The organism is Mameliella sp. MMSF_3455 (assembly GCF_030733205.1).
Classification (GTDB): domain Bacteria; phylum Pseudomonadota; class Alphaproteobacteria; order Rhodobacterales; family Rhodobacteraceae; genus Antarctobacter.
Genome location: NZ_JASHJL010000038.1, coordinates 1 through 48,269, shown reverse-complemented (window position 1 = coordinate 48,269; position 48,269 = coordinate 1). Strand labels below are relative to the sequence as shown.

General features: G+C 64.1%; 54 protein-coding genes and 1 tRNA gene. 22 read left to right on the top strand and 33 right to left on the bottom strand.

From position 1 onward, the window contains the following. Positions 1-52 precede the first annotated feature (52 nt). The 4 genes from RBB42_RS21675 to miaB all read right to left on the bottom strand — a co-directional run bounded on the left by RBB42_RS21675 (position 53) and on the right by miaB (position 3,665). A complete protein-coding gene (locus tag RBB42_RS21675; protein WP_305970762.1) occupies positions 53-1,021 on the bottom strand; it encodes a PhoH family protein in 969 nt (322 codons plus the stop codon). A 189-nt stretch (positions 1,022-1,210) separates the two neighbouring features. Then, entirely contained in the window at positions 1,211-1,519 is a 309-nt protein-coding gene (locus RBB42_RS21670) for a hypothetical protein (RefSeq protein ID WP_305970763.1), read from the bottom strand. Positions 1,520-1,538: 19 nt separating this feature from the next. Next, positions 1,539-2,135: an OmpA family protein gene (locus RBB42_RS21665; RefSeq protein ID WP_305970764.1), complete on the bottom strand. Its 597-nt coding sequence runs from the start codon at positions 2,133-2,135 to the stop codon at positions 1,539-1,541. Positions 2,136-2,354: 219 nt separating this feature from the next. Next, positions 2,355-3,665 (bottom strand): tRNA (N6-isopentenyl adenosine(37)-C2)-methylthiotransferase MiaB, encoded by a 1,311-nt coding sequence (miaB, locus tag RBB42_RS21660; protein WP_305970765.1) that lies wholly within the window; start codon positions 3,663-3,665, stop codon positions 2,355-2,357. A gap of 114 nt (positions 3,666-3,779) precedes the next feature. Between miaB and RBB42_RS21655 the strand changes: the two genes are divergently transcribed. Continuing rightward, positions 3,780-4,649: a hypothetical protein gene (locus RBB42_RS21655; RefSeq protein WP_305970766.1), complete on the top strand. Its 870-nt coding sequence runs from the start codon at positions 3,780-3,782 to the stop codon at positions 4,647-4,649. 57 nt (positions 4,650-4,706) lie between these two features. Here the strand turns inward: RBB42_RS21655 and RBB42_RS21650 are convergent, their stop codons facing one another. The 8 genes from RBB42_RS21650 to arsB all read right to left on the bottom strand — a co-directional run bounded on the left by RBB42_RS21650 (position 4,707) and on the right by arsB (position 11,542). Next, entirely contained in the window at positions 4,707-5,381 is a 675-nt protein-coding gene (locus RBB42_RS21650) for an FAD-binding oxidoreductase (RefSeq protein WP_305970767.1), read from the bottom strand. A 56-nt stretch (positions 5,382-5,437) separates the two neighbouring features. Beyond that, entirely contained in the window at positions 5,438-5,761 is a 324-nt protein-coding gene (locus tag RBB42_RS21645; RefSeq protein WP_305970768.1) for a hypothetical protein, read from the bottom strand. Between the two features lie 11 nt (positions 5,762-5,772). Further along, positions 5,773-6,561, bottom strand: coding sequence for an enoyl-ACP reductase FabI (locus tag RBB42_RS21640; RefSeq protein WP_305970769.1), 789 nt, complete (start codon positions 6,559-6,561; stop codon positions 5,773-5,775). A gap of 19 nt (positions 6,562-6,580) precedes the next feature. Then, entirely contained in the window at positions 6,581-7,810 is a 1,230-nt protein-coding gene (gene fabB, locus RBB42_RS21635) for a beta-ketoacyl-ACP synthase I (protein ID WP_305970770.1), read from the bottom strand. 272 nt (positions 7,811-8,082) lie between these two features. Then, positions 8,083-9,360 (bottom strand): MFS transporter, encoded by a 1,278-nt coding sequence (locus tag RBB42_RS21630; RefSeq protein ID WP_305970771.1) that lies wholly within the window; start codon positions 9,358-9,360, stop codon positions 8,083-8,085. Continuing rightward, positions 9,360-10,073, bottom strand: coding sequence for an arsenical resistance protein ArsH (arsH, locus tag RBB42_RS21625; protein WP_305970772.1), 714 nt, complete (start codon positions 10,071-10,073; stop codon positions 9,360-9,362). The genes RBB42_RS21630 and arsH overlap by 1 nt, the downstream gene beginning before the upstream one ends. After that, positions 10,070-10,486 (bottom strand): arsenate reductase family protein, encoded by a 417-nt coding sequence (locus tag RBB42_RS21620; RefSeq protein ID WP_305970773.1) that lies wholly within the window; start codon positions 10,484-10,486, stop codon positions 10,070-10,072. The genes arsH and RBB42_RS21620 overlap by 4 nt, the downstream gene beginning before the upstream one ends. 3 nt (positions 10,487-10,489) lie before the next feature. After that, the gene (arsB, locus tag RBB42_RS21615; protein ID WP_305970774.1) at positions 10,490-11,542 is read right to left on the bottom strand and encodes an ACR3 family arsenite efflux transporter; all 1,053 of its coding nucleotides are present in this window, start codon (positions 11,540-11,542) and stop codon (positions 10,490-10,492) included. A 112-nt stretch (positions 11,543-11,654) separates the two neighbouring features. On the opposite strand from arsB, the gene RBB42_RS21610 reads away from it, so the two are divergent. Next, a complete protein-coding gene (locus RBB42_RS21610) occupies positions 11,655-11,975 on the top strand; it encodes an ArsR/SmtB family transcription factor (protein WP_305970775.1) in 321 nt (106 codons plus the stop codon). Positions 11,976-12,018: 43 nt separating this feature from the next. On the opposite strand, the gene phnE (RBB42_RS21605) is transcribed toward RBB42_RS21610, so the two are convergent. The 4 genes from phnE (RBB42_RS21605) to phnD all read right to left on the bottom strand — a co-directional run bounded on the left by phnE (RBB42_RS21605) (position 12,019) and on the right by phnD (position 15,481). After that, positions 12,019-12,831 carry a phosphonate ABC transporter, permease protein PhnE gene (phnE, locus tag RBB42_RS21605; RefSeq protein ID WP_305970776.1) on the bottom strand — a complete coding sequence of 271 codons (813 nt, stop codon included), beginning with the start codon at positions 12,829-12,831 and terminating at the stop codon, positions 12,019-12,021. Continuing rightward, positions 12,828-13,631 (bottom strand): phosphonate ABC transporter, permease protein PhnE, encoded by an 804-nt coding sequence (phnE, locus tag RBB42_RS21600; RefSeq protein WP_305970777.1) that lies wholly within the window; start codon positions 13,629-13,631, stop codon positions 12,828-12,830. The genes phnE (RBB42_RS21605) and phnE (RBB42_RS21600) overlap by 4 nt, the downstream gene beginning before the upstream one ends. After that, positions 13,628-14,449: a phosphonate ABC transporter ATP-binding protein gene (gene phnC / locus RBB42_RS21595; RefSeq protein WP_305970778.1), complete on the bottom strand. Its 822-nt coding sequence runs from the start codon at positions 14,447-14,449 to the stop codon at positions 13,628-13,630. Before phnC ends, phnE (RBB42_RS21600) begins: the two co-directional genes overlap by 4 nt. 75 nt (positions 14,450-14,524) lie before the next feature. After that, positions 14,525-15,481: a phosphate/phosphite/phosphonate ABC transporter substrate-binding protein gene (gene phnD, locus RBB42_RS21590; protein ID WP_305970779.1), complete on the bottom strand. Its 957-nt coding sequence runs from the start codon at positions 15,479-15,481 to the stop codon at positions 14,525-14,527. 374 nt (positions 15,482-15,855) lie between these two features. Between phnD and RBB42_RS21585 the strand changes: the two genes are divergently transcribed. The 8 genes from RBB42_RS21585 (at position 15,856) to RBB42_RS21550 (ending at position 21,657) form a co-directional block, all read left to right on the top strand. Further along, entirely contained in the window at positions 15,856-15,981 is a 126-nt protein-coding gene (locus tag RBB42_RS21585; RefSeq protein WP_305970780.1) for a hypothetical protein, read from the top strand. Between the two features lie 3 nt (positions 15,982-15,984). Beyond that, positions 15,985-16,827: a PstS family phosphate ABC transporter substrate-binding protein gene (locus tag RBB42_RS21580; protein ID WP_305970811.1), complete on the top strand. Its 843-nt coding sequence runs from the start codon at positions 15,985-15,987 to the stop codon at positions 16,825-16,827. Positions 16,828-16,975: 148 nt separating this feature from the next. Next, on the top strand, positions 16,976-17,827 hold the full coding sequence (gene pstC, locus RBB42_RS21575) for a phosphate ABC transporter permease subunit PstC (protein WP_305970781.1): 852 nt from the start codon (positions 16,976-16,978) through the stop codon (positions 17,825-17,827). 1 nt (position 17,828) lies between these two features. After that, on the top strand, positions 17,829-18,782 hold the full coding sequence (pstA, locus tag RBB42_RS21570) for a phosphate ABC transporter permease PstA (protein ID WP_305970782.1): 954 nt from the start codon (positions 17,829-17,831) through the stop codon (positions 18,780-18,782). Between the two features lie 75 nt (positions 18,783-18,857). After that, positions 18,858-19,655, top strand: a complete 798-nt coding sequence (pstB, locus tag RBB42_RS21565) for a phosphate ABC transporter ATP-binding protein PstB (RefSeq protein ID WP_305970812.1) — start codon at positions 18,858-18,860, stop codon at positions 19,653-19,655. 6 nt (positions 19,656-19,661) lie between these two features. Beyond that, a complete protein-coding gene (phoU, locus tag RBB42_RS21560) occupies positions 19,662-20,354 on the top strand; it encodes a phosphate signaling complex protein PhoU (protein WP_305970783.1) in 693 nt (230 codons plus the stop codon). Next, positions 20,351-20,683: a winged helix-turn-helix domain-containing protein gene (locus RBB42_RS21555; protein WP_305970784.1), complete on the top strand. Its 333-nt coding sequence runs from the start codon at positions 20,351-20,353 to the stop codon at positions 20,681-20,683. The genes phoU and RBB42_RS21555 overlap by 4 nt, the downstream gene beginning before the upstream one ends. A 122-nt stretch (positions 20,684-20,805) precedes the next feature. Next, positions 20,806-21,657 carry an arsenate reductase/protein-tyrosine-phosphatase family protein gene (locus RBB42_RS21550; protein WP_305970785.1) on the top strand — a complete coding sequence of 284 codons (852 nt, stop codon included), beginning with the start codon at positions 20,806-20,808 and terminating at the stop codon, positions 21,655-21,657. A 677-nt stretch (positions 21,658-22,334) separates the two neighbouring features. On the opposite strand, the gene fabA is transcribed toward RBB42_RS21550, so the two are convergent. Beyond that, positions 22,335-22,844 (bottom strand): bifunctional 3-hydroxydecanoyl-ACP dehydratase/trans-2-decenoyl-ACP isomerase, encoded by a 510-nt coding sequence (gene fabA, locus RBB42_RS21545; RefSeq protein ID WP_069210334.1) that lies wholly within the window; start codon positions 22,842-22,844, stop codon positions 22,335-22,337. 175 nt (positions 22,845-23,019) lie between these two features. Here fabA and irrA point away from each other — a divergent pair, with 175 nt between their 5' ends. Then, a complete protein-coding gene (irrA, locus tag RBB42_RS21540; RefSeq protein ID WP_305970813.1) occupies positions 23,020-23,445 on the top strand; it encodes an iron response transcriptional regulator IrrA in 426 nt (141 codons plus the stop codon). Positions 23,446-23,452: 7 nt separating this feature from the next. On the opposite strand, the gene RBB42_RS21535 is transcribed toward irrA, so the two are convergent. The 5 genes from RBB42_RS21535 to RBB42_RS21515 form a co-directional block, all read right to left on the bottom strand. Further along, positions 23,453-25,330, bottom strand: coding sequence for a bifunctional sugar phosphate isomerase/epimerase/4-hydroxyphenylpyruvate dioxygenase family protein (locus RBB42_RS21535; RefSeq protein ID WP_305970786.1), 1,878 nt, complete (start codon positions 25,328-25,330; stop codon positions 23,453-23,455). Then, a complete protein-coding gene (locus RBB42_RS21530; RefSeq protein ID WP_305970787.1) occupies positions 25,327-26,175 on the bottom strand; it encodes a shikimate dehydrogenase family protein in 849 nt (282 codons plus the stop codon). The genes RBB42_RS21535 and RBB42_RS21530 overlap by 4 nt, the downstream gene beginning before the upstream one ends. Before the next feature lie 98 nt (positions 26,176-26,273). After that, positions 26,274-26,358: transfer RNA gene (locus RBB42_RS21525), tRNA-Leu, on the bottom strand. Positions 26,359-26,479: 121 nt separating this feature from the next. After that, positions 26,480-27,019: a tetratricopeptide repeat protein gene (locus tag RBB42_RS21520; protein ID WP_305970788.1), complete on the bottom strand. Its 540-nt coding sequence runs from the start codon at positions 27,017-27,019 to the stop codon at positions 26,480-26,482. A gap of 31 nt (positions 27,020-27,050) precedes the next feature. Continuing rightward, positions 27,051-27,527, bottom strand: coding sequence for an Lrp/AsnC family transcriptional regulator (locus tag RBB42_RS21515; RefSeq protein ID WP_305970789.1), 477 nt, complete (start codon positions 27,525-27,527; stop codon positions 27,051-27,053). A gap of 160 nt (positions 27,528-27,687) precedes the next feature. Here RBB42_RS21515 and putA point away from each other — a divergent pair, with 160 nt between their 5' ends. From putA to RBB42_RS21500, 3 genes are all read left to right on the top strand, one after another. Next, positions 27,688-31,119: a bifunctional proline dehydrogenase/L-glutamate gamma-semialdehyde dehydrogenase PutA gene (putA, locus tag RBB42_RS21510; RefSeq protein ID WP_305970790.1), complete on the top strand. Its 3,432-nt coding sequence runs from the start codon at positions 27,688-27,690 to the stop codon at positions 31,117-31,119. Positions 31,120-31,317: 198 nt separating this feature from the next. Next, positions 31,318-32,097 carry a rhomboid family intramembrane serine protease gene (locus RBB42_RS21505; RefSeq protein WP_305970791.1) on the top strand — a complete coding sequence of 260 codons (780 nt, stop codon included), beginning with the start codon at positions 31,318-31,320 and terminating at the stop codon, positions 32,095-32,097. Next, positions 32,094-32,462 (top strand): GFA family protein, encoded by a 369-nt coding sequence (locus tag RBB42_RS21500; RefSeq protein WP_305970792.1) that lies wholly within the window; start codon positions 32,094-32,096, stop codon positions 32,460-32,462. Before RBB42_RS21505 ends, RBB42_RS21500 begins: the two co-directional genes overlap by 4 nt. A gap of 6 nt (positions 32,463-32,468) precedes the next feature. On the opposite strand, the gene RBB42_RS21495 is transcribed toward RBB42_RS21500, so the two are convergent. From RBB42_RS21495 to RBB42_RS21485, 3 genes are all read right to left on the bottom strand, one after another. Next, entirely contained in the window at positions 32,469-33,260 is a 792-nt protein-coding gene (locus RBB42_RS21495) for an inositol monophosphatase family protein (RefSeq protein ID WP_305970793.1), read from the bottom strand. Positions 33,261-33,345: 85 nt separating this feature from the next. Then, positions 33,346-33,636, bottom strand: a complete 291-nt coding sequence (locus tag RBB42_RS21490; RefSeq protein ID WP_305970794.1) for a hypothetical protein — start codon at positions 33,634-33,636, stop codon at positions 33,346-33,348. Positions 33,637-33,731: 95 nt separating this feature from the next. Then, complete coding sequence (locus tag RBB42_RS21485) at positions 33,732-33,926, bottom strand: hypothetical protein (RefSeq protein WP_305970795.1); 195 nt, start codon at positions 33,924-33,926, stop codon at positions 33,732-33,734. Positions 33,927-34,169: 243 nt separating this feature from the next. Here RBB42_RS21485 and RBB42_RS21480 point away from each other — a divergent pair, with 243 nt between their 5' ends. After that, positions 34,170-34,628 carry a YHS domain-containing (seleno)protein gene (locus tag RBB42_RS21480; RefSeq protein ID WP_305970796.1) on the top strand — a complete coding sequence of 153 codons (459 nt, stop codon included), beginning with the start codon at positions 34,170-34,172 and terminating at the stop codon, positions 34,626-34,628. Between the two features lie 262 nt (positions 34,629-34,890). Here RBB42_RS21480 and RBB42_RS21475 read toward each other — a convergent pair whose 3' ends face one another. Both RBB42_RS21475 and RBB42_RS21470 read right to left on the bottom strand, forming a co-directional pair. Further along, positions 34,891-35,292, bottom strand: coding sequence for a hypothetical protein (locus RBB42_RS21475; RefSeq protein ID WP_305970797.1), 402 nt, complete (start codon positions 35,290-35,292; stop codon positions 34,891-34,893). Continuing rightward, complete coding sequence (locus RBB42_RS21470) at positions 35,289-36,491, bottom strand: pyridoxal phosphate-dependent aminotransferase (protein WP_305970798.1); 1,203 nt, start codon at positions 36,489-36,491, stop codon at positions 35,289-35,291. The genes RBB42_RS21475 and RBB42_RS21470 overlap by 4 nt, the downstream gene beginning before the upstream one ends. Positions 36,492-36,579: 88 nt before the next feature. On the opposite strand from RBB42_RS21470, the gene RBB42_RS21465 reads away from it, so the two are divergent. From RBB42_RS21465 to RBB42_RS21455, 3 genes are all read left to right on the top strand, one after another. Then, positions 36,580-36,972: a helix-turn-helix domain-containing protein gene (locus RBB42_RS21465; RefSeq protein ID WP_305970799.1), complete on the top strand. Its 393-nt coding sequence runs from the start codon at positions 36,580-36,582 to the stop codon at positions 36,970-36,972. 1 nt (position 36,973) lies between these two features. Continuing rightward, entirely contained in the window at positions 36,974-37,246 is a 273-nt protein-coding gene (locus tag RBB42_RS21460) for an FAD assembly factor SdhE (RefSeq protein ID WP_305970800.1), read from the top strand. A gap of 183 nt (positions 37,247-37,429) precedes the next feature. Further along, the gene (locus RBB42_RS21455) at positions 37,430-37,927 is read left to right on the top strand and encodes a MarR family winged helix-turn-helix transcriptional regulator (RefSeq protein ID WP_305970801.1); all 498 of its coding nucleotides are present in this window, start codon (positions 37,430-37,432) and stop codon (positions 37,925-37,927) included. 98 nt (positions 37,928-38,025) lie between these two features. Here RBB42_RS21455 and RBB42_RS21450 read toward each other — a convergent pair whose 3' ends face one another. Genes RBB42_RS21450 through RBB42_RS21430 form a run of 5 tightly spaced genes read right to left on the bottom strand, consistent with a single transcriptional unit; the run spans position 38,026 to position 42,273 of the window. Continuing rightward, positions 38,026-38,703 (bottom strand): DUF1194 domain-containing protein, encoded by a 678-nt coding sequence (locus RBB42_RS21450; protein WP_305970802.1) that lies wholly within the window; start codon positions 38,701-38,703, stop codon positions 38,026-38,028. Beyond that, complete coding sequence (locus RBB42_RS21445) at positions 38,700-39,386, bottom strand: DUF1194 domain-containing protein (RefSeq protein WP_305970814.1); 687 nt, start codon at positions 39,384-39,386, stop codon at positions 38,700-38,702. Before RBB42_RS21445 ends, RBB42_RS21450 begins: the two co-directional genes overlap by 4 nt. Before the next feature lie 14 nt (positions 39,387-39,400). Continuing rightward, complete coding sequence (locus RBB42_RS21440; protein WP_305970803.1) at positions 39,401-39,835, bottom strand: VOC family protein; 435 nt, start codon at positions 39,833-39,835, stop codon at positions 39,401-39,403. 35 nt (positions 39,836-39,870) lie between these two features. Then, positions 39,871-41,193: a surface lipoprotein assembly modifier gene (locus tag RBB42_RS21435; protein ID WP_305970804.1), complete on the bottom strand. Its 1,323-nt coding sequence runs from the start codon at positions 41,191-41,193 to the stop codon at positions 39,871-39,873. Positions 41,194-41,253: 60 nt separating this feature from the next. Next, positions 41,254-42,273: a hypothetical protein gene (locus tag RBB42_RS21430; protein WP_305970805.1), complete on the bottom strand. Its 1,020-nt coding sequence runs from the start codon at positions 42,271-42,273 to the stop codon at positions 41,254-41,256. 314 nt (positions 42,274-42,587) lie between these two features. Between RBB42_RS21430 and RBB42_RS21425 the strand changes: the two genes are divergently transcribed. Next, a complete protein-coding gene (locus tag RBB42_RS21425) occupies positions 42,588-43,019 on the top strand; it encodes a DNA-binding transcriptional response regulator (RefSeq protein ID WP_306043416.1) in 432 nt (143 codons plus the stop codon). Here the strand turns inward: RBB42_RS21425 and RBB42_RS21420 are convergent, their stop codons facing one another. Beyond that, complete coding sequence (locus RBB42_RS21420; RefSeq protein ID WP_305970807.1) at positions 43,020-45,896, bottom strand: CheR family methyltransferase; 2,877 nt, start codon at positions 45,894-45,896, stop codon at positions 43,020-43,022. A 136-nt stretch (positions 45,897-46,032) separates the two neighbouring features. Here RBB42_RS21420 and RBB42_RS21415 point away from each other — a divergent pair, with 136 nt between their 5' ends. The 3 genes from RBB42_RS21415 to RBB42_RS21405 are packed head-to-tail and all read left to right on the top strand — an operon-like array spanning position 46,033 to position 47,999. Then, positions 46,033-46,824 (top strand): thymidylate synthase, encoded by a 792-nt coding sequence (locus RBB42_RS21415; RefSeq protein ID WP_305970808.1) that lies wholly within the window; start codon positions 46,033-46,035, stop codon positions 46,822-46,824. Between the two features lie 7 nt (positions 46,825-46,831). Next, positions 46,832-47,311, top strand: a complete 480-nt coding sequence (locus tag RBB42_RS21410; RefSeq protein WP_305970809.1) for a dihydrofolate reductase — start codon at positions 46,832-46,834, stop codon at positions 47,309-47,311. 31 nt (positions 47,312-47,342) lie between these two features. Further along, positions 47,343-47,999, top strand: a complete 657-nt coding sequence (locus RBB42_RS21405; protein ID WP_305970810.1) for a helix-turn-helix domain-containing protein — start codon at positions 47,343-47,345, stop codon at positions 47,997-47,999. Positions 48,000-48,269: the final 270 nt, after the last annotated feature.

Below are 48,269 nucleotides of genomic sequence, written 5' to 3'. Positions count from 1 at the left end.
TGCCCCGGACCCCCGAGGTAATTTTCAAACCAAAGCAGCAGAAGGCCGGGTCTCAGCCCTCCGCGTCCGCCTCATAGGCTTCGATGATGGCCGCGACAAGCGGGTGGCGCACCACGTCCTTGCCGGTGAAATAGTTGAACGAGATGCCGGGCACATGGTTCAGCAGGCGTTCCGCGTCGGCCAGCCCCGATGGCACGCCACGCGGCAGGTCGATCTGTGTCCGGTCGCCGGTGATCACCATGCGCGAGCCTTCGCCAAGCCGGGTCAGGAACATCTTCATCTGCATGGTGGTCGCGTTCTGCGCCTCGTCCAGCACGACAAAGGCATTCGACAGCGTGCGCCCGCGCATGAAGGCCAGCGGCGCGATCTCGACCGACTTTTCCTCGCGCATCTTGGCAAGCTGCTTGCCCGGCAGGAAATCGTTGAGCGCATCCATCAAGGGCTGCATGTAGGGATCGACCTTTTCCTCCTGCGTGCCGGGCAGAAAGCCCAGCCGCTCGCCCGCCTCGACGGCAGGGCGGCAGAGGATGATCTTGTCGACCTCGCCGGTGATCAGCATGTTCACGCCGACCGCAACCGCCAGGTAGGTCTTGCCGGTGCCCGCCGGACCGATGCCAAAGGCCATTTCGTTGGCGTAGAGCGATTGGACATAGGCCTTCTGCGCGTCGGTGCGCGGCTCGATCAGCTTCTTGCGGGTCTTGATCTCGACCTTGCCGCCGCTGAACATCTCAAGCTGCTCGTCGGGTTCCTCGTCCTCCATGCGAAAGGCACGGTCGATGTCGCCGCGATCCACCTCGCGGCCCTGTTCCAGCCGCTCGTACAGCGTGCGCAGCACCTCCGCCGCCTCGGGCACCGCGTCCTCGGGGCCGTGAATGGCCAGCTGGTTGCCGCGGCGCAGGATCTGCACCCCGGTACGGGCCTCGATGTCTGTCAGATTGCGATCGAACTCTCCACAAAGATCGATCAGCAGTCGATTGTCTGGAAATTCAACGATGGCTTCGGTCAATGTGCCCGCTGTCAAACCCGTCTCCTGCACAGGGCCGTCCGAATCCGGACGCGTGTTTCTGCTAGATATGGTGCACCCGGCAGTCCGATGGCGCAAGTGTCGGTCGCGGCTTGGCGCGGAATGTCATTCAAGTGCCACAAAAACAGACCGCGCGGCAGATGCCGCGCGGCCCATCTAGACCCTGCGTGCCTCTCAGGGTCGGGATTACAGCGGGTCGCCGATGATCGAGGTCGAGCCCCCCTTGAAGTCGCCCGTGGCGACGGTCGGGGGCGCGATGCCCGAGCAGACCGGCTTGCCGTATTTGTCCAGGCGCTGCGAGAGATAGCCTTCGACACCGTCGTCGATGATCCAGTGATCGCAGCCGTTCGGATCGACCCAGATGCCGGCCTTCATGCTGGTCAGGTCGTTGCTGTCGATGGACTGGCGGTCGCGACTCTTGTCCGGGCCGACCGGGTCGCAGGCGGCAAGGCCGGCGGCAGCGACAACCAGAAGGATCGGTTTCACGAAGTTCATTGTCCTTGTCCCTTCTGGATTACCGGAAGCAGAGAATTTCGACACGGCGGTTCTTGGCCATGCCCTGTGCCGTCCGGTTGGAGGCAATCGGCATCCGCTCGCCATAGCCGCGCACGTCGGTGATGTTGGCCCCGACGGAACGGGCGATCCGGGCCACGGCCATCGCGCGGTTGTAGCTCAACTTGATGTTGTACTCGTCCGAGGCGCGGCTGTCGGTGTGACCGGCAATCACGTATCCCACGGCAGAGGCGCTGCGAAAGAACTCCGCGATGCGCGCCTGGCCGTGCCTGGAGATCTTGTAGCTGTCGGTGGCAAAGAACTGGTCGGCATTCATCACGCCGCAGGTGTTGGCACGGCGGCAGACCGGGATGCCCTTGCGGTCGACATGGGGGCTCATGTAGCCTTCGACGCCGTCGTCCATCACCCAGTGTTCGCAGCCGTCCGGATCGATCCAGATGCCCGGGATGTACTGTTCACCCTTGATGGTGCGGGTGTTCTGCGTGGAAATGAACGGCTCTTTCCCAGCGTCCTCGGCGATTGCCGGCGCGACGGCCGACAGACCAACGAGAGCCGCAAGCGCCATCGCGCCGATGGCCTTGGTAATGCGATACGCCACAGCCTGGTCCCTTGGTTATAGTTTCCCCTGATGCCTGCGCGCGGTTTGGCAGCGCGCGCAAACATTTTTACTATAAACAACACATTAGCAAAGTTGCCTGCCCTGTGAAGGGAAAAGCGCTGCACACTGTCCCAAAATCGGAAACAGTTCTCGCAACCACCTTGATTCACTGTGGATAATCGGAACCCTTTTTTTGAAACAATGGGTTCCGGGCCAGCGCTAGAGCGGGTTCATCACCCCTTTGAGCGAGTTCGGGCCACTGGATTCGATTCGGATTCGGGCCAGGTCCCCGGGCGCGATCCCCTCGGCCTGCACATGCACGGCATGCAGGTATTCCGATTTGCCCACCATCTGCCCCGGCAGCCGTCCGGGCTTTTCGAACAGGACATGCACGTCGCGGCCGACCATCGCGTCCTGCAGGCTGCGCTGCTGTTTCGTCAGCAGCGCTTGCAGCCGTTGCAGCCGGTCGTCCTTTTCGTCCTCGGGCACCTGCGGGCGCTCGGCGGCAGGGGTGCCGGGCCGTTCGGAATACTTGAACGAAAAGGCGCTGCCGTATTCCACTGCCTCGATCAGGTCCATCGTGGCCTGGAAATCCGCCTCGGTCTCTTCGGGAAAACCGACGATGAAATCGCCCGACAGGTGCAGGTCGGGACGCGCCGCGCGCAGCCGTTCGATCAACCGCAGGTATTGCTCTGCCGTGTGCTGGCGGTTCATCCGCTTCAGGATCTTGTCGCTGCCCGCCTGCACCGGCAGGTGCAGGTAGGGCATCAGCTTGTCGCAGGTGCCATGCGCCTCGATCAGCGCCTCGTCCATGTCGTTGGGATGCGACGTGGTAAAGCGGATCCGCTCCAGCCCGTCGACCTCGGCGAGGGCATGGATCAGGCCGGCCAACCCGCCCGCGTGGCCGTGGTAGGCATTCACGTTCTGCCCCAGCAAGGTGATCTCGCGCACCCCGCGCTCCACCAGGTCGCGCGCCTCGCGCAGCACGCGCTCTGCCGGGCGCGACACCTCGGCGCCCCGCGTATAGGGCACCACGCAGAAGGCGCAGAACTTGTCACAGCCCTCCTGCACGGTCAGGAAGGCGGTCGGCCCGCGTTTCGCCTTGGGCCGCCCCTTGAGGTGGTCGAACTTGTCCTCCTCGGGGAAATCCGTGTCCAGCGCCTTGCCGCCGCCGCGCACCTTGGCCTCCATCTCCGGCAGGCGGTGATAGCTTTGCGGGCCAACCACCAGGTCCACCATCGGCTGGCGGCGCATGATCTCCTCGCCCTCGGCCTGGGCGACGCAGCCCGCCACGCCGATCTTCAGGTCCGGGCGCGCGGACTTCAGCCCCTTGTAGCGGCCCAGTTCGGAATAGACCTTCTCCGCCGCCTTCTCGCGGATGTGGCAGGTGTTCAGCAGGATCATGTCCGCGTCTTCGGGGCGTTCGGTGGTCTCGTAACCCTCGCCGCCCATCGCCTCGGCCATGCGCTCGCTGTCATAGACATTCATCTGGCAGCCGTAGGTCTTGATATAAAGCTTCTTCGGGGCCATGTCGCGCGCTCCTGCTCTCGGGTACGAGGGCTGCGGATACCGCAGAATCCCCCCATCTTGCAATGCACCAGATTTTCACTGATTCTGCCGCAAAAGCCCCGCCAGAGGCCGAGCATGTATTACAAGGACATAGATCACTTCCTGTCCCGCGGCGCCGGGGCGCTGCAACGCGGGCCCGTCGCGCTGATCTTTGCCGAAGACGGCGTCGAACTGGACACCACCCTGCGCCATCATCGCCATTGCGGCTTTCGCAGCGTGATCCTCTTCGGCGCGGAGGAGCTTGCCCCGCCCGAGGACCTGCGCGGCAAGGTCCATCATGTCGCCCATGACATGCACAGGGACGGCGCGCTGCAGGCGGCGGTCAACCGCCTGATACCGGCGGCCGAGGGCCAGTGGCTCTACTACTGCTACAACGCCGAATACCTGTTCTTTCCCTTCTCGGAAAACCGCACCGTGGCAGAGATGCTGGCCTTCCACACCGAGGAACGCCGCGACGCCATGCTGACCTATGTCGTCGATCTCTACGCCGGGGACCTGCAGCGCCACCCGGACGCCGTCTCACTGGATGACGCATGGCTGGACAAGTCGGGATACCATGCGCTCGCCCGGCCTGACCCGAAACACCACAACCACCCCAAGGAACGGCAACTCGATTTCTTCGGGGGGCTGCGCTGGCGGTTCGAGGAACACATCCCCCCTGACCGGCGCAAGATCGACCGGATCGGGATCTTTCGCGCCCACCCCGGCCTGACCCTGCGCGAGGATCACACCTTTACCGACGAGGAATACAACACCTACGCCTGCCCCTGGCACAACAACCTGACTGCCGCCATCGTCAGCTTTCGCACCGCCAAGGCCCTGAAACGCAACCCCGGCTCCACCTTCGACATCCGCACCTTCCGCTGGCACAATTCCGCCCCGTTCGAATGGCACTCGCGGCAATTGCTGGATCTCGGCCTGATGGAGCCGGGTCAATGGTTCTGACAACCGGCCCGGGGGCGTCAGGCGGGCGTCACCCCACCGCCGGACCGTGCGGCCGGTTCAGCCGAAATCCTCGGTCACGATCTGCCGCTCTGGCACACCCAGCTTCTTAAGCTCGCCGGGCATCGCCTCGACCATCGGATCGGGGCCACAGACATAGCAGACGTCCCGGTCCGGATCGACGAAGTCCTCCAGCATCTCCTTGTCGATCAGGCCCCGTGCCAGCGGACTGCCCTTTTCCTCGGTCACGGTCCAGTGACAGCGCAGGCCCGGCATGGCCTCGAACGTGTTGCGCATGATGATGTCCTGCTCGCATTGGTTGGAAAACACCAGAGTGTTGCCCTCCAGCGTGCCTTTCTCGGCCAGCTTCTTGCGCAGGATGGAAATGAACGGCGTCACACCCGCGCCCCCGGCGATGAAGACCCCGTCACCCTTGTCCTCGATCGCGCCCCAGGGGTCGCCGATCAGAACGGTGTCGCCCGGCTCCAGATCGGCGATCTGCTCGGTCACGCCGTCATGCTCGGGGTAGGACTTGATCACGAACTCCAGCCGATCCTCGTCGGGCAGGCTGGTAAAGGTGAAGGGCCGCTGTTCCTCGCGCCAGCCGTCGCGGTCGAGCGCAAAGTCCGTGGCCTGACCCGGGGCATAGTCATAGCCCGCGGGCTTTTCAAAGGTCAGACGGCGCACGTCATGTGTCAGCCGGTCGACGCTCTGCAATTCGATCTGATGTGTCATGGAATCCTCCAATCTCTTGGAGGGTCAACGCCCGATGCCGCGTCGGGTTCCGGGAATTACAGCGCGTCGCCGTAGGTGCAGATGGTGCCATGCCCGTCCGTCGCGCGCACCAGTCGGTCATTCCGATAGACCGCGTGGACGTAGCGCGCGCCGCCATCGTAGGCATAGCTGATGCAGGCTTCGTCCCAGTTCGCCGGGTTGCGCTCGTATCCCGCATCGAGGCCAAAGATACCCTCGGCCTGCGCCGGGGACATGCCGCTGGACAGCTTGCGCGCCTCCGGGCCCTGCCCGCCGCCGGTGCTGCCGCTGACGGCCGTTGCGCCTTCCATGCAGCCGCTCAGCGCCGCCGCCATCCCAAGGATCAGTGCCACCCGACGCATCGCCGCCTCCGTCAAAGGTTCTCCAGCTGCGGCATCCCGATCGTGTGATAGCCGCCGTCCACCATGATGACCTCACCCGTGGTATAGGCGCCCGCGTCCGAGATCAGCCAGACCGCCGTGCCGCCCACCGCCTCCAGCGTCGCATTCGACCGCAGCGGGGCGTTCATACCTGTGTGCTTGTAGGTGCGCCGCGCACCGCCGATGGCCGCGCCCGCCAGCGTCTTCATCGGACCGGGCGAGATCGCGTTCACGCGGATTCCCTCCGGACCAAGGTCATTCGCCAGGTAGCGCGTCGTCGATTCCAGCGCCGCCTTGGCCACGCCCATGACGTTGTAATTCGGCACGACCCGGCTCGACCCGAGGTAGGTCAGCGTGAGCATCGTGCCGCCATCCGTCATCAGCGGATGCACCCGCCGCGCCACCTCGATGAAGGAATAGACCGAGATGTCCATCGAGTTCTTGAAATTCGCCCGGCTGGTGTTCAGGAACCGTCCCGTCAGTTCGGTCTTGTCCGAATAGGCAATCGCGTGCACCAGGAAATCCACCCGGCCCCACCGCTGCCCCAGCGCGTCAAAGGCCGCGTCCAGCGAGGCATCGTCGGTCACGTCCACGTCGACCATGAAATCCGACCCGACGCTCTGCGCCAGCGGCTCCAGCCGCTTGCCGAACGCCTCCCCCTGGTAGGTAAAGGCCAGCTCCGCACCCGCCTCGGCACAGGCCTTGGCAATTCCCCAGGCGATCGAACGCTCGTTCGCAACGCCCATGACAAGCCCGCGCTTGCCTTCGAGACTAATGGTCATCCCACTCTATCCGCGCATATCAGTCATTGTATCGCGACAGCACCATCGACCCGTTGGTGCCGCCAAAACCAAAGGAATTCGTCATCACCGAGTCGAGCCCCGCGTTCTCGACCACCTCGGTCGCGATCTCCGCGGGCTTCAGCGCCGGGTCCAGCGTTTCCACGTTGATCGACGGAATGATGAAATCATGTTCCAGCGCCAGCAGGCAATAGATCGCCTCCTGCGCGCCGGTCGCGCCCTGGCTGTGGCCGGTCATCGACTTGGTCGACGACACCGGCGGGGTCGTGCCCTCGCCAAAGACGCGCCGCACCGCTTCGATCTCACCCACGTCGCCGACGGGGGTCGAGGTGCCATGCGCGTTGATGTAGCTGACCTTGCGGCCCTCCGGCAGCGTGCCCAGGGCGATCCGCATCGCCCGCTCGCCGCCCTCGCCCGAGGGCGCCACCATGTCCGCCCCGTCCGAGGTCGCGCCATAGCCGGTCACCTCGGCATAGATCTTGGCACCACGTGCCTTGGCGTGTTCCAGTTCCTCCAGCACGAGCATCCCGCCCCCGCCAGAGATCACGAACCCGTCGCGGTCCTTGTCGAAGGCCCGGCTCGCCTTCTCCGGCGTGTCGTTGAACTTCGACGACATGGCGCCCATCGCGTCGAAGAGACAGCTCAGCGTCCAGTCCAGTTCCTCGCCGCCGCCGGCGAACATCACGTCCTGCTTGCCCAGCATGATCTGCTCCGCCGCGTTGCCGATGCAGTGCAGCGAGGTCGAGCAGGCCGAGGTGATCGAATAGTTGATCCCCTTGATCCTGTAGGCGGTCGAGAGGTTCGCGCTCACCGTCGAGCACATGCATTTCGGCACGGCAAAAGGCCCGACGCGCTTGGTCGCGCCGGTTTTCAGCACCGTCTCATGCGCCGTCAGCATGGCGCTGGTCGAGGGCCCACCGCTGCCCGCCACGAGGCCGGTGCGCGGGTTCACGATATCCGCCTCCTCCAGCCCCGCATCCGTGATCGCCTGGCCCATGGCGATATGGGCATAGGCCGCCCCCGGCCCCATGAAGCGCAGCGTCCGCTTGTCGATATGCTGGGATACGTCCAGATCGATGGCCCCGGCGATCTGGCTGCGGAACCCGTGTTCCTTCATCTGCTCGTTGGCAGTGATGCCCGAACGGCCCGCCTTGAGCGAGGCAAGGACCTCTTCGGCAGTGTTGCCGATGCTCGAGACGATCCCGAGCCCGGTGACGACGACGCGGCGCATGGAGCCTCCTCCTGATGTGTCAGGGTCTTAGTAGGTCAGATGCGGGGGGAGGCGCAAGGAGGGAGGGCTTTGCAAACGCGGCGCAACGTCACCAGGCCGCAGGCTGGACCGGCCCACACCCGCCGTTCAGGCCCTGGCCGATCGCCGCGGCGCAGCTTCCCCGAACCGGCCATTCGTGCGTCGTGCAGCATTCTTAGAGGATGAGGGTCCGCAATGCGGACATCGCCGATCTTCGGACCAATCCCGCCGAAACACCTTGAGGCTCATCTGGATTAATTGACTTGCTGCCGGCCACGCAGGATCAAAATCGCAAGTGCAGCAAGAGCAACGGCCGACAACCCCAGCGCCACGACAAGAGCCAGATTGTAGCCGGAGACGCGCCACAACAGCGCGGATGTTTGCGGGGCGACGGCTCCAGCGATCAGGAACGGCACGGCCATGAACCCCGCGATCATGCCAAATCCGCGGCGGCCCAGAACCTCGGCCATGACAACCGGCTTCAGGATGCTGATGACGCCAAAGCTTGCCCCGAACAGCAGCGCAAAGGCGAAACCGGCACGCGGCATGGCGGGGACGATGAATAGCAGCACGGCGATGGCAAGGCTCAGCCCGACAAAGGACATCGCGGCCACCGTCACCCCTGTCACCCGGTGCCCGGCTGCCATCAACGCCAGGCGCCCCGCGACCTGCATCGGGCCGAACAGCGACGCGGCAAGGACAGCTTGCCCAAGGGTAAGCCCACGGTCGGTCAGGATCGGCATGACATGGGTGATGATCATCGCATAGGCGAGGCCGATGAACGAAAATGCCAGCAGGATCAGCCAGAATTCAGGCCGGGCACGTGCGGCCACAAAGGCGGCAAGGTCGCCCGCCTTGCGCTCGGTCGTTTGATCGTCCTCGGGGCAGCATTCCAGCATCGTGGCCCCGGCGAACATGGCCGGCAGCCCGACCAAGGCCACCGCCCCGGCAAAGCACAGCACCGCTCCGCGCCAGCCCAAGGCCTCTGCCAGGAAGGCCCCCGCCGGATAGGCAAGGGTCGAGGCAAAGCCCGCCACAAGGGTGATCCGCGTGATACCACTGCGCGCGCGATCATGGGCGGTGCGGGTCACGAAAGCAAAGCAGGGTTCATAAAGGCACAGCCCCTCGGCCACGCCAAGGCCCAACCATGCGAGGAAAAAGACCGGGTAGCTTTGTGACCCGGCCAGCAGCAGCAGCGACAGGGTGCCGATCACCAGCCCTCCGGTCAGCAGCCAGCGGCCCCGGCCCGCGTCGATCATGCGCCCGGCAAAGGGCGACACCACAGCCGCCGTCAGCGTGGCGCACATGAAGGCGAAGGCCAGCCAGCCCTTCCCGTAGGGCAAAGCCTGCTCCCAGGCCAGAAGCAGCGCCGCAAAGATATAGAAGAACGCGCTGTATCCGACGGTCTGAGCCACGCCCAGCAGCCAGAAAGCCAGCCTTTCCGCCCGTTCAGGTTGGGCCTGGGAAAAACGATGTGGGTCCAGTCCAATCACTGCCAATGCCCGGTCGATCCCCGTCGCCAATCCGGTCATCACACGGCCTTGGCCTGATTGACCCGGGCAGACAGCGCCGCGTGGTCCTCGTCCCGTTCGGAGTAGCGGTCCACCAGGTGGTCACGGATGTCACGGGTCAGCAGGGTGAATTTCACCAGCTCCTCCATCACATCGACGATGCGGTTGTAATAGGGGGTAGGTTTCATGCGACCGTCGTCATCGAATTCGTCCCATGCCTTGGCGACCGAGGATTGGTTGGGGATGGTCAGGAGTCGCATCCAGCGGCCAAGGATGCGCAACTGGTTGACCGTGTTGAATGACTGCGAGCCGCCGCAGACCTGCATGACCGCCAGCGTCTTGCCCTGCGTCGGGCGCACACCGCCAAGCGACAGAGGGATCCAGTCGATCTGGCTTTTCATGATGCCCGTCATCGCGCCATGCCGTTCGGGCGACGACCAGACCATGCCTTCGCACCACGTCACCAGATCGCGCAGTTCCGCCACCTTGGGGTGATCGACGGGGGCACTATCGGGCATGGGCAGGTCGCGGGGATCGAACATCTTCACTTCGGCCCCGAAACGGGTGAGAATACGCGCCGCTTCCTCTGCCGCAAGGCGCGAATAGCTGCGTTCGCGGAGCGAGCCGTAAAGGATCAGGATCCGGGGCGCGTGGGGGCTGTGGCTTTTGGGAAAGAGGGTATTCGGGTCGATCGGCGCAAAGGCGGCTTCGTTGATCTGGGGGGTGTCGTTCATGGGCGGGCTCCGGTCTTGTCGATCACCATCTGGCCGTCCTCCTTGTAGAGCGGGCCAGGTGGCAGCCGGTCGAGCAGGTCGAAAACGGCCTCAGAAGGGCGGCACAGGCGCACGCCTTTGTGCGTGCAGACGATGGGCCGGTTCACGAGGATCGGATATTCCAGCATCGCATTCAGGATCCTATCGTCAGAAACGCCATCTGCCAGCAGCCCCATCTCTTGCGCCGGGGATTTCGTTTCGCGCAACGCCGCGCGCGGCGTCAGATCGGCGGCGGCAAACAGCGCCAGAAGTTGCGGGCGGGTCCAGCCTTCGGCCAGGTAGTTGATGACGACCGGTTCACCCCCGCCGGCGCGAATGAAGGCCAGCACATTGCGCGAGGTGCCGCAGTCGGGATTGTGGTGGATGACGATCATGGTTCAGGCTCCATCTGCGGCTTCGGGAAACCGCGCCCGGGTGCGGTTGGCGAAGGCGACCAGCGAAAGCATCACCGGCACTTCGACAAGCACTCCCACGACCGTGGCCAGCGCCGCGCCGGAGTTCAGACCGAAGAGGCTGATCGCCACGGCCACCGCCAGTTCAAAGAAGTTCGACGTGCCGATCATGGCGCAGGGCGCGGCGATCCGGTGCGGGATCTTCAGCAGGTAGGCCGCGCCATAGGACAGCGCGAAGATCCCGTAGCTCTGGATCAGGATCGGCACCGCGATCAGCGCGATGATGCCGGGGCGCGACAGGATGGTGTCGCCTTGCAGGCCGAAGAGGATCGCGACCGTGGCGATCAGCCCGATCATCGAAAGGGGCTTGATCCGCGCGGTGAAGGCGGCGATGGCAGCCTCGGACCCCAAGGCGCGACGGGTAATCAGGCCCGCAACAAGCGGCAAAACCACGTAGAGCACCGTTGCCAGGATCAACGTGCTCCACGGCACCACGATCTCGGTCACGCCAAGCAGCAGCGCGACGATGGGCGCAAAGGCCACCACCATGATCAGGTCGTTTACCGACACCTGAACCAGCGTGTAGGTAGCATCACCCCGGGTCAGCTGGCTCCAGACGAAGACCATCGCGGTGCAGGGCGCGGCCCCAAGCAGGATCAGCCCGGCGATGTATTGCTCCGCATCCTCGGGGGTGATCCAGGGCGCGAAAACGTGGTCAAAGAAGAGCACCGCCAGAAAAGCCATGGTGAAAGGCTTGATCAGCCAGTTGACCGCCAGCGTGACCAGCAAGCCCTTGGGTTGGCGCGCCACACCGGCGACGGCGCCGAAATCCACGCTGACCATCATCGGGTAGACCATCGCCCAGATCAGCACGGCAACGACAAGGTTGATCGAGGCGACCTCGGCCGCGGCAACGGCATCGACCAGCCCCGGCGCCACGGTGCCGATGGCAATCCCGGCCGCGATGGCGATGGCGACCCAAAGGGTCAAAAGGCGTTCGAAGCGGCCCATCGGCGTGGGGGCGGCGGTGTCGGACATGGACAGGCTCCGGTGTCATGAGAGCGTCATTTCGCACATTCGCGAATTGATGAATGGGTAAGCCAGCACGGGTTGGCTTGTCAACACGCTTCATTTCGCGTAATGTCGAAATATGGATCAACCCTCCGCCATCGACGCCTTCAGCGCTCTTGCCCATGACACACGGCTCGAGATCTTTCGCCTGCTGGTTCAGCGCGGGCCAAAGGGAACGCCGGCAATGGAGGTCGGGCGCCTGCTGGACATCAAGCCATCGACCCTATCGGGGCACCTGGCCACGCTGAAACGCGCCGGTTTGGTCAGTACGGAACGCCACCACCGCGAGATCCAGTATGCCCCGCGGTTTGATGCGGTAAACGGACTTGTGCGCTTTCTGCTAACGGATTGCTGCGGCAGCGATGAAAGCGCCTGTGCGGGCATTGACCTGCCGGACTAAGGCCGATGCCAAAGGTGCGCGGCGCACCTTGAGCCCATTCCGGTTAGATGATCGCACGGCGGATCACGGCCGAGATCCATTCGCTGACCACAACGGTCGCGAGGATCAGCAGAAGGATCACTGTCACCTGGTCCCACGCCAGAACTGCCATCGAGGCGTTCAACTTCAGGCCGATACCGCCCGCGCCGACAAGACCAAGGATGGTGCTTTCCCTGATGTTGATGTCCCACCGGAACACCGAGATCCCCCACAGCGCGGGCATGACCTGCGGCACCACGCCATAGGTCAGGACCTGCGCGGGTCCGGCGCCGGTGGCCCGGATCGCCTCGATCTGCTTGGGGTCGGTCTCCTCGATCGCCTCATAGAGCAGCTTTCCGACAAACCCGATGGACCGCAGCGCGATCGCAATGATGCCGGCCAGTAGGCCGGGACCAATGATCGTTACCAGCAGCAGCGCCCAGATCAGCGAGTTGATGGACCGCGATGCAACGATGATGAACAGGGCCACGGGCCGGAGGACAACCACCGACGGCGTGGTGTTGCGGGCCGCCAGCAAGGACACGGGCACCGCAAGGACAACCCCGCCGACCGTGCCCAGCGTTGCGATGTTCAGCGTATCCCAAAGGGGCTGCATCAACTCTGGCAGATAGCTCCATTCAGGGGGCAGCATCCGCCCGCCGATGTCGCCGGCCTGACGTGGGGCGTCCCAGACAAAGGCCCAGATGGTGGTTTCCGTCATGACCTGCCAGCACCAGACGAACAGCGCGACCAGGGCAAGCCAGCCTGCCCAGATCGCCAGACGTGTCACTCTGCTGCGATGGGACCACTCGGCCGGGATGGTGGACGAATTGCTCATTGCAGGAACTTTCTGAGATAGCTGGAGCTGTATTCCGCCACCATCACGATGGCGATCACGATCAGCAGGATGGCGCCGGCACTGTCATATTCGTAACGGTCGATGGCGGTGTTCAGCGTGGCGCCGATACCGCCCGCACCGACGATGCCGATCACCGCACTTTCGCGGAAATTGATGTCGAGCCGGTAGAGCGACAGGCCGACAAGGCGCGGCATCACCTGTGGCTGGATGGCATAGTTCAGCAGCTGAAACCAGCTTGCGCCGGTTGCGCGGATCGCCTCGGCCTGGGTTTCGTCGATTTCCTCGATGTCGTCGGCCAGCAGCTTGGCGATGAAGCCAATAGTGGCAAAGGTCAGTGTCAGAAAGCCGGCGAAGGGGCCAAAGCCGAACATCGCGACGAGAAAGATCGCGACGATCACCTCTTGCAAGGAGCGGCTGACCGCGACGATCGAGCGGCAAACCAGGTAGACCGGGCGCGGCACAAGGTTGCGTGCAGCCCCGATGCCGATCGGGACCGAGATCATCACGCCCACGACCGATGAGGTCAACGTCATGGTCAGGCTTTCGATCAGCCCTTGGCTGATGTCTCGCCAACGGCTCATGAAATCCGGTTGCAGGAATCCCATGACGAACCGCTGGCCACGCTCGAGCCCTTCGGACACGCGCTGCCAGTTGACGTCTATACTGCCGAAGGCCAGCACGAGATAGATTAACAGTCCGACTTGCAGAGCGATGCGCCACCGCCGGTCTGTGAGGACTTGCGGCGGTCTGCGCCATGTGGTGGGATATTGGCTGCTCATGCGGGGATCTCACTCAAGTCGCGGCGGGTGTCGCTTTCACTTTCGTCCTCTTCGGTGTCGCTCTTGCGCATCGCGTCCCAGTCTTCGGCCCCATAGATCCGGGTCAGGGCGTCTTCGCTCAGGGCCGCAGGGGCGTCGTCGAACACGACCTGCCCGGCGCGCAGGCCGACGATGCGTTGCATGAACTGCCGCGCGAGGGGGACGTCGTGAATGTTGACGATCGCGGGCAGATTGCGCTCAGCGCAGATTTCGGTCAGCAGGCGCATGATCTGACGGATGGTCTTGGGGTCAAGGCTGGCGGTGGGTTCATCCACGAGAAGCAGTTCTGGGTTCTGTGCCAGAGCACGCGCAATGCCGACCCGTTGACGCTGACCGCCAGAAAGCGCGTCTGCGCGCTTGTTCGCGTGATCCAAGAGCCCCACCCGGTCCAGCAACTGATAGGCGCGCTGAATGTCCACGGCGTCGAACCGGCGAAGGAAGCTACGCCAGAAGGGGACATAGCCCAGCCGGCCGGACAAGACGTTTTCCATCACGGTCAGTCGCTCGACCAGCGAATATTCCTGAAAGATCATGCCGATCCGGCGACGCTGCGTGCGCAGGTCGCGCCGCCCCAACGTCACGAGATTGTCGCCTCCCAACAGAATCTCGCCCGAACTGGGTTCGACCAGCCGGTTGACACAGCGGATCAAGGTGGACTTTCCAGCCCCGGACGGGCCGATCAGCCCGATGATCTGACCCTTGGGCACCTGCAAGGACACGCCGGTCAACGCGGCGTCGCCGGTTCGGTAGGTCTTGGACAGAGATTTGAGTTCGAGCATGAGTAGGTCTTTCAGAAAAGAGTCAGGCGGGACAACTCCCGCCTGACACGTGGTGCGACACAGGATAGTCCCGCGTTATTCGCAATCGTAGTAAACGCCGTTCGCCTCATCGATTGTGCGGATGACCGACCAGTCATCCTGGAACGAGATCTCAATGAACTTCTCTTCACCATTTTTGCCGAATTCCTCTTCGAGCCCGGTACCGGACCAATCGAAGGAGAAGAACGCCTCGCGGATGTCTTCCTGAAGTTCGGGCGTCAGGTTGTGGGCCACGCCATAGCCCGTCGTCGGGAAGGTCTGAGAGGTGTAGATGACCTTCAACTGGTCTTCGGTGACCACCTCGCGTTCGATCATGCGACTCTTGACCGAATTCGCGATTGCCGCGGCAGGGTAGTCCTTGTTCGCAACGCCGAGGATCGAATTGTCGTGCTTGCCCGAGAATACCGGTTCGAAGTCGCGGCCCGCTTCCATGTCGAAATCGGCCTTCAAGATCGCGGACGGCGCCTTGAAGCCCGAGTTTGACGTTTCCGAAGTAAACGCCATCTGTCCGCCCTTGATGTCATCGACTGTTGCGATGCCCGATTCGGGGTGCGTGATGATCTCCATTTCGTAGCCGAAGGAGCCGTCTTCGGCCGCCATCATGGCGAACGGGCGGAAACCGGCGCAGGCCACGGCGAGAGGATTCGATCCTGTGTTGAAGCCCGCGACATGCAGACGACCGGCGCGCATTGCTTCGATCTGGGCCGCGTTGGACTGGACCGGAAAGAACTGCACTTTCTTGCCGGTCACTTCGGCCATGTGGTCAAGGAATTCGGACCAAACATCAGCATAGACTGCCGGGTCTTCGACCGGCGTATAGGCAAAGATCAGCGTCGAGGGGTCAATCTGATCGGCCGCGTCCGCAGGGATGTCTGCGACGAGATCTCCGTCGGCATCGGAATAGCGTTCGCTAAGCTTGAATTCTGCATGCGCCTGGGCGGCCAAGACCACAGCGAGGGCGACGCCGGTAACAGTTCTGGGAAGAAAGGACATGATGTCTCCATTGGGTATGCGGACGATGCCGCTTGGGCAAAACGATAGTCACGGCTCCGTTGAGTGCGGGGGGAGTCCGCGGCGGCCTCATAATAATTTGTTAATTCATGAAATGGTGTTGAGGCAATGCCCGTTGCGACAGATAGCGACACGAGAACCCACTTTTCACAAAAGCTTCATGCATCTCCACTGATTATACGTCTTTCCGCTTCGGTTGCATTCAAATCTTGGCGGCTTCCCACGTTGGCTCACAAGCGTCGCGCCAACACATTAGTCGGTAAATAATTTAATAATTCATGAATATATATTTCTGTTACGTATATCTCATAAGAGGACTTGGAGCTTACCCATTTCTGACAGGAGGAACTCTGCTCATGCGTCTCGCTACCCTCACCGCCATCGCACTTGTTCTGCCGGGCTTCGCCCTTGCCCAGGACGCCGTTCAGGTCGACGGGTCGTCGACAGTCTTCCCGGTCTCCGAAGCCTTCGCCGAAGAGTAACAGATCGCGACGGGCAACCGTGTCGTGGTTGGCGTATCCGGCACCGGCGGTGGCTTCAAAAAATTCTGCCGTGGTGAGACGAGCTTTTCCGGCGCCTCGCGTCCGATCAAAATCGAAGAGGCCGAGCTTTGCGCCGAAAACGGCATCGAGTTCATCGAATTGCCCGTTGCGATGGATGCGTTGGCCGTCATCGTACACCCGGAAAACCCGATCAACTGCATGTCCGTCGAAGAGCTGAAAAAGGCCTATGAAACCAAAGCGCAGGGCAAGATCGACAACTGGAACCAGCTGAACCCGGAATATCCGGACCAAACGCTGACACTGTTCGGCGCGGGAACCGATTCAGGCACCTATGACTACTTCACCTTTGCCATCATCGGAGAAGAAGGTGCCTCACGCGGGGACTTCACCGCCACGGAAGATGACAACATTACCATTCAGGGCGTGTCGACGGACCCGGACGCCATTGGCTTCTTGGGGTTGGCCTACGTCGAAGAAAACCGTGGCCGCGTGAAGGCGCTGGAGATCTCCTATGACGGTGGCGAATGTGTTGCGCCTTCAACCGAGAACGCCGCCTCCGGCACCTACCAGCCACTTACCCGTCCGCTGTTCATGTATGTCAACAAGGCGCATCTCGATGACGTGCCGAATGTCGAGGATTTTGCCAAGTTCTTCTTCGATCCGGCCCATGCCGTCGACTTGGTGGCCTCGACCGGTTACCTCGCACTGCCCGAAGCGGCCTTTGTTGCCGCAGAAGAAAAGATCGCCGCGCGCAAGACCGGCTCTTTCTTTGACGGTGGATCCAAGGTTGGCGTGACGCCGGCTGACCTTCTGGCTGCCAACTAAGCCCCGCGCTGTTGCGGCGGGCCGCCGGGTCCGCCGCAATTCTCTTCAAGACCGAATGAGGACGCCCGTGCCCCCATCCCCCATCCCCAGTTCTGCCGAACTGATCCAGAGTGGTTTCGTCAGGCGCCGCAGGTGGATAGCGCGCGGCATGAAGACCTTCCTGTTTCTTTGTGCGGCGCTGTCCGTCTTTGTCACGACAGCCATTGTCTTTGTCCTGATCCGAGATTCCTGGGAGTTCTTTGCAAATATCCCCCTGACAGATTTCCTGTTCGGCACGATGTGGACACCGGTCTTTGCCAACCCGCAATTCGGGGTGCTTCCGCTGCTGACCGCGACGCTCCAGACTGCGGGTCTTGCGATGCTTGTCGCAGTGCCCTTCGGGCTTATCATGGCGATCTACCTGAGCGAATATGCAAGACCCGCGGTTCGCGAGACGATCAAACCGGCGCTTGAGATGCTGGAAGCGGTTCCGACCGTGGTCTACGGCTACTTCGCCCTGCTGGTCATGACACCTTTCCTGCAACAGATCGTACCGGGGCTCAAAGGAATCAATCTTCTGGTGCCCGGCATCATCCTTGGCATCATGATCCTGCCCTACGTCGTGTCCGTCAGCGAAGACGCGATGCGCGCCGTGCCCAACAGCCTTCGTGAAGGCGGTTATGGGCTTGGCATGGCAAAATGGCAGGTGGCTATCCGTATCGTCATTCCTGGCGCATTCTCCGGCATCACGGCCGCCTTCATCCTCGGCATGTCGCGCGCGGTTGGCGAAACAATGGTGTTGGCTGTCGCTGCGGGTCAAAACCCCAACCTGACATGGGATCCGCGCGAAGGCGCCGCCACCATCACTGCCTATATTGTCCAGATGAGCCTTGGAGACGTGGCCCACGGATCGATCGCCTACCAATCGATCTTTGCGGTGGGCCTGCTGCTTTTCGTCATCACGCTGCTGTTCAACATCATCGGCTTCTACCTGCGCCGAAAATTCCGCGAGGCGTATTGAGATGACCACGATAACCGAAGGCAGCCTTGGCGCTGCCGTGACGACCGATCAAGCCGCTCTTGACGCCGTCCGCAAGGCCAAGCAGAAAGACATTGTCTTGGCCACCGGCGGGATGATCGTCATGGCGATTGCCATGACCCTACTGCTGACATTGATCGGCGACCTTGTCATTCGGGGCGCCGCCCGCATCGATTACGGCTTTCTCACAAGCTATCCCTCCCGGCTGCCCGAAAGGGCGGGTGTCCTTTCTGCTTGGGTCGGCTCGCTGCTGGTGATGCTGGTGACGGCATTCCTCGCCATTCCCATTGGCATTGGTGCTGGGCTTTACCTCGAAGAATATGCCCGCAAGGGCTGGCTTTCGAACCTTATCGAGATCAATGTCTCGAACCTCGCCGGTGTGCCGTCGATCATTTACGGCCTGCTGGCGTTGGGCCTTTTTGTATATGGTTTCAGCCTTGGCAAGACGATCCTTGTCGCGGGCATGACGCTGGCGCTCTTGATCCTGCCCATCGTCATCGTCTCGACCCGCGAAGCGGTCCGCGCCATCCCCCGAATTATCAAGGAAGGCGCCTACGGGCTGGGCGCGGATCAATGGCAAGTGATGTGGAACTACATCATCCCCGCAGCGCGCCCCGGCATCCTGACCGGTGCCATCGTGGGCCTGTCCCGTGCGATTGGCGAGACCGCCCCAATCATCACCATCGGCGCGCTAACCTTCATCGCCTTTCTGCCGCCGCCACCGGTGACGGGCGAGTTTCCCTTCATCTCTTTCGCTTGGCTGAACGACGGTTTCACCGTGTTGCCAATCCAGATGTTCAACTGGGTGTCACGCCCGCAGGAAGGGTTTCACACCGCCGCCGCTGCCACCGGCGTGGTGCTTATCGCGCTGACTTTCTCGCTCAACGGCATTGCGATCTGGATCCGCTATCGGCTGCGCAAAGGCTACAGGAACTGACCCATGACAGACACAACCACGACGCTTGACCAAGAAACGCGCCATCAGGCAGCCCCCGGCTTCGAAAGGGCCGAGATGCCTCCGGCCATCCGACCTGCGACCGAGCGTGACCCGCTGCGCGCCAGGATCGAGGATTTCAGCTTCTACTACTCCAACGGCTTCCAGGCGATCAAACACGTCGACATGCCGATCCTTGATCGCAAGATCACAGCGATTATCGGCCCGTCGGGCTGCGGCAAATCCACTTTGTTGCGCAGCCTGAACCGGATGCACGACCTTTATCCAGGCAATCGCTACGAAGGCAAAGTGATCCTTGAACCAGAGGGCGAGAACCTGATCGGCCCTGATGCCGATCCGGTGCTGGTGCGCCTGCGGGTGGGAATGGTGTTCCAAAAACCGAACCCCTTTCCGAAATCGATCTATGAAAACGTGGCGGCGGGTCTGCGGGTCCGTGGCATCAAGAAGCGCGCCGTGATCGACGAGGCGGTGGAAAGCGCCCTGCGCCGTGCAGCCATCTGGGATGAGGTAAAAGACAAGTTGCACGGCTCGGCCTATGATCTTTCGGGCGGTCAGCAACAGCGTCTGTGCATCGCGCGGGGCTTGGCCCCGAACCCCGAGATCCTGCTTCTGGACGAGCCGACATCGGCGCTCGATCCCATTGCCACGGCCAAGGTCGAGGATCTGGTGCAAGAACTGTCAGAGACAGTCACCATCGTGATCGTAACGCATAACATGCAACAGGCGTCGCGGATCTCGCATCGCACGGCCTTCATGTATCTGGGCGAGGCGATGGAGTTTGGCGAGACCAACCAGATCTTCACCAACCCCCGCCACCCCCGCACCGAGAATTACATCACAGGTCGCTACGGGTAACACACCATGGCCTCTCATCCCCACCTATTGAAGTCCTTTGACGACGGGCTTGAGGGTCTGCGTCGCAGTTTCCGGCGCCTGGGGGACATGGCCGCTGACAATGTCACCCAGGCGACTGTCGCTTACCTTGCCCAAGATGAGGCGCGGGCTCTTGAGGCTATCAACCGTGACCTGGACATCGACGCCGCGTTCGAGCAAGTGCGCGCCGAGTGTTTCGATGTGTTGCTACGGTTCCAGCCAGTAGCGCGTGATCTGCGGCTGGTCATGGGGATCGAACACGCGGTCAGCAATCTCGAACGCGCGGGCGATCACGCCAAGACCATCGCCCGCCACGTGATCTCAACCGCAGGCCCGGCAAAGCCACAAAGCCAAGACCGTCAAATCAAGGACATGGCCGGCCTCGTGTCACACACGCTTTCTCTCAGCGTGACGGCACTGGTCACCCAATCGACCGAGTTGGCCAAGCAGGTTCTGGCCAGCGATGCCCGGATCGACGCCTACAAGGATGCGGTGTTCGATGCGGCGCTGGCTTCGCTCAAGCAGGACCCAGGAGAAGCACAGGCTCACGTCAGCCGCTTGTTCGTCGCCACCGCGCTTGAACGGATCGGCGATCATGCCACCAATATCGCTGAAGAGGTTCTGTTCCTGTCACGCGGTGTTCCGCCCGGCGCTACCAGAACCCGATCAGGACTGGAATGACTTGGACGCAAGCATTGATCGCCGCCGAACCGGTGTTGGAGTTCGACGACATCGTGCTTGAAATCGAATGCCTGCGCGTGCGGCGCGCCGGGGAACTGGTCCATCTTGGACCAATTGAATTCGTCATGCTTGCTGCGCTGATCGAAGCGCCGGGTCACGTCTGGACACGTGCAAAACTTGTCGATCGGATCTGGGGGCGCGGTGCGCAGGTTGACACGCGCACCGTCGACGTCCACGTGGCTCGGCTGCGCAAGGCGCTTTGCCAGACGAACAGACACTATCCAATCCGAACGGTGCGTGGCGTCGGCTATACAGTGGGCATGGGCTAAGCCTTGCTCTATTTCGGTTGTCGGATAAGCCTTCGAAATGCTATTTGCTGAGCCTTGAACGGGCGGTGGTGGCCTGTGCAGGCAAGTCATCGTTTGGAAACAGTTTCAGAATTCGATGAGGCATGAGCGAAAACACTAATATAGCGGCCTTGTCCGCACTGGCTCACCCAGGGCGGATGGCCGTCTTTCGACTATTGGCGCGACGTATGCCAGATACCGTCTCGGCCGGCGAAATGACTGAGGCGCTGTCGGTGAAAGCCAGCACACTTTCGGTTTACCTCGGAATCCTGACCCGTGCGGGGCTTATTCAGCAGACCCGGCATGGCCGGTCTTTGCGCTACGGTATCGATCTCGCCCTGACCGGGTCCCTGATCGAATACCTCGTGAATGATTGCTGTCGGGGCCGTCCCGAACTTGTGGCCAGATTGTCATCTTCGCGTAATCACAGTGGTATCGGTCGCGACGGCAAGGTGTTCAACGTGCTCTTTGTGTGCACCGGAAATTCGACCCGGTCGATATTCGCCGAAGCCATATTGAATGCTGAGGGCGCAACCAGGTTCCGAGCTTTTTCTGCAGGCACACGGCCCAGTGCATCCCTCAAACCTCTGGCCGAGGAAGTCTTGCGACTGAATGGCCACGACGCGTCGCTATACTACCCAAAGAGTTACGATGCCTTCTATGAGGCCTCCGCTCCACGCATGGATTTTGTCTTTACCGTTTGCGACCGTGCCGCCAACGAGGAATGCCCGCCGCTAATGGGCCAGCCCGTGACAGCCCATTGGGGCATGGCGGATCCAAGCAAGACTGAAGGCACCGCAGCCGAACGTGCATTGGTCTTCAAACAGTGCTTTGCCACGATGGAGCGCCGTCTCAAGGCCTTCACGTCATTGCCGTTCTCGTCCCTCTCACAGCTCTCCTTGCAAAGAGAACTGGACTACATCGGGAAGATGCCGGAACGGGTAAACTCCATCTGAAACAGCGCTAAGTCGGCTCGAGTAGATTTTTTCGTCTGCATACGTTCCAGAAGCGCGGTGTCAGACAACCAGGGAAACGCCAAGCCTTGGCCAGCAAGCAAGTTCGCTTAAAAGGGGTCTTGTATACCACACCTTAATAAACTCAAGAGCGTGAGCGTCGTCGCTGAAGACCCAGGTCGTCCAAACCATGGAACTTAGCTCGGAAAGAAACTGGCCGCTCTTCAAAGTCGGCTCTGGTAGGGCCGAGTTGGTGGCAACGCATTTGGAGCGAACGACCGCATTCCGCCCAACGTGCAGGAAAAAGGAGGGCTGAGTTGGATTGGGAGCGCCCCAGCTGGCCCAAATCAGGCCAATGCGATACTGCTACCGCACCCTGTAGCGGAGGCCCGCCGTGCGCCGCGCCGTCATGGTGCGGCTCTGGGGCAAGCGTCACTGCAGCGCGCCTGTAGGCCGCGGTTCACCCCACCGACGTGCCTCGTCACCCGCCCCACGACGGCCCTTCAAACCCCTCCGCAAGACACGCTGGAACAGGGGTCTTAACGAACCCCTACCCCTTTGTACAAAATGCTGGAATCGACGTTCGTTTTGTACAAAACGTACAGACTGATCGGTTCACTTTTACTCCTCGGGAGGGGGATTTTCACCCCACCCGGCGGGAGTACGCAGAGTCCCCGAAATCAGCTCTCGGACAGCGCCACCTTCATGTCCTTGACCTCGTAGATGACCTCTCCATCGGCCTCCACGATGCCGTCGGCGACCCCCATGGTCAGCCGCCGCGTCTGCACCGCCTTGGTGAAATCCACCTTGTAGGTCAACATCTTGCGGTCCGGGCGCACCATGCCCTTCAGCTTGACCTCACCCACGCCCAGCGCATAGCCCCGCCCCGGCCAGCCGCGCCAGCCCAGGTTGAAACCGGTCAGCTGCCACAGCCCGTCCAGCCCCAGGCACCCCGGCATGATCGGATTTCCCGGAAAATGGCACTCGAAGAACCACAGGTTGGGGTCGATGTCGAACTCGGCCACAACATGTCCTTTCCCGTGCAGGCCCGCGTCCCCGGAAATATCCGTGATCCGGTCCATCATCAGCATCGGCGGTTCCGGCAGCTGGGCGTTGCCCGGCCCGAACAATTCGCCGCGGGCACATTTCAGAAGGTCTTCCTTGCCGAAGCTTGTGGGATAGTCGGCCATGCAGGCGGGCCCTCTCTTTGTTGCTTAGTCCAAACCTTGTCCCGTCTAGCACCGCGTCTGCAAGCCATGCAAGGGCGCCACCGCCGCAGGCACCGCCCCAAACGGCAGGAAACCCATTGAATTTGCCCGCCATGCGGCTTTATTATGCTCTGCAATGCAACGCCCACAGCGAGAGATGATGTCCGAGGCAATCGAGCGCGGCAAGACATGGCTGGGACGCAGCGACCTGCGCCCCACACGACAGCGTGTCGCGCTGGCGGCTTTGCTTGTCGGCGACGGAAACAACCGTCACGTCACTGCCGAAAGCCTCTTTGCCGCCGCCAAGGACAGCGGCGAGCAGGTATCGCTGGCCACCGTCTACAATACGCTCAAGGCCTTCTGCGAGGCAGGGCTGATGCAGGAAGTCACGGTGGATGGCTCGCGCAGCTACTTCGACACCAACACCCACGATCACCCGCATTTCTTCTGGGAAGATCGTGGCGCGCTGACCGACGCACCGGCGGACCAGCTGGAAATCACCCGCCTGCCGGAGGCGCCCGAGGGCTCGGAAATCGCCTCTGTCGAGGTCGTCATCCGTCTGCGCCGCAAGACCACGGACTGACCTCCCCCTAGACGGTCGGCATTCCCTTGCCCCGCATCAGGCGTTTCTGAGCCGCGATCCGGAAGGGGGCATTGGGCGCGCCATAGCCAGCGTAACCATCGCGCCGTTCCAGGATCTCGATGAACATGCCCCCCGCGAAGGGGCGCGAGTACAGCTGGAAGAAGGCGCCATTCTCGTCGCGGTCGTAGAGGATATTGAACCGGCGCAGCGCCTCCAGCATCCCCTCGTCGATGTCGAAACGAGACATGAGGTCGGCGTAGTAATTCTCTGTCATCGGCAAGGGGTCGAAGCCGCGCGCGGCCAGCGCCTCGGCCGTGGCGAAGATATCCGTGCTTTCCAGCGCCAGGTGCTGCACCGGGGCGCCGAAACTCTCTGCCAGGAAAGCCCCGGCAAAGGTGCGGTGCGTTTCCGCCCCGTTCAACGTGATGCGCAGCCCGCCCGCCTGCAACGCCTGGCTGCGTACCAACCCGTCCGGGTCGGTCACGTCAACCATCGGCGCCTTGGCCATCTCGAAGAGCGATGTATAGAAGAGCGACCAGCTGAGCATCTCGTCATAGGTCATGGTCTGGGCAATGTGGTCGACACGCCGCAAGCCCGCACCTTCGCCCACCTCGGCCAGGGTTTCGAACTCCGCCGACCAGACATTGGCCTGGCCGCTGTCGAGGAAATGCAGCAGGCTGCCGCCCAGACCGCGGATCGCGGGAATGTCCAGCTGCCCGGGGCTGGCTGGCTGCGCGAAAGGCTCGCCCCCCAGCGCACTTGCCCGCGCAACCGTATCCCTGCCTGACCCCACGCGCAGCCCGAGATCGCAGACGCTGGTGCCGCGCGCATTGTAGACCGACCCGGCAAAATCGCCCGGCTCCTCGTTGATCAGCACGCGGATTTCGCCTTGCTGCCAGAGCGTCAGCGCCTTGGACAGGTGCTGCCCGACGCGCGTGAACCCCAGCGCCGCCAACAGTGCGCCGAGGTACTCGGCCTCTTTCCCGCGCGAGGCGAACTCGACAAAGCTGACCCCGTCGACCGTCACACGCGCCGGAAACTCCGGCAGGTCCACGCCGGTCGAGGGTTCCGCCCGGCGCACGTCATCCATCAGCGCCACCAGCGAACGATAGCCGTCCCGCGCCACGCTGCCCGGCAAGCCGCCCCGGAACTGGTCGTTGAAGATTTCCAGGCTGACCGGCCCCGTGTAGCCCGCCGCCATGACCGCCCGCGTGAAGCCTGTCACGTCCAGGTCGCCCTCGCCCGGCATGTTGCGGAAATGGCGTGACCAGTACAGCAGGTCCATGTCGATCCGCGGCGCATCCGCCAGTTGGACAAAGAAAATCCGGTCACCGGGAATCCGCCGGATCGTCTCCGGGTCGATGCCCCTCGCCAACGTGTGAAAACTGTCCAGGATCAGGCCGATGTTGGGATGATCGGCACGGCGCACGATCTCCCAGGCATCGCGGTGGTCGTTGACGTGCCGCCCCCAGGCCAAGGCCTCGTAGCCGACGCGAAGGCCACGATCGGCCGCGATCTCTCCCAGCTCGGCAAAGTCCCCTGCCGCGCGGTCGATGCCGCCCCGGGCCTCGGGGTGGACCGAGGAACAGAACAGCACGAGGTCCGCGCCCAGCTCTTGCATCAGGTCGAACTTGCGCCGCGCGCGGTCAAAGGCCTTGTCCCGCAGCGGGCCCTGCGGCAAGCCCTCGAAATCGCGGAACGGCTGGAACAGGGTGATCTCCAGCCCGTGATCGCGGATCAGGGCGCCCACCTCGCGCGGGCTGCCCGCATCTGCGATGAAATCCTGTTCGAAGATCTCGACCCCGTCGAAACCGGCGGCGGCGATGGCCTCCAGCTTTTCGCGCAGGTTGCCAGAGACAGAGACGGTTGCAATCGAGGTCTTCATGCCGCATCCTCGGCCATCAGCGCCGCGCGCAGCGCAGGTTCGTCCAGCGGCAGACCGGCGAAATGCGCCCAGGCATGCACGCCCTGGTAAAAGAACAGCTCCCAGCCCGAAATGATGTCCAGCCCCTCGGCGCCAGCATCGGTCAGGAACTGGGTTTCAACGGGCGTATAGACCGCGTCGAAGGCCCAGACCGCCCCCGCCATCGCGGCGCGTGGCAGCGGCGTGCCCTCGTACCCCACCATGCCGACCGGGGTGCAGTTGACCATCCCGCCCGCGCCTGCAGCCAGGGCCGCGGCGTCCGTGCCCGTCACCACCTTCATCTCGGGGGCGGCCTCGCGCAGGGCCTCTGCCAGCGCCTCGGCCTTGGCCTGGTCACGGTCCACCAGTCGCAATTCGGGCGCGCCAAGCCGCGCCAGCCCGAAGGCCACGGCCCGGCCAACACCTCCGGTGCCGATCATCAGCACCGCCCCTGTGGGTGCCTTGCCCCGCACCCGTTCATAGGCTGCGATGAAGCCCGAGAAATCTGTATTGAATCCGCGTGGCCCCTCCGGCTCGAAGATCACCGTGTTGCAGGCGCCCATCGCCCGCACCAGCGGGTCATCCACCCGCAGCCGCGCCGTGACGCGCTCCTTGTAGGGGTAGGTCACGTTGATGCCGCGGTATCCACCCGCGACACATCGGTCGAAGACCTGCTCGAAATCCTCGCCCAGGTCCCTCGGCACCAGCCTGTCGTATTGCACCGCAATCCCGTTCTGGGCCCCTGCCAGCCGGTGCAGCACCGGAGCCCGCGACCGAGCGATATTGTCACCGATCAGCCCCAGAAGCAGTGTCTCGCCATCGGTCATGGCAGGTCCTTTCCTGTCTGCTCGCGGCATATTCCTTGCACGGCAGGTTCCCCGCTCCAAGCGGCGCACACATCCTCGCCACCGCCGAAAGATCCGACTGGTACCCGCGGCCGGACTCGAACCGGCACGGCATAAAGCCTGGGGATTTTAAGTCCCCTGTGTCTACCATTCCACCACGCGGGCCAGTGGCGCGACCATAGCCAGCCAGCGCGCGGTGTAAACCGGAACCGTTCCCGCAAAAGCCATCAACGGCCTCGGTGTGAGCGGCTTTGTCAGCCGTCCGTTCCTGCAATGAACCCCGGGCTTACAACTCCTCTCCCGGCAACGGTTTGAGCAGGGCACGTTCCGCCAGCCAGGGGTTGATCGCCAGCGCCGCACGCAGGGCGACCTGCGCATCTTCCTCGCGGCCCAGGGCAAACAGCGTGACAGCCTTGCCCGACAGGGCGCCGATGTGGCGCGGGTTCAGGTCCAGCGCACGTTCCAGATCAGGTAAGGCCGCTTCGAAATCCTCGCGCAGGAAATTGACAAAGGCGCGCTGGTTATACCCCTCGGCGTAGAAGGGGCAGTAGCCAACCAGCGTGTCCAGCCGATCAAGAGCCCGCAGGAAATCGAACCGCGCGCGGGCGCGCATCGCCTCGTCCAGCATCGCCTGGCTGGCCTCGTCGGGGGCGTTGTCCCAATACCCCCACATCCGGTTGGTGATCATCCGCGCGGTGGTTTCGTCGGGTGCCACCAGCAATGCCTCGTACAGCGGATCCATCTCTTCGCTGTAATCCGGCGCGGTCGGGCAGCCATCCGCCAACGCAGACGTCGCCAGGCAAGTCAGGGCAAGGGCAAATCTCATTTCACGAAGGGTGGCACGGGTTGCCCAGGGGTCAAGTCACATCCGCGACACCCTCTTCCTTGACCGCCTCCATCGCCACGAAGGTCGAGGTCGAGGCCACCCCCGGCAGGGTCGAGACCTTTTCCGCCAACACCCGCCGATAACTGGGCATGTCCTGGGTCCGAACCTTAAGCAGGTAGTCGAAGTTGCCCGCGATCAGGTGCGCCTGTTCGATCTCGGGGATCGTGGTGATCGCCGCGTTGAACCGGGCCAGCGTGCCCTCGCGCGTGTCGACCATGCGCACCTCGACAAAGGCGACATGGTCAAGACCCAGGCGGATCGGATCCAGCACCGCGCGATAGCCGCGGATGTACCCGGCCTCTTCCAGCCGCTTCAGGCGCGTCTGCGTCGGCGATTTCGACAGGCCGATGCGGCGCGCCAGTTCCGTCACCGAAATGCGCGCCTCGCCCGCCAGTTCCGCCAGGATCGCCCGATCAAAGCGGTCAAGGTCCGAGATTCCCGTTTCCATCGCATTTCCCCGAAAACTTGGGCCAAACGACAAGTCTGGCCGGCAAAAACAGTCAAACGTCCCGCAACTCTCCGGGTATCGTATACCAAATTCCGGTGTAGCGGTATTCATTCCGCACGCCGTCCCCCTTATCTTACCCGAAATCCAGAAAGGCACGAGCATGCCAAAGGACCAGACGACAGACCTGCGCGCGCGCATCGACGCGCTGACCTATGCCGCCGAGGCCGAAACCCTGGTCCGGCTGAAAGACGAGGCCGCGCTGGACAGCTCTGCCCGCGCCGCGATCTCGGGCAGCGCGGCGCAGCTTGTGCGGGACATCCGCGGCGCCACACGCCCCGGCCTTATGGAGGTCTTTCTGGCCGAATACGGCTTGTCGACCGAAGAGGGCGTCGCGCTGATGTGCCTTGCAGAGGCGCTTTTGCGGGTGCCTGACAGTGCCACCATCGACGCGCTGATCGAGGACAAGATCGCGCCGTCGGACTGGTCGCGCCACCTGGGCCATTCCACCTCGCCGCTGGTCAATGCCTCAACCTGGGCGCTGATGCTGACAGGCAAGGTGCTGGAAGACCACCAGCCCGGTCCCGTCGGCCATCTGCGTGGCGCCATCAAGCGGCTCGGAGAGCCCGTGATCCGCACTGCCGTCGGCCGTGCGATGCGCGAGATGGGGGCACAATTCGTCCTGGGCGAAAGCATCGAAGCCGCGATGAAACGCGGAAAGGCGCAAGAGGCCAAGGGCTATACCTATTCCTACGACATGCTGGGCGAGGCCGCTCGGACAGAGGCCGACGCCCAACGCTATTTCGACGCCTATGCCCAGGCGATCCGCGCCATTGCCACCAACGCCCCGCACGAGGCCACCCGCGACAATCCCGGCATCTCGGTCAAGCTCTCGGCGCTGCATCCGCGCTATGACGAATTGCAGGCCGAAACCGCCCGCGCCGCGCTGATCCCCCGGCTGCGCGCCCTTGCCCTGCAGGCGCGTGACGCCAAAATCGGGCTGAACATCGACGCCGAAGAGGCCGACCGCCTCTCGCTCTCGCTGGACGTGATCGAGGAGGTCCTGTCCGACCCGGGCCTTGCCGGCTGGGAAGGGTTCGGCGTGGTCGTACAGGCCTATGGCCAGCGCGCGGGCGCGGTCATCGACTGGCTCTATGCGCTGTCGGAAAAGCTCGACCGCCGGATCATGGTTCGCCTCGTGAAAGGCGCCTACTGGGACACCGAGATCAAGCGCGCCCAGGTCGCCGGCCTGCCCGGATTCCCGGTCTTCACCTCGAAATCCGCCACCGATGTGTCCTACATCGCCAACGCGCGCAAGCTGCTGTCGATGACCGACCGCATCTACCCGCAGTTCGCCACCCACAACGCGCATACCGTGTCGGCGATCCTGCACATGGCGCAGGACAAGAGCGCCTTTGAATTTCAGCGCCTGCACGGCATGGGCGAAACCCTGCACCGGCTGGTCATGGAGCAAAACAAGACCCGCTGCCGGATCTACGCGCCGGTCGGCGCCCACCGAGACCTTCTGGCCTACCTGGTCCGCCGCCTGCTGGAAAACGGCGCCAACTCCAGCTTCGTCAACCAGATCGTCGACGAAGACGTGGCCCCCGAAACCGTTGCCGCCGACCCGTTCGAGGCCCCCGCGGGCCGCGCCCTGACCACCGGCCCCGACCTCTTTCAACCGGAACGCCGCAACTCTCAGGGGATGGACCTGCGCGACCGGCCCAGCTTTGCCGCGCTTGACAATGCGCGCGGGGCCTTCCGCACCGCGAAATGGCAGGCCACACCGCTGACCGTGACCGATACCGCTCCCGGCGACACCGAGGAAGTCGTGAACCCCGGCAACCCCGAGGACGTCCTGGGCCAGGTCACCTGGGCCAGCCCGGAACAGACCCGCGCCGCCGCCGCTGCCGCCCGGCCCTGGCAGGCCACACCTGTCGAACGGGCGCGCATCCTGAATGCCGCCGCCGACCTCTACGAGGCCAACCAGGCCGAGATCTTTGCCATTCTCCACCGCGAGGCGGGCAAATCGCTGATGGATGCGCTGGCCGAACTGCGCGAGGCGGTGGATTTCCTGCGCTACTACGCCGCCCGCTGCCAAGAGGGCGCCGACAATCCGCTGGGCACCTTCGCCTGCATTTCTCCCTGGAACTTCCCGCTGGCGATCTTCACCGGCCAACTTTCCGCCGCGCTCGCCGCGGGCAACGCGGTTCTGGCAAAACCGGCGGAACAGACGCCGCTGATCGCCCATTTCGCCACCCGCCTTCTGCACGAGGCCGGGGTGCCACGGTCCGCCCTGCAATTGCTGCCCGGTGCGGGGGACGTGGGCGCGGTGCTGACCTCCTGCCCGGACGTGGACGGCGTTGCCTTTACCGGCGGCACCGAAACCGCCCAGACCATTCACCGCAGCATGGCCCGGCACCTTGCCCCCGGTGCACCCTTCATCGCGGAAACCGGCGGGCTGAACGCGATGATCGTCGACAGCACCGCCCTGCCCGAACAGGCCGTGCAGGCGATCATCGAATCCGCTTTCCAGTCTGCCGGTCAACGCTGTTCCGCCCTGCGCTGCCTCTATGTGCAAGAGGACGTGGCCGAGGGTTTCCTGGAAATGCTCAAGGGCGCCATGCAAAGCCTTGTCGTCGGCGATCCCTGGGAGGCGGCCACCGATGTCGGCCCGGTCATCGACGCCGAGGCACAGGACAGCATTCTGGACCACGTCGCGCAAGCCTCGCGCGAGGGACGGGTGCTGCAACAGGTCAGCGTGCCCGCAACGGGGCATTTCGTGCCACCGACCCTGATCCGCGTCGGCGGGATCGAGGATCTGGAGCGTGAGATCTTCGGCCCCGTGCTGCATGTCGCCACCTTCAAGGCGCGCAACCTGAACCGGGTCATCGACGCGATCAACGGCACCGGCTACGGGCTGACCTTCGGGTTGATGACCCGCATCGACGAGCGCGTGCAGCAGATCACCGAGAGCATCGAGGCGGGCAACATCTACGTCAACCGCAACCAGATCGGCGCCATCGTGGGCAGCCAGCCCTTCGGCGGCGAGGGCCTGTCGGGGACCGGCCCCAAGGCGGGCGGTCCGCTCTACCTGGACCGGTTCCGCGCGCATCCCGCGCCGGACACCCCCGGCGACGACACGGGCACAGCTGTCACGGACCTTGCCAACCGGCTGGCAGAGGCCGCGGCCATCGATCCGACCCCCAGCCGCGTGGAGCTGCCCGGCCCGACGGGCGAAGCCAACGTGCTGCACCAGCAGGCCCGCCCGCCGCTGCTCTGCCTCGGACCGGGGCGGGCCGCGGCAGAGGCGCAGGCGCAGGGCATCCGCGCCCTTGGCGGACGCGCGGTGATGGCTCCGGGCCTGCCTCCGGAAACCCTGAAAGACACGCAGGGGATCGCCGGGGCGCTCTGGTGGGGGGATGCGGACCGCGCCCGCGCATACCGGCAGGCGCTGGCCGCACGTCCCGGCCCGATCCTCACGCTGATCACCGGCGCACCCGACGCAGGCCATGCCCGCGCCGAACGGCATGTCTGCATCGACACAACCGCAGCGGGCGGCAACGCCGCCCTGCTGGCCGGACAGGAGGGTTGAGGTCACACGCCTCTGAAAGCGCCTTCTTGCTGGTGCACCTGGTGAATGTACGCCATCCATCCGGCGCGATCCCGTGGCATGGGCCCATGAAACGGGTCGGCGGGCGGGCGATGGGCCCAAGGGGCCCGAGTCCCGTCCGTCCCCGTTTCAAGGCATGGGCACCTTGACCTCCCCCCAAGGCATGCCAATCTCCAGCGCATGTTTCCGATCCGCGATCATAACCCGTCGGGGCGCACGCCCTTCGTCACCTACACCCTGATCGCGATCAACATCGTCGTGTTCCTGGCCTCGCTGCAATACGAAAGCTCGCCCCGGGCGATGATGGCCTTCTACGCCGATTACGCGCTGATCCCCCGCTTCCTGTCCGAAGGCTACGGGTTCTCCGGGCTTTTCACCTCGATGTTCCTGCATGGCGGATGGATGCATATCGCCGGCAACATGCTGTTTCTCTACATCTTCGGCGACAACCTCGAGGACGAGATGGGGCATGTCGGCTACCTGCTGTTCTACCTGGCGGCAGGCCTGGGCGCAGGGCTGATCCACTGGCTGTCGGCGCCCCTGTCCACGGTGCCCACCGTGGGGGCCTCGGGTGCCATTGCCGGTGTCATGGGGGGCTACCTGCTGCTGTTCCCCAAGGCGCGGGTCGACATCCTGATCATCCTGATCGTCATCTTCCGCGTCATCCCCGTGCCCGCATGGCTGATGCTGGCGCTCTGGTTCGGCATGCAGGTGTTCGGCGGGTGGAATGCACCCGCCGACCAGGGCGGCGTTGCCTACTGGGCGCATGTGGGCGGTTTCGTGATCGGGATGATTCTGACGATTCCGATCTGGCTGCGCCGCGGCGGCATGCGCTTCTGGAACCGCACCGAGGGGCACCCGCCCCACCCGGAAACGGAATACGCCTTTGAACGCAGCCGCGTGCCGCGCGTCCAAAGCCGCAAACGCCACACTCAGGTCCCGAGGATCCGCAGAAAATGACAGAGACCCACACCGCCACCTGCCATTGTGGCGCCGTCGAACTGCGCGTGCGCCTGGCAGAGGGCACGGATACCGCACGACGTTGCGACTGTTCCTATTGCCGCCGCCGCAGCGCCGCTGTCGTCAGCGCACCGCTGGACGGGATCGAAGTGGTCAAGGGAGCCGACAACCTGGCGCTCTACAGCTTTGGCACCCACACGGCGCAGCATCATTTCTGCAAGACCTGCGGCATCTACATGTACCACCGCCGCCGGTCGAACCCGAACGAGCACGGGGTCAACCTCTATTGCATCGAGGGCATGGACCCCAAGGACTTCGAGCCGCTGGCCTGGAACGACGGCGTTAATCACCCGTCGGACCGCTGAACACCCTCACTCGGCGCGCAGGATCCGGGTGAAGCCGCTGAAAATCTCGTTGTTGGCGCAGATGATGCTGCCGCTTTCCAACGGGTCCTGTCCTTCGCGGACACCATCGACCAGTGCGCCGGCCTCCTTGGCGATCAGATAGCCTGCGGCCATGTCCCAGAGGTTCAGTTCGCGCTCCCAGTAGCCCTCGAAACGGCCCGCGGCCACATAGGCCATGTCCAGCGAGGAAGAGCCGAGGTGACGCACGCCGGCGCATTCCGGCATCACGCGGGCCAGGTCCTTGAGCGTCGCGGGCAGGGTACGTTTCGCGGCGAAAGGGACTCCTGTGGCAAAGACCGCCTCGACCATGCGGCGCCGTCCGGACACGCGCAGACGCTTGGAATCGTTCAGCCAGGCGCCGGCGCCGCGTTCGGCATAGAACATTTCGTCCTTGGCGGCATCGAAGACCACCGCCGACACGATCTGCCCCTTGTGTTCCAGCGCGATGGAAATCGCCCAGTGCGGCAGCGCGTGCAGAAAGTTGGTGCCGCCATCCAGGGGATCGACGATCCAGCGCCGGGTCGGGTCGGTGCCCGGTTCCTCGCCGCCTTCCTCGCCCAGCCAGCCATAGTTCGGCCGCGCGCCCAACAGCTCTTCCTTGAGGATGCGCTCGGCCTCGATGTCGGCCTTCGACACGAAGTCGCCCGCGCCCTTCATGGAGACTTGGAGGTTCTCGACCTCGCGGAAGTCCTTGACCAGCGAGCGGCCCGCCTTTCGCGCCGCCTTCATCATGATATTCAGATTCGCGCTGCCCTGCATGGCCCGGCCTTTCCCGCGTGGTCACAAATGAAATCAGGCCGCGCGTATACGCGGCCTGACAGGCAATGCCAAGAGGCGCAGCGCCTCAGCGGTAGACAGCGCCCTTTTCGCCCGGCACGAACTGCGGCGAATAGGACCGCTTGTGGCCCGTTTGGCTGTAGTAGGCACCCGCGTTCGGCTTGCCGCAGCAGACGACCCCGCCCGCCAGAACCGGTTGCAGCCCCTGCGGGCAGAAGTTCGGGGCATCGTAGCCGTGGACCAGGAAATTCGAGTTCGGGTCGTTTGTCGCGTCGCCCATGTACATGTCGCCCCAGGCAAGGGCCGAGGTCACGCTGAGCGCGAGCGCCGCGGCAGCGGCGGTCAAAGGCAGTTTCATAATGTCCCCCAAGAACTCGATGCACCTCGCCATAGGCTACCAGCACGCGGGCGCGAGTCAAATTTTTCGTGCCATTTCCCGAAGGTTATCCCGTTTCAGGCAGGGTCGGCCTGGTTGAGGTCCTGCCAGTGTTCGCCCATGGCGACGATGCAGGACTGGCCCGAGGCATAGCTGATGATCATGGTCCAATCGCCTTGGTCATCGGTCCAGATTTCGACCACTTCCTCGGGGCTCCGCAACCCGGTGGCGCGGCGCGCGGTGCCAAATTGCTCCACCAGCTTGCGCGTCATCTGATCAGAGGGGGCGCATATCACCTCGGCAATCGGGCTGGCGGCGGAGGGCCCGGTCGACACCCCGAGGCACAACACAAACGGAAAAAGACATCTGCTCATGCACCGAAAGTAACAGATTTATGACGGCCCGGCGAGACGAATTGCCCGCACACGCGCCGTCACGTCCCCGTGTCGGGGGCTTTTGCACGGCCGCCGGTCGGACCATCCTGAAGGCACCCGCCAACCCCACCGGAGTCCGCCATGACCAACCTGACACGCCGCGCCACGTTTGGCCTTGCCCTTGCCGCCCCTGCCCTGCTGCTCACAACGCGCAGCGCCCTTGCCGCCGAACCCGAGATTTATGCGGAAAACGGCATCGCCATCGACGGGTCCGACCCGGTCGCCTATTTCGCCGGCAACGGTCCGGTGGCCGGCGGCGCCGCTGCGCTCAGCTGGAAAGGCGCCACCTGGCAATTCTCCGACGCCGGGAACGCCGCTGCCTTCGAGGCTGACCCGAAGGCCTATGCGCCGCAATTCGGGGGCTACTGCGCCTTTGCAGCCTCGCGCGGCTACCTCGCGCCGACCATCCCCGAGGCGTGGACGATCCACGAAGGCCAGCTGTTCCTCAACGCCAGCCTGCGCGCCCGCATGCTGTGGCTGCAGGACATCGAGGGAAACATCGCCAAGGGCCGCGCGAACTGGCCCGGCATCCTTGGATAATCGCCTTGCGCGGCCTGCTCAGCCCTGCCGGGCGAGCAGCGCCCGCACATCATCAGGAGACAAGGGGAACAGGGGCCGGCCAAGATCGAACGGCCCACCTGCATCGTGTCGAGTAAGTGTCGTCTGGTTCTGTGGCATGGACCGAACATAGGGGCGAAGCCCGCCGCGATGAAGGGGTCGACCGCCGCATTCGTTAACAACGAACACGAACCGCCCAATCTCTAGGCAATCCACGCCTTTCCGCCCAACAGAAAGGCCCCTCTCAGCCCTTCAGCACCCGGTCCGCCTTCTTGCGGACCAGGACGCTGCGCAAGTCGTGCATCGCCAGGAGCAGCGCGTCCGTCACCTCTTCGAGCTGTTCCGGGGTCGCGCGGGACTGCGCCCATTGTGCGGTCAGGTTCAGGTGGTCAACGGCCCGATGGATGTCGTCCAACTCGCGCCGCGCCAACAGCCGCTTCCGGTCTTCCATCCAGGCGCGGATCTCTTCCAGCTCACCCTCCGACAACTCATGGTCGCCATGTGGCTTGATCTCGCCCTTGTTGACGTTGATCACGGCGATCTGATCCATCTCCAGCCGCCGCTGCCGGTTCTCGGTATCGACGCGATAGACCAAGGCGCCGTTGTCGCGCACGCGGAAATAGAACTCGGGCAGGTCGGGCGTCATGTCAGCCCCGCACAGAACCGCTCGATCCTGTCGCAGGCGCCGGTCAACTGCGCCTCCGAGGCCGCATAGCTGACCCGGAAATGCGGGCTCAGACCGAAGGCCGCGCCAAAGACCACCGCGACGCCTTCTTCCTCCAGCAGGGCGGTACAGAAATCTTCGTCCGTGTCGATCCGGCGCCCGCCTTTCGACGTCTTGCCAAGGCATCCCGCCACCGAAGGATAGACATAGAACGCCCCCTCGGGCGTGGCGCAGGTGATCCCGGCACAGGCGTTCAGCCGCTCGACCACCATGTCGCGCCGCTTGGCAAATACCGCCGCGCGCTCTGCCAGAAAGTCCTGCGGCCCGGTCAGCGCCTCGACCGCCGCCCATTGGCTGATCGAACATGGGTTGGTCGTGGACTGGCCCTGCACCTTGCGCATCGCGCCGATCAGCTCCTCTGGACCACCTGCATAGCCGATCCGCCAGCCGGTCATCGCATAGGCCTTGCTGACGCCGTTGACGGTCAGCGTGCGGTCATACAGCCCCGGTTCGACCTGCGCCGGGCTGACGAATTCGAACCCGTCATAGGCCAGGTGCTCGTACATGTCGTCCGACATGACCCAGACATGCGGGTGGCGCATCAGCACATCGGTCAATGCCTTCAGCGCCGCCCGGTCATAGCCCGCGCCGGTCGGATTGGACGGCGAGTTGAAGATGAGCCACTTGGTCCTTGGCGTGATCGCCGCCTCCAGTTGCTCGGGCGTGATCCGGAACCCCTCGGCCTCGGCGCCCTCGACGATCACCGGCTCACCGCCGCCAAGGCGCACCATGTCCGGGTAGCTGACCCAGTAGGGCGCCGGAATGATCACCTCGTCTCCGGGGTTCAGCGTCGCCATCAGCGCGTTGTACAGCACCTGCTTGCCGCCGGTGCTGACGCTGATCTGGGCGGGCGTGTAGGTCAGCGCGTTTTCACGGGCGAACTTGTCACAGACCGCCTGTTTGAGCTCGGGAATGCCGTCCGGCGCCGTGTATTTCGTTTTCCCCGCTTCGATTGCCGCAATTGCCGCAGCCTTGATATTGTCCGGTGTGTCAAAGTCCGGTTCGCCGGCGCCGAGTCCGATGATATCGCGCCCCTCAGCCGCCAGTTCGCGCGCAAGTTGCGTGACGGCGACCGTCGGGGAAGGTTTCACGCGGGACAGCGTCTGCGACAGAAAGGGCATAGGGGGGCTCGTGGTTTGAAAATTTGCCTTCCCTGTCTTAGTAAGCGCCCCAATGGCGTTCAAGCGGCTTCACCGGAAAGGTAAGATCATGGACAACTCGAAAGACTGGTACGGGCCCGAATCCGCCACCTTCGGCGACCGGCTCGTTGCTGCCCGCGAGGCAGCCAACATGACCCAGGAGGTCCTCGCCAAGCGGCTGGGCGTCAAGCTCAAGACCCTTCAGGCCTGGGAAGATGACATCAACGAACCGCGCGCCAACCGTCTGTCCATGCTGGCCGGCGTTCTGAACGTGTCAATCGTCTGGCTGATCACCGGCGAAGGCGAAGGCGTGCCGGACCCCGATCAGGACGAGACCCTGGCGCCCGATGTCAACGCCATCCTGACGGAAATCCGCGCCCTGCAAGGCCAGTTCAAGGCCAAGGCGGACAAGCTGGGGCGGTTGGAAAAGCGCCTGCGCACCATGCTGACAGAGGCCCAGTGACATGACGACCGGCCCCGGCGAATCCCGCGAAACCCGCCTCCGCCGCCTGCGCATGCGCTCCATGCGCCGCGGCACCAAGGAGATGGACATCCTGCTGATCCGCTTCGCCGAGGCCCGCCTGGACGCCCTGGACGCCGCCGGGCTGGATGCCTACGAGGCGCTCCTGGCGGAAAACGACCAGGATCTCTACCAGTGGATCTCGGGCCAGCGCCCCGCGCCCGAGGTTCACGCCCCGATGATCTCGGAAATTTCCCGCATCGCCGCAAACGGTTGATTGCAGTGCAGGAATCCGCCCGGCGCCCGCTGCTGGGCGGGTCCCCGTGTTTTCACCTCTGTCAAGGTTGGTTAACCAACCCTCGGAAATCAATAGAATTTTCCGGGTCTTCTACTCGGTTTAACCCGATATTTGCGTTTATACCCGAAAGCTCCGTTGCAAGAAAAACAGGCGGAGACTGAAATGAGCATTCATTCGTCACTGAATCAGGGGCCGGCACAGGGCTTCATTACGAATTACCTCGATGCGTTGAGCCTTGTGGAACGGCTCCACCGCCTCCTGCTCGACGTCATAAAGGACGAATTCGAGCGGTTGGGCATCATCGACGTGAACGCGGTGCAGGCCTTGCTGCTCTTCAACATCGGCGACAACGAGGTGACGGCCGGCGAACTGAAAAGCCGCGGCTACTACCAGGGCTCGAACGTCAGCTACAACCTCAAGAAACTGGTCGAGATGGGCTACATGCACCACCAGCGATGCGAAATCGACCGCCGCTCGGTCCGCGTGCGCCTGACCCAGCGTGGGCGGGAAATCCGCGACATCGTCGGTGATCTCTTTTCCCGCCATGCGGACGGGCTGCAGGGCAAGGGCGTGCTGTCGGTCGATGGCATCGACGAGATCACGACAGCGCTGCGCCGCGTCGAACGCTACTGGACCGACCAGATCCGCTACATCTACTGAGGACGCCGGCCGGGCGACACCGCCCGGAAGACGCCTTGGTGGGACGGCGGGCGGGGCGATCTGCGCCAGCGGCGCAGGAGCGGCGCCCAGGCGCCCCCCTACCTGGACGAGACGGCCAGCACCTGCAGTTCGCGCTTCAGCTTGCGTACCATCGCCGCCTCGAAGGCCTCGAAACCCAGCGCGGTCTCGACAAAGGCATCCGCCCCCGCGATGACATAGGCCCGATAGTAGGAGGCCAGGGCACCGATTCCGTTCGCATCGCCGGATGCGCCGATCACCAGCCCGTTGATCGTGATCCCGCCCGGGCGGCTGTCCTGCGGCCTCGGCCCGGTGTTCGACTTGCCGTCTCCTGAAAGGTCCAGCACCCGGCGCCAGCAGTGCCCCTGCTCCGCCAACAACGCCGCACCGAACCGCTTGGCCGCCCCGATCGCGGTGGACTGGCCCAGCTGCCCGCGCTGCGTCCCCCGCAACAAGGCCGCCAGGTCGGCCACGTCCGCCGGTCCCTCGATCCGCCGCCAGGGTGCCACGATCCGTTGCGACCCCGGCCCGCTCCACTCGAAGACAGCCACGGAGACAGGCGCCTCCGGCATGGCCAGCAGGGCGCCCATGACCTCCGGGTCCTCCAGCGCGCCGGCCAGCCCGTCCAGTTGCAGCCGGTATTCCGCCGCGTCGACGGAACCCGAGACGTCCAGCCCCAGTGCCAGCGCCTGGCGACAGGCCGCCTCGGCCCCCGCTCCCCAGATCAACAGGGCCGCAAGGCCAAGCAGCCGGGTCATCCCGGCCCCGGCCCCACATAGGGCAATCCGCCGACAACCCGGTTCTGGATCTCGCGGTAGAGCTTGCGGATCATCGCCCGCTCGAACCCCTCGTAGCCCTCTGCCGTCTCGATGAAGGCGCCCGGCCCGTGCAGCACCTCGAACTCGTAGTGATCCACCACCGAGGGATCCGCCCCCAGCACCGCCAGCGCGTTGACCGTGATCCGCTCAAAGGGGAAATGCTTGTAGGCCAACCCGGGCCAGAACCCGTCATTGGTGATCCCGTCGCCGGACACATCGATCACCTGCCGCTCGCAGGGGGGTGCCTCCTTCATCAGCGTGGCGCCAAAGCCCAAGGCATAGCCCAGCGCCGTCGGGAACCGCCGGTAGGAGCGCTGCACCCTTTGCAACCGCGCGGCCACCGCCGCGATGTCGCCCGCGCTGTGCAGCAGCACCCAGTCCTGCACCACCACCGATTGCCGCCGCCCGCTCCATTCGTAGACGGCCAGCGCAACGCCGCCGCCCTGCTGCAGGATCGCCCCCTGCACGTCCGGGCTTGTCAGGGCCGCGGCCAGCCCGTCGCGCTGCAACCGGTACTCTGCCTCGTCCACGGAAGAGGAGACATCCAGCGCCAGCAACAGCGCCAGCCGGCAGGCGGCCTCGGCCCCCGCCGGCAGCAAGGCCGCCAGAGTGGCGGCGATCATGCAGCCGAGGCGGCTCACCAGTGACCCGTGTTCTCCATGCTGGCCCAGGGTTCCTGCGGCGGCAGCGCATCGCCTTGCTGCAACAGTTCGATCGAGATGTTGTCGGGCGAGCGGACAAAGGCCATGTGCCCATCGCGCGGCGGCCGGTTGATCGTCACGCCGTTGTCCATCAAGGTCTGGCACATCTCGTAGATGTTGGGCACCGTATAGGCGAGGTGGCCAAAGTGACGGCTGTCCGAGGGCAGGCCCTCGTCGCCATCCCAGTTGTAGGTCAGCTCCAGGTCTGCGTGACCATCCGCCTGATCCGGCGGACAAAGGAAGACCAGCGTGAACCGGCCCTTCTCGTTCTCGCTCCGGCGGCGCTCGACCAACCCCAGCATCTTGTAAAAGGCGATCGAGGCGTCGAGGTCCTTCACACGGACCATCGTGTGCAGATACGTGATTCCCATTTTGTCCCTTCCGGCCCGCCTGCGCAGGCCGTCTTTCAGAATACCGATTTCAGACCCAGCCGCAGATCCGTGCCGCGGGTCTCGTAAATGGTATAATTGGAACTCCGGTCGCGGAAGGAAACCCCGATTTCCGGCGCAAAGCCGTAGAGGTCGTAGTTCGGCAACAGAACATCCAGCGAAACGGTCAGCTCCTCGTCCCGTCTTGGCTCGACCCAGAATTGGGTCGGCCCCTTGTCGAAATCGGTGACCTCCCATGCCAGCGTCAGCCGCGGCAGCATGCCCTTGAACGGCTTGCCAAGGCGATAGCTCAGCGCCGCGCGCGCACTTTCCCGCGCCACCAGCCGCGAGTCCGAGGCCGTGTCGGACACCATCAGGTCAAGCCCGAGGGACGACCGGCCATAGGCGCGTGTCAGCGTCAGACCCAGCTCGCTGGTCTGCGCATCGCGCACCGATGCATCGTGCCGCTGCTCGACCTCGTAGCCATAGCGCAGCGTGCCGATCAGCCCCGGCGCGATCGTCTGGCCATAGCTGAGATCCAATCCCGCGGAATCGGCGAAAAGTGCGCCGCCCAGCCAGTGCCGTGTCACCGACAGCTGTGATTTGCCCAGCCAGCTGCCATCCTGCCCGCGCGCTTCGTAGCCAAGGCTGAATGCCAGCGCGTCCTGCCGGTAATCCGCGTCCCTGATCCCCGGCACCTTGTCGCGCGCCTCGGAGGAAAAGCGCACCCGCTGGATCTCTGTCGACACCCCAAGGTTCAGCCGTCGGGTCGCGCTCAGCGGAACACGGCGAACATAGTCGGCGCCCAGCACATAGCGTTCCCCTGACAGCGGCACCGCCGAAGGGTTGATGAAAGGCAGCCCGGCAAAGGTGAAACGGTTGGTCTTGGGCGCGCCGTTGAGGTTGTCCGATGGTTCGACCGACAGATCCAGCGACAGCCGCCAGGGCGTCAGCCGCCGCAACTGGCGAAAGTCCCGGACCGCCACGGCCTTCAGCTGGTCATCCGGCGCCATCTGCGCCGCACGCCGCAGCCAGAGTTGCGCAACGCCGGGCCGCCCGCCAGAGGCCCGCGCCTGCGCCATCAGCATCGCGGAAAAGAACCGCTCGCGCTCGTCGTCCGTCCCGCCAAAGGCGTTGCGCGCCGCCTCCGCCGCCTCTCCGCTGCGGCCAAGCTGCGAAAGCGCGCGGGATTTCAACATCAGCGCGTCGGTATCGCCGGGCGCGCCCAAAAGCACGCCCTCGGACAGCACCAGCGCCAGTTCCGCCTGCCCGGCCATCAGCGCCCGCGCCGCGGCGCCGCGCGCCTCGTCCACGCTCATCCGCACCGGCTCGGCTCCGGCCGGGGCCGACATCAGAGCCATCGCGCCGGCAAGAACGGCCGGTCGCAAGGCACGCAGCAGATGGGCCCCAAGGCTCATGGATCAGGGGCGCGTCGCGATGAAGCCGCCGGTCTCGCGAATGTCCTCGGTGAGGAACTCGCCCGTCGCCGGGTCGATGCCCACCGGGCCCTGACCTTCGACCACCACGATACCGACGACTTCCTCGCCGTCCGGCCCCGCAAAAAGCCCCGACCAGGTGCCGGTCTGGGTCACTTCACCGTCCGTGCGCACGGCGCTGGCCTCGGACGAGTTGATCGTCCAGGTGTCAAAGTTGATCTCGGCCGTGGCCAGCGACAGAAAGTCCGCGCCGCTCAGCGCGGCGATGTTCACGCCATTGGCATCAAAGAACTCCCGGCTGACGATAACGCCTTCGACGGCGCCAGAGACATCCGGATCGTCAACGTCGACCTCGATCCGCGCCAGGCCGGACACATACTGGATTTCGGCACTCGGGGCGCCATCGACCAGCACGGTCCGAACCGCCGCATATTCGCCGTTGAAGACATAGGAATCCGTATCCGCCGGCAGCGCGCCGTTCCCCTCGAGCCGCTGCGCCGCAGCCCCGCCGAAACCGAACGACAGGTAGCGGTCCGTGCCAACGGCCCCCACCTGGCTAAAGCCGCTGGGCGAGCGGCGGAACACCGCGAAATACTGCGACGTGCCCGAAGGCCCCGCGGTGTTCCGATAGGCATCGAACCCGGTGCCGCCGGGATTGAGAATGGCACTGAGGCCCGCATCCCTGCCGTAGACGTTCGCACCGGCCACGGCCTTGTCGCTGTCAAAGGGCAATTCGTCGAAGACCAGCTCGCCGGTGCCCGGGTCGTACGTCATCTCGTCGACGCGCAGATCTTCCGAGGCGTCGTCCAGCTCGCTCGTGTACAGGTTGTCGGGATCGGGGTCTGCGTCGGGATCGGTGCCACCGCCGCCGGTCCCGGGATCGGGTTCTGGCACCAGCGGCTGCGCCCCGGTTCCAATTCCCGACCCGCCGTCGCCGGTCAGCGTCGCGCCGTCACACGCGGAAAGGACGCTCGCGAAAGCGAGCGCTGCAATAATGCGATACATGGGACTGCCTCAGGTCTTGCCTTTTATTTTGTCCACAGCCTGTGCGGCACGTTGGAAAAAGTCAATCTTGGCTTGGCGAAGCGGCCGGATGTGCGGCATAATCGCCCCACAGCGGGGATTTCAGAAAAGGCTGACAGGCCCCACGCTCATGGGCGATTGCCCGGGCCACCTGTCCGCGCGCTTTCGGATCGGCAACCGGATCGGTGCGCCCTTGCCTGTCGTCTGCCCGACCTTCCGGCCCCGGCCCGGGGAAGCGGCAAGCATGTGTTTTTGATGCGCCGCTCGGCGCCAATTGATTTGAGACGCGAGGCATCATGCCCATGACTGGCGAGACCACAGGCAACCGAACGACAGGGCCAACCCTGATCATAGAGGACAACGCCATTCTCTCGACAGAGCTTTTCGAGGCGCTGCAAGAGGCCGGACTGAACCCTCTGCCCCCGGTCAGCCATTACACCGCCGCGCTGTCCAGCCTGTCGCAGGACACCCCACGCCTCTGCGTGCTCGACCTGGATCTTGGCCGACAGATGAACGCGAACGTCCTGATCGGCGAAGAGGGGCGGCGCCTGCTGGCCATCCTGCACGCGCGCGGCTGCCGCACCGCCGTCTACAGCGCCTATGTCTCGAACCCGCTTGGCCTGCGCGACATCGCCCCCGACGTCGAGGTGCTCAGCAAGAGCCAGCCGGTCGAGGACCTGGTCCGCGTCCTGCGCAGGCTCTCCGGCCTCGAACCCGAGCCGGCCTGATCACCCCGCGCCCATGCGCGAGATCGTGACACACAGCCCCTCGGGCCGGTAATCCATCTCCACCTTGGCCTGCAACTGGCGCTCTAGGATCGTGCCCAGCAGGAAGGCGCCAAAGCCGGTCCGCTCAGGCGGCACCACCTCGGGGCCGCCGGTTTCGCTCCATGTCATCTGCACCAGCCCCGCGTCGCCGGTCACGACATCCAGCACAACCCGCCCATCGGGCACGCTCCACGCACCGTACTTGACCGCGTTCGTGCCCAGTTCGTGCAAGGCCAGGCCAACCGCCTGCGCATCCTCGGGCGGCAGGGCCACGTCCTTTCCCTGATAGCTGAACCGCCCGTCGCTCAGGTCCACAAAGGCGGCAAGGCTCGATTCCGTCAACCCGCGCAGCCCCTGCCAGTCCCAGCCTCCCTCCGACAAAAGCTCGAACGTCCGGCCCATCGAGGCCAGACGCTGTGACAGGCGGCTGGCCAGTTCCGTCTTGTCGCCCGACCGCTGCGCGGTGAATCGCGTCACCGCCCGCACCACCGCCAGCATGTTCTTGACCCGGTGCTGCAACTCGGTGGTCAGCAGGTCCTTCTGCTCCTCCAGCGCCCGTTCCAAGGTCACGTCGCGCACCGCGATCCCCGCCGCCGTCACCTCTCCGTCGCGCAGCACCGGAAAGATGTCGCCAACCAGACGCCGCCCCTGTCCGTCGGTGATCTCGATCCCTTCCAGCGGCGCGGCGCCGTCCAGAACCGCCTCGATCCGCGCCGCAAAATCGCCAATCTGCGCCGGCACCGGGATCTCCGCGGGTGCACGGCGCAGAGCCTCCGGGTCCAGCCCGAACAGGTCAGCCAGGAACCGGTTGCCGCGCGACCACCGCATGTCCTTGCCGATCATCCCCAGCCCGACGGGCACGCCATCGTAGATCGCCTGCAATTCGGCATTCTGTTGCTCCAAGCGGGCCGAGGACTCCAGCAAATCCCGGTTGAAGGTCTGCAGCTTGCTGTTGATCAGCTCCAGCTCTCCCCGGCTGAACCGCAACTCCATGTTCGAGGACTGCAGTTCCTCGTTCAGCGCCATCAATTCACGATTTGCGCTGCTCAACGCCATTTCTGCGCTTTCGGTGCGCCATTGCAGCCGGTCCAACTGTCGCTTCCAGGGGGCGGCGCCCGCTGCCGCCGGCACCGGCAGATCGCCGTCCTCATCCTTGCACAGCACCACGAGATATCGACCGGCCTGCTCGGCCGAGGCCGCAACGCGCACCTCTCCCTTGACGTCCGCCCCTTTGCCGGCAAGGCTGCGCACTGCGATCTTGCGCCTCGCGTCGCGCACCTCCGCCAGGGCCTCCATCGCCGCCCGGGCGCAGTCCGGGTCACGCAGGTCCTGCAACCCATAGGCCGCGCCCGGCCGCACCGGCGGCAAGAACGCCCGCATCGGCGTCGAGACATGGACAAACCGCCCGCTGTCATCGACCGAGGCAAAGACCGTTCCCAGCATTTGCAGGACACCGCGTTCGGCCAGCGCCGTTTCGGTCAGCCGCTCGCCGGGCCGGTGGCCGGGCGGTGCCACGGCCCGCGCGCGCGTCTGGGCCCTTTGGCGTCGAAACAGGATACCGTCTTCGCCTACCGGTTCGAACCCTTCCGGATCCAGCAGCGGGACCAGTTGCGGCGAGACCGCAAGAAACCCCTCTGCCTGCAGGCCATAGTCGAACCGGGCCAACGCCTCCGCTGCCTTCTCAGGGTGGGCCAACAGGGCGGGCGGCAGGCACAACACCAGGTCCAGCCAGCCAAAGGGCGCATCCGCATAGAGATCATGCTCGGCGAAGACACAGAGTTCCCGCAGGCCAGGGTCGACCCTGTAGCCACCATCGCCGCGCCACAGGAAACGGGCCCGGCGATCAGGACCCAGCGCCGCCGCCGCTTCGGCGCAATAGTGTCCCGACCGGGCCCGCTGCAGGGCCGCTGCATCCGTATCGGTCCCGAATATCTTCCAGGGACGGCGGTCCTGCCGCTCTTCCCTCAGCTCGATGATCCTCATGGCCAGCTGGTAGACCAGATCACCCTGCCCGCATCCGGGCACCCAGACCCGAAACCCCGCCTGCCTGCGCTGTAACAGCTGGACCAGCACAAGGTCCCGCAGCCGGTCGATCATCACCGCGTCCGAAACCTCCTGCGCCCTGCCCTGCAAGACGTCCCGTGCCAGACACTGCCGCTCTGCCGGGTCGCGGCGCAGCCGGGCCAGGTAGGCCTCGGGCGCCAGCTCGCCCGCGATCGCCATTCGGCGTAACATCGGGGCCGCCATCAAGGCTGGCCCCGGCCGATCCGCAAGGCCCAGCAGGCGCGAGGCCTGGTCCAGCTGCTCTTTGCCTGGCCCGTCGCCTTCGGTCTGGGCAATCCGCGCCCGGTGGATCGCCGTCACCACGCCGGGCGCCTCCTCTGCCGCCACCACCCGGTCCGCCAGCGAGCCAGAGCCGACCGCCAGCACGACCCCGCCCGCCGCCTGCAGGGCCCGCGCGCCAAGAACCGGCAGCATCACGCGTCCCGGCAACAGAACCGCGATACCCGCAGGCTCACACGCGGCCAGGCTCGACAGGCAGTCATCCAGCGGCGAGGCGCCATCCGGCACCAGCCGCAGGACACCCGCCATTACTCGCGCCGCCTGCCCCCGTGGCACGACAAGCACCCGGTCCGCAGCCGGCGCCACGCCGTCCTCGGCCATGTCCACCGGCACCCGCGCCACCGCCCGCAGATCGTCCAGCAGGTCATCGTCGGCGGGCATCCGGTGCATCGGCACCACCAGCCAGCACAGGCCACTTCCCGGCTGGATCGCCGCCACGCAGGCGGCCAGCGCCACGCGCGCATCCGGCGGCGCGGAAATCGCGGCGATCGTCATTCCTGGCGGCCTCCGGTCCCTGCCCAAGTTCCCCGGTCGCAACTTGGCACAGCCGTCCCGACCCCGCCAAGCCTCCCGCTTCCGCCCCCCCGCGAAATATCCTATGCCAAGGGGACCGCATTCCCGGAGGGACAGCATGCAGCAATATCTCGACGCACTCCGCACGGTCCTCGACCACGGCGAAGAATCAACCGACCGCACCGGCACCGGCACGCGCAGCTATTTCGGCCTGCAATGCCGCTATCCCCTGGCCGAGGGCTTTCCGCTGGTCACCACCAAGAAACTGCACCTGCGCTCGATCATCCACGAGCTGCTGTGGTTCCTCTCCGGCGACACCAACATCACCTACCTCAAGGAAAACGGCGTCTCGATCTGGGATGAATGGGCGGATGAGAACGGCGACCTCGGCCCGGTCTACGGCCATCAATGGCGCCACTGGCCCGGCTATAAGGGCGAGATCGACCAGATCCGGACCCTGCTGCACCAGATCCGCACCACGCCGGACTCGCGCCGCATGATCGTTTCCGCCTGGAACCCCGCGGATGTGCCAGAGATGGCGCTACCGCCCTGCCACACGCTCTGGCAGGTCCGCATCATCGGGCGCAAGCTGCACCTGCAACTCTACCAGCGCTCCGCCGACATGTTCCTGGGCGTGCCCTTCAACATCGCCTCCTACGCGCTGCTGCAGGCGATGCTGGCCCATGTCACCGGCTACGAGCCGGGCGATTTCGTCCATTCCATCGGCGACGCGCATATCTATTCCAACCACATGGACCAGGTGGCCGAACAGCTCTCGCGCACGCCGCGCCCCCTGCCCCGGCTGGACATCGCGCGCGAGGTGAAGGACCTCTTCGATTTCCGGTATGAGGATTTCGCCTTCCCCGGCTACGACCCCCTGCCCGCCATCAAGGCCCCCGTGGCCGTCTGAGGTTTTCATGATCACGCTCATCGCCGCCCACGACCGCAACCGCGCCATCGGCAAGGACGGGGACATCCCCTGGCACCTCCCCGAGGACCTCGCCATGTTCAAGCGCGAGACCCTGGGCGGCGCCATCATCATGGGCCGCAAGACCTGGGACAGCCTGCCGTTCAAGCCCCTCCCCAAGCGCCTGAACATCGTCGTCTCCCGCGATACCGCGCTGCACGAACATGTCGTCGGCTCCGTCGAAGAGGGGATCGCCCTGGCGCAATCGCTTGGCTATTTCCGCATCTACGGCATCGGCGGTCAAAAGATCTACGAGACCATGCTGCCGCTGGCGCATCGGCTGTTGATCACGGAAGTGGATCTGGAGGTCGAGGGGGCGGACGCGTGGTTCCCGGAGATTGGAGAGGGGTGGCGGGAAGTTGAAACAAGGAATCAATCGTCAACTCACCACTATGCGATCATAGAATATGTCAATTTTCTTAGGACGTAAGTCCAACCTAAGATAATGTAGGGGCAAAAAATTGTTTGATCCTCCGTATGATGCTTCAACTTGGATTCCTTACCTTCAGCTTTTTGTAGAAGCGATCAAAGGGGTAGCCTGGCCAAGCGCTTTCGCGTTCTTGGTATACAATTTTCGGGATGAATTACGCCCACTTCTAGCAAACATCAAAAGCCTCGGCCCTACAGGTGTCACATTCTCAGACGCCAGGCAGATTTCGAAAACACCGGATGACGGCTCAGACGAACTAGCCACAAGTTCCCCAACTCAACTCAACAATCCAGTCGCCGACCGAATTCGCCAGAACTTAACGATCCAGCTTGAAGCGTTCAATTCAGGTTCTCGAGAAGAAGAACTAATCAAGAGCTTGACGTTTCGCCTGCTTGAGAAAAACTTCTTCACAGCATACTTAAACATCTTTGGAAGCCAAATATCAGCGCTTGAAGAGCTCAACGTTCAGCCGATCAATAAAGATAGGGCAAAAGAGCTTTTTAAGAAGCTTCAATCAGAGCATGAGGAGCTAAGAAATTTCTCCCTAGACCAGTACCTAAATTACCTATTCAATTGGGAGTTAATAGAGCAGGATGAGGATGGCGAGCAGTTTAGAATAACTCAAAACGGTCGCGATTTCCTAGTATTCCTTCAAAGCCACGGCCTTCCAAAAGATCGACCATTGTAGGCGCAATACTTGAGAAGATTTAGGTAAAAAACTTTAGTTCCTCCACCCCGGGCGCGGAACAAGGCCGCAGGCCGCCGCGCCAGCGCCGACCCGCCCCCCGGGGCGGCGCTTTGTCGACACAGGCGCAAACCCCAGAGGTCCTTCGGATGTGTCACGATAAACTGCGCCCGCTCTACCGACTGATGCACCACCCCGCAGGTCGGCGCTGTCCCGGCACCGCACTCCGATCAAGGCGGATACACCCCCGCGGGGCTCCCCCGTCCCGGGCTT

Excerpts from the sequence above, each read along its gene's own strand:
- RBB42_RS21670 (WP_305970763.1), bottom strand. The coding sequence starts at position 1,519 with ATGAACTTCGTGAAACCGATCCTTCTGGTTGTCGCTGCCGCCGGCCTT.
- miaB (WP_305970765.1), bottom strand. The coding sequence starts at position 3,665 with ATGGCCCCGAAGAAGCTTTATATCAAGACCTACGGCTGCCAGATGAAT.
- RBB42_RS21655 (WP_305970766.1), top strand. The coding sequence starts at position 3,780 with ATGTATTACAAGGACATAGATCACTTCCTGTCCCGCGGCGCCGGGGCG.
- RBB42_RS21650 (WP_305970767.1), bottom strand. The coding sequence starts at position 5,381 with ATGACACATCAGATCGAATTGCAGAGCGTCGACCGGCTGACACATGAC.
- RBB42_RS21645 (WP_305970768.1), bottom strand. The coding sequence starts at position 5,761 with ATGCGTCGGGTGGCACTGATCCTTGGGATGGCGGCGGCGCTGAGCGGC.
- RBB42_RS21640 (WP_305970769.1), bottom strand. The coding sequence starts at position 6,561 with ATGACCATTAGTCTCGAAGGCAAGCGCGGGCTTGTCATGGGCGTTGCG.
- fabB (WP_305970770.1), bottom strand. The coding sequence starts at position 7,810 with ATGCGCCGCGTCGTCGTCACCGGGCTCGGGATCGTCTCGAGCATCGGC.
- RBB42_RS21630 (WP_305970771.1), bottom strand. The coding sequence starts at position 9,360 with ATGACCGGATTGGCGACGGGGATCGACCGGGCATTGGCAGTGATTGGA.
- arsH (WP_305970772.1), bottom strand. The coding sequence starts at position 10,073 with ATGAACGACACCCCCCAGATCAACGAAGCCGCCTTTGCGCCGATCGAC.
- RBB42_RS21620 (WP_305970773.1), bottom strand. The coding sequence starts at position 10,486 with ATGATCGTCATCCACCACAATCCCGACTGCGGCACCTCGCGCAATGTG.
- arsB (WP_305970774.1), bottom strand. The coding sequence starts at position 11,542 with ATGTCCGACACCGCCGCCCCCACGCCGATGGGCCGCTTCGAACGCCTT.
- RBB42_RS21610 (WP_305970775.1), top strand. The coding sequence starts at position 11,655 with ATGGATCAACCCTCCGCCATCGACGCCTTCAGCGCTCTTGCCCATGAC.
- phnE (WP_305970776.1), bottom strand. The coding sequence starts at position 12,831 with ATGAGCAATTCGTCCACCATCCCGGCCGAGTGGTCCCATCGCAGCAGA.
- phnE (WP_305970777.1), bottom strand. The coding sequence starts at position 13,631 with ATGAGCAGCCAATATCCCACCACATGGCGCAGACCGCCGCAAGTCCTC.
- phnC (WP_305970778.1), bottom strand. The coding sequence starts at position 14,449 with ATGCTCGAACTCAAATCTCTGTCCAAGACCTACCGAACCGGCGACGCC.
- phnD (WP_305970779.1), bottom strand. The coding sequence starts at position 15,481 with ATGTCCTTTCTTCCCAGAACTGTTACCGGCGTCGCCCTCGCTGTGGTC.
- RBB42_RS21585 (WP_305970780.1), top strand. The coding sequence starts at position 15,856 with ATGCGTCTCGCTACCCTCACCGCCATCGCACTTGTTCTGCCGGGCTTC.
- pstC (WP_305970781.1), top strand. The coding sequence starts at position 16,976 with ATGAAGACCTTCCTGTTTCTTTGTGCGGCGCTGTCCGTCTTTGTCACG.
- pstA (WP_305970782.1), top strand. The coding sequence starts at position 17,829 with ATGACCACGATAACCGAAGGCAGCCTTGGCGCTGCCGTGACGACCGAT.
- pstB (WP_305970812.1), top strand. The coding sequence starts at position 18,858 with ATGCCTCCGGCCATCCGACCTGCGACCGAGCGTGACCCGCTGCGCGCC.
- phoU (WP_305970783.1), top strand. The coding sequence starts at position 19,662 with ATGGCCTCTCATCCCCACCTATTGAAGTCCTTTGACGACGGGCTTGAG.
- RBB42_RS21555 (WP_305970784.1), top strand. The coding sequence starts at position 20,351 with ATGACTTGGACGCAAGCATTGATCGCCGCCGAACCGGTGTTGGAGTTC.
- RBB42_RS21550 (WP_305970785.1), top strand. The coding sequence starts at position 20,806 with ATGAGCGAAAACACTAATATAGCGGCCTTGTCCGCACTGGCTCACCCA.
- fabA (WP_069210334.1), bottom strand. The coding sequence starts at position 22,844 with ATGGCCGACTATCCCACAAGCTTCGGCAAGGAAGACCTTCTGAAATGT.
- irrA (WP_305970813.1), top strand. The coding sequence starts at position 23,020 with ATGATGTCCGAGGCAATCGAGCGCGGCAAGACATGGCTGGGACGCAGC.
- RBB42_RS21535 (WP_305970786.1), bottom strand. The coding sequence starts at position 25,330 with ATGAAGACCTCGATTGCAACCGTCTCTGTCTCTGGCAACCTGCGCGAA.
- RBB42_RS21530 (WP_305970787.1), bottom strand. The coding sequence starts at position 26,175 with ATGACCGATGGCGAGACACTGCTTCTGGGGCTGATCGGTGACAATATC.
- RBB42_RS21520 (WP_305970788.1), bottom strand. The coding sequence starts at position 27,019 with ATGAGATTTGCCCTTGCCCTGACTTGCCTGGCGACGTCTGCGTTGGCG.
- RBB42_RS21515 (WP_305970789.1), bottom strand. The coding sequence starts at position 27,527 with ATGGAAACGGGAATCTCGGACCTTGACCGCTTTGATCGGGCGATCCTG.
- putA (WP_305970790.1), top strand. The coding sequence starts at position 27,688 with ATGCCAAAGGACCAGACGACAGACCTGCGCGCGCGCATCGACGCGCTG.
- RBB42_RS21505 (WP_305970791.1), top strand. The coding sequence starts at position 31,318 with ATGTTTCCGATCCGCGATCATAACCCGTCGGGGCGCACGCCCTTCGTC.
- RBB42_RS21500 (WP_305970792.1), top strand. The coding sequence starts at position 32,094 with ATGACAGAGACCCACACCGCCACCTGCCATTGTGGCGCCGTCGAACTG.
- RBB42_RS21495 (WP_305970793.1), bottom strand. The coding sequence starts at position 33,260 with ATGCAGGGCAGCGCGAATCTGAATATCATGATGAAGGCGGCGCGAAAG.
- RBB42_RS21490 (WP_305970794.1), bottom strand. The coding sequence starts at position 33,636 with ATGAAACTGCCTTTGACCGCCGCTGCCGCGGCGCTCGCGCTCAGCGTG.
- RBB42_RS21485 (WP_305970795.1), bottom strand. The coding sequence starts at position 33,926 with ATGACGCGCAAGCTGGTGGAGCAATTTGGCACCGCGCGCCGCGCCACC.
- RBB42_RS21480 (WP_305970796.1), top strand. The coding sequence starts at position 34,170 with ATGACCAACCTGACACGCCGCGCCACGTTTGGCCTTGCCCTTGCCGCC.
- RBB42_RS21475 (WP_305970797.1), bottom strand. The coding sequence starts at position 35,292 with ATGACGCCCGACCTGCCCGAGTTCTATTTCCGCGTGCGCGACAACGGC.
- RBB42_RS21470 (WP_305970798.1), bottom strand. The coding sequence starts at position 36,491 with ATGCCCTTTCTGTCGCAGACGCTGTCCCGCGTGAAACCTTCCCCGACG.
- RBB42_RS21465 (WP_305970799.1), top strand. The coding sequence starts at position 36,580 with ATGGACAACTCGAAAGACTGGTACGGGCCCGAATCCGCCACCTTCGGC.
- RBB42_RS21460 (WP_305970800.1), top strand. The coding sequence starts at position 36,974 with ATGACGACCGGCCCCGGCGAATCCCGCGAAACCCGCCTCCGCCGCCTG.
- RBB42_RS21455 (WP_305970801.1), top strand. The coding sequence starts at position 37,430 with ATGAGCATTCATTCGTCACTGAATCAGGGGCCGGCACAGGGCTTCATT.
- RBB42_RS21450 (WP_305970802.1), bottom strand. The coding sequence starts at position 38,703 with ATGACCCGGCTGCTTGGCCTTGCGGCCCTGTTGATCTGGGGAGCGGGG.
- RBB42_RS21445 (WP_305970814.1), bottom strand. The coding sequence starts at position 39,386 with ATGATCGCCGCCACTCTGGCGGCCTTGCTGCCGGCGGGGGCCGAGGCC.
- RBB42_RS21440 (WP_305970803.1), bottom strand. The coding sequence starts at position 39,835 with ATGGGAATCACGTATCTGCACACGATGGTCCGTGTGAAGGACCTCGAC.
- RBB42_RS21435 (WP_305970804.1), bottom strand. The coding sequence starts at position 41,193 with ATGGCTCTGATGTCGGCCCCGGCCGGAGCCGAGCCGGTGCGGATGAGC.
- RBB42_RS21430 (WP_305970805.1), bottom strand. The coding sequence starts at position 42,273 with ATGTATCGCATTATTGCAGCGCTCGCTTTCGCGAGCGTCCTTTCCGCG.
- RBB42_RS21425 (WP_306043416.1), top strand. The coding sequence starts at position 42,588 with ATGCCCATGACTGGCGAGACCACAGGCAACCGAACGACAGGGCCAACC.
- RBB42_RS21420 (WP_305970807.1), bottom strand. The coding sequence starts at position 45,896 with ATGACGATCGCCGCGATTTCCGCGCCGCCGGATGCGCGCGTGGCGCTG.
- RBB42_RS21415 (WP_305970808.1), top strand. The coding sequence starts at position 46,033 with ATGCAGCAATATCTCGACGCACTCCGCACGGTCCTCGACCACGGCGAA.
- RBB42_RS21410 (WP_305970809.1), top strand. The coding sequence starts at position 46,832 with ATGATCACGCTCATCGCCGCCCACGACCGCAACCGCGCCATCGGCAAG.